The organism is Bradyrhizobium sp. Ses1 (genome assembly GCF_059512365.1).
The window spans coordinates 1-57,326 of sequence record NZ_JCAMOQ010000056.1 but is presented as its reverse complement, the minus strand read 5'-3'; the positions used below and the strand labels follow the sequence as shown (position 1 = coordinate 57,326).

Annotated in this window: 49 protein-coding genes and 1 tRNA gene (1 of these 50 running past the window's edge); 28 read left to right on the top strand and 22 right to left on the bottom strand. The window is 62.6% G+C overall.

The features are described from left to right. Both flhA and AC5ZG5_RS38620 read left to right on the top strand, forming a co-directional pair. Window positions 1–1,151: the 3' portion of a flagellar biosynthesis protein FlhA gene (gene flhA / locus AC5ZG5_RS38625; protein ID WP_456642768.1), read on the top strand. It extends 1,078 nt beyond the left edge of the window; 1,151 of the gene's 2,229 nt are visible here — the last part of the coding sequence; its start codon lies beyond the left edge, outside the window; the stop codon is at window positions 1,149–1,151. Between the two features lie 310 nt (window positions 1,152–1,461). Beyond that, the gene (locus AC5ZG5_RS38620) at window positions 1,462–1,656 is read left to right on the top strand and encodes a hypothetical protein (protein ID WP_028162105.1); all 195 of its coding nucleotides are present in this window, start codon (window positions 1,462–1,464) and stop codon (window positions 1,654–1,656) included. A 128-nt stretch (window positions 1,657–1,784) separates the two neighbouring features. On the opposite strand, the gene AC5ZG5_RS38615 is transcribed toward AC5ZG5_RS38620, so the two are convergent. The 4 genes from AC5ZG5_RS38615 to fliI all read right to left on the bottom strand — a co-directional run bounded on the left by AC5ZG5_RS38615 (window position 1,785) and on the right by fliI (window position 5,277). Then, window positions 1,785–2,684, bottom strand: coding sequence for an anti-sigma factor (locus tag AC5ZG5_RS38615; protein WP_456642769.1), 900 nt, complete (start codon window positions 2,682–2,684; stop codon window positions 1,785–1,787). Window positions 2,685–2,702: 18 nt separating this feature from the next. Further along, entirely contained in the window at window positions 2,703–3,248 is a 546-nt protein-coding gene (locus AC5ZG5_RS38610) for a sigma-70 family RNA polymerase sigma factor (protein WP_456642770.1), read from the bottom strand. Window positions 3,249–3,426: 178 nt separating this feature from the next. Further along, window positions 3,427–3,843 carry a flagellar export protein FliJ gene (fliJ, locus tag AC5ZG5_RS38605; protein WP_028162102.1) on the bottom strand — a complete coding sequence of 139 codons (417 nt, stop codon included), beginning with the start codon at window positions 3,841–3,843 and terminating at the stop codon, window positions 3,427–3,429. 108 nt (window positions 3,844–3,951) lie between these two features. Beyond that, window positions 3,952–5,277, bottom strand: a complete 1,326-nt coding sequence (gene fliI, locus AC5ZG5_RS38600; RefSeq protein ID WP_208828832.1) for a flagellar protein export ATPase FliI — start codon at window positions 5,275–5,277, stop codon at window positions 3,952–3,954. Window positions 5,278–5,646: 369 nt separating this feature from the next. On the opposite strand from fliI, the gene ctrA reads away from it, so the two are divergent. The 6 genes from ctrA to AC5ZG5_RS38570 all read left to right on the top strand — a co-directional run bounded on the left by ctrA (window position 5,647) and on the right by AC5ZG5_RS38570 (window position 9,560). Next, window positions 5,647–6,348 carry a response regulator transcription factor CtrA gene (gene ctrA / locus AC5ZG5_RS38595; protein WP_016848562.1) on the top strand — a complete coding sequence of 234 codons (702 nt, stop codon included), beginning with the start codon at window positions 5,647–5,649 and terminating at the stop codon, window positions 6,346–6,348. Between the two features lie 181 nt (window positions 6,349–6,529). Next, complete coding sequence (locus tag AC5ZG5_RS38590; RefSeq protein WP_130228849.1) at window positions 6,530–7,126, top strand: DUF4126 domain-containing protein; 597 nt, start codon at window positions 6,530–6,532, stop codon at window positions 7,124–7,126. A 126-nt stretch (window positions 7,127–7,252) separates the two neighbouring features. Continuing rightward, the gene (locus AC5ZG5_RS38585; protein ID WP_456642771.1) at window positions 7,253–7,657 is read left to right on the top strand and encodes a DUF350 domain-containing protein; all 405 of its coding nucleotides are present in this window, start codon (window positions 7,253–7,255) and stop codon (window positions 7,655–7,657) included. 2 nt (window positions 7,658–7,659) lie between these two features. Continuing rightward, window positions 7,660–8,052, top strand: coding sequence for a hypothetical protein (locus tag AC5ZG5_RS38580; protein WP_456642772.1), 393 nt, complete (start codon window positions 7,660–7,662; stop codon window positions 8,050–8,052). Window positions 8,053–8,167: 115 nt separating this feature from the next. Next, window positions 8,168–8,395, top strand: a complete 228-nt coding sequence (locus tag AC5ZG5_RS38575; protein ID WP_130228846.1) for a hypothetical protein — start codon at window positions 8,168–8,170, stop codon at window positions 8,393–8,395. A gap of 7 nt (window positions 8,396–8,402) precedes the next feature. Next, window positions 8,403–9,560 (top strand): glutathionylspermidine synthase family protein, encoded by a 1,158-nt coding sequence (locus tag AC5ZG5_RS38570; protein WP_456642773.1) that lies wholly within the window; start codon window positions 8,403–8,405, stop codon window positions 9,558–9,560. Window positions 9,561–9,729: 169 nt separating this feature from the next. Here the strand turns inward: AC5ZG5_RS38570 and AC5ZG5_RS38565 are convergent, their stop codons facing one another. The 6 genes from AC5ZG5_RS38565 to chpT all read right to left on the bottom strand — a co-directional run bounded on the left by AC5ZG5_RS38565 (window position 9,730) and on the right by chpT (window position 16,469). Then, window positions 9,730–10,602: a CheR family methyltransferase gene (locus AC5ZG5_RS38565; protein ID WP_028165521.1), complete on the bottom strand. Its 873-nt coding sequence runs from the start codon at window positions 10,600–10,602 to the stop codon at window positions 9,730–9,732. Next, on the bottom strand, window positions 10,599–11,762 hold the full coding sequence (locus AC5ZG5_RS38560; RefSeq protein ID WP_130228843.1) for a protein-glutamate methylesterase/protein-glutamine glutaminase: 1,164 nt from the start codon (window positions 11,760–11,762) through the stop codon (window positions 10,599–10,601). Before AC5ZG5_RS38560 ends, AC5ZG5_RS38565 begins: the two co-directional genes overlap by 4 nt. An 85-nt stretch (window positions 11,763–11,847) precedes the next feature. Next, window positions 11,848–12,213, bottom strand: coding sequence for a response regulator (locus AC5ZG5_RS38555; protein ID WP_028165519.1), 366 nt, complete (start codon window positions 12,211–12,213; stop codon window positions 11,848–11,850). Between the two features lie 81 nt (window positions 12,214–12,294). After that, window positions 12,295–12,765, bottom strand: a complete 471-nt coding sequence (locus AC5ZG5_RS38550; RefSeq protein ID WP_130228842.1) for a chemotaxis protein CheW — start codon at window positions 12,763–12,765, stop codon at window positions 12,295–12,297. A 28-nt stretch (window positions 12,766–12,793) separates the two neighbouring features. Beyond that, window positions 12,794–15,532, bottom strand: coding sequence for a hybrid sensor histidine kinase/response regulator (locus tag AC5ZG5_RS38545; RefSeq protein ID WP_456642774.1), 2,739 nt, complete (start codon window positions 15,530–15,532; stop codon window positions 12,794–12,796). A 292-nt stretch (window positions 15,533–15,824) separates the two neighbouring features. Then, entirely contained in the window at window positions 15,825–16,469 is a 645-nt protein-coding gene (chpT, locus tag AC5ZG5_RS38540) for a histidine phosphotransferase ChpT (RefSeq protein WP_028165517.1), read from the bottom strand. A gap of 140 nt (window positions 16,470–16,609) precedes the next feature. On the opposite strand from chpT, the gene cysQ reads away from it, so the two are divergent. Further along, on the top strand, window positions 16,610–17,434 hold the full coding sequence (gene cysQ, locus AC5ZG5_RS38535) for a 3'(2'),5'-bisphosphate nucleotidase CysQ (RefSeq protein ID WP_456642775.1): 825 nt from the start codon (window positions 16,610–16,612) through the stop codon (window positions 17,432–17,434). 10 nt (window positions 17,435–17,444) lie between these two features. Here cysQ and AC5ZG5_RS38530 read toward each other — a convergent pair whose 3' ends face one another. Beyond that, the gene (locus AC5ZG5_RS38530; protein ID WP_028165515.1) at window positions 17,445–17,951 is read right to left on the bottom strand and encodes a YHS domain-containing (seleno)protein; all 507 of its coding nucleotides are present in this window, start codon (window positions 17,949–17,951) and stop codon (window positions 17,445–17,447) included. A gap of 110 nt (window positions 17,952–18,061) precedes the next feature. Here AC5ZG5_RS38530 and AC5ZG5_RS38525 point away from each other — a divergent pair, with 110 nt between their 5' ends. The 3 genes from AC5ZG5_RS38525 (at window position 18,062) to AC5ZG5_RS38515 (ending at window position 20,253) form a co-directional block, all read left to right on the top strand. Then, the gene (locus tag AC5ZG5_RS38525; protein WP_028165514.1) at window positions 18,062–18,667 is read left to right on the top strand and encodes a DUF1134 domain-containing protein; all 606 of its coding nucleotides are present in this window, start codon (window positions 18,062–18,064) and stop codon (window positions 18,665–18,667) included. A 117-nt stretch (window positions 18,668–18,784) separates the two neighbouring features. Next, complete coding sequence (locus AC5ZG5_RS38520; RefSeq protein ID WP_456642776.1) at window positions 18,785–20,071, top strand: coiled-coil domain-containing protein; 1,287 nt, start codon at window positions 18,785–18,787, stop codon at window positions 20,069–20,071. A gap of 107 nt (window positions 20,072–20,178) precedes the next feature. Further along, window positions 20,179–20,253 (top strand) — tRNA-Val (locus AC5ZG5_RS38515). A gap of 177 nt (window positions 20,254–20,430) precedes the next feature. Here the strand turns inward: AC5ZG5_RS38515 and AC5ZG5_RS38510 are convergent. From AC5ZG5_RS38510 to AC5ZG5_RS38495, 4 genes are read right to left on the bottom strand one after another with little or no spacing between them, the layout of a single operon-like run. Next, window positions 20,431–22,707, bottom strand: a complete 2,277-nt coding sequence (locus tag AC5ZG5_RS38510; RefSeq protein WP_456642777.1) for a molybdopterin cofactor-binding domain-containing protein — start codon at window positions 22,705–22,707, stop codon at window positions 20,431–20,433. A gap of 11 nt (window positions 22,708–22,718) precedes the next feature. Beyond that, complete coding sequence (locus tag AC5ZG5_RS38505; protein ID WP_456642778.1) at window positions 22,719–23,705, bottom strand: FAD binding domain-containing protein; 987 nt, start codon at window positions 23,703–23,705, stop codon at window positions 22,719–22,721. A 3-nt stretch (window positions 23,706–23,708) separates the two neighbouring features. Beyond that, entirely contained in the window at window positions 23,709–24,380 is a 672-nt protein-coding gene (locus AC5ZG5_RS38500) for a 2Fe-2S iron-sulfur cluster-binding protein (RefSeq protein ID WP_456642779.1), read from the bottom strand. Further along, window positions 24,323–25,258 (bottom strand): helix-turn-helix domain-containing protein, encoded by a 936-nt coding sequence (locus tag AC5ZG5_RS38495; RefSeq protein WP_456642780.1) that lies wholly within the window; start codon window positions 25,256–25,258, stop codon window positions 24,323–24,325. Before AC5ZG5_RS38495 ends, AC5ZG5_RS38500 begins: the two co-directional genes overlap by 58 nt. An 808-nt stretch (window positions 25,259–26,066) precedes the next feature. Between AC5ZG5_RS38495 and AC5ZG5_RS38490 the strand changes: the two genes are divergently transcribed. Together AC5ZG5_RS38490 and AC5ZG5_RS38485 are read left to right on the top strand one after the other, a co-directional pair. Continuing rightward, window positions 26,067–26,786 (top strand): response regulator, encoded by a 720-nt coding sequence (locus tag AC5ZG5_RS38490; RefSeq protein WP_456642799.1) that lies wholly within the window; start codon window positions 26,067–26,069, stop codon window positions 26,784–26,786. After that, complete coding sequence (locus AC5ZG5_RS38485) at window positions 26,783–28,318, top strand: sensor histidine kinase (protein WP_456642781.1); 1,536 nt, start codon at window positions 26,783–26,785, stop codon at window positions 28,316–28,318. Before AC5ZG5_RS38490 ends, AC5ZG5_RS38485 begins: the two co-directional genes overlap by 4 nt. Before the next feature lie 80 nt (window positions 28,319–28,398). On the opposite strand, the gene AC5ZG5_RS38480 is transcribed toward AC5ZG5_RS38485, so the two are convergent. The 3 genes from AC5ZG5_RS38480 to AC5ZG5_RS38470 all read right to left on the bottom strand — a co-directional run bounded on the left by AC5ZG5_RS38480 (window position 28,399) and on the right by AC5ZG5_RS38470 (window position 32,964). After that, window positions 28,399–28,863: a HEAT repeat domain-containing protein gene (locus AC5ZG5_RS38480; protein WP_456642782.1), complete on the bottom strand. Its 465-nt coding sequence runs from the start codon at window positions 28,861–28,863 to the stop codon at window positions 28,399–28,401. Between the two features lie 13 nt (window positions 28,864–28,876). After that, window positions 28,877–30,697 carry a glycoside hydrolase family 15 protein gene (locus tag AC5ZG5_RS38475; RefSeq protein ID WP_456642783.1) on the bottom strand — a complete coding sequence of 607 codons (1,821 nt, stop codon included), beginning with the start codon at window positions 30,695–30,697 and terminating at the stop codon, window positions 28,877–28,879. A 101-nt stretch (window positions 30,698–30,798) separates the two neighbouring features. After that, window positions 30,799–32,964, bottom strand: a complete 2,166-nt coding sequence (locus AC5ZG5_RS38470; RefSeq protein WP_456642784.1) for an amylo-alpha-1,6-glucosidase — start codon at window positions 32,962–32,964, stop codon at window positions 30,799–30,801. A 469-nt stretch (window positions 32,965–33,433) separates the two neighbouring features. Here AC5ZG5_RS38470 and AC5ZG5_RS38465 point away from each other — a divergent pair, with 469 nt between their 5' ends. From AC5ZG5_RS38465 to AC5ZG5_RS38415, 11 genes are all read left to right on the top strand, one after another. Further along, complete coding sequence (locus AC5ZG5_RS38465; protein ID WP_456642785.1) at window positions 33,434–34,054, top strand: histidine phosphatase family protein; 621 nt, start codon at window positions 33,434–33,436, stop codon at window positions 34,052–34,054. Between the two features lie 103 nt (window positions 34,055–34,157). Continuing rightward, window positions 34,158–34,850, top strand: a complete 693-nt coding sequence (locus AC5ZG5_RS38460; protein WP_456642786.1) for an HAD family hydrolase — start codon at window positions 34,158–34,160, stop codon at window positions 34,848–34,850. Continuing rightward, window positions 34,795–35,940, top strand: coding sequence for a transaldolase (gene tal / locus AC5ZG5_RS38455; RefSeq protein ID WP_456642787.1), 1,146 nt, complete (start codon window positions 34,795–34,797; stop codon window positions 35,938–35,940). Before AC5ZG5_RS38460 ends, tal begins: the two co-directional genes overlap by 56 nt. A gap of 27 nt (window positions 35,941–35,967) precedes the next feature. Next, entirely contained in the window at window positions 35,968–36,675 is a 708-nt protein-coding gene (locus tag AC5ZG5_RS38450) for an ROK family protein (RefSeq protein WP_456642788.1), read from the top strand. A 12-nt stretch (window positions 36,676–36,687) separates the two neighbouring features. Further along, window positions 36,688–38,334, top strand: a complete 1,647-nt coding sequence (pgi, locus tag AC5ZG5_RS38445) for a glucose-6-phosphate isomerase (protein ID WP_456642789.1) — start codon at window positions 36,688–36,690, stop codon at window positions 38,332–38,334. 74 nt (window positions 38,335–38,408) lie between these two features. Next, on the top strand, window positions 38,409–39,440 hold the full coding sequence (gene gnd / locus AC5ZG5_RS38440; RefSeq protein ID WP_456642790.1) for a phosphogluconate dehydrogenase (NAD(+)-dependent, decarboxylating): 1,032 nt from the start codon (window positions 38,409–38,411) through the stop codon (window positions 39,438–39,440). Between the two features lie 2 nt (window positions 39,441–39,442). Beyond that, window positions 39,443–40,816, top strand: coding sequence for a glucose-6-phosphate dehydrogenase (zwf, locus tag AC5ZG5_RS38435; protein WP_456642791.1), 1,374 nt, complete (start codon window positions 39,443–39,445; stop codon window positions 40,814–40,816). A gap of 144 nt (window positions 40,817–40,960) precedes the next feature. Then, entirely contained in the window at window positions 40,961–43,027 is a 2,067-nt protein-coding gene (tkt, locus tag AC5ZG5_RS38430; protein WP_456642792.1) for a transketolase, read from the top strand. Window positions 43,028–43,029: 2 nt separating this feature from the next. Continuing rightward, window positions 43,030–45,750, top strand: a complete 2,721-nt coding sequence (locus tag AC5ZG5_RS38425; RefSeq protein WP_456642793.1) for an MGH1-like glycoside hydrolase domain-containing protein — start codon at window positions 43,030–43,032, stop codon at window positions 45,748–45,750. A gap of 474 nt (window positions 45,751–46,224) precedes the next feature. Beyond that, entirely contained in the window at window positions 46,225–46,440 is a 216-nt protein-coding gene (locus AC5ZG5_RS38420; protein ID WP_028165417.1) for a hypothetical protein, read from the top strand. Window positions 46,441–46,621: 181 nt separating this feature from the next. Beyond that, window positions 46,622–47,656, top strand: coding sequence for an HWE histidine kinase domain-containing protein (locus AC5ZG5_RS38415; protein WP_456642794.1), 1,035 nt, complete (start codon window positions 46,622–46,624; stop codon window positions 47,654–47,656). Window positions 47,657–47,668: 12 nt separating this feature from the next. Here AC5ZG5_RS38415 and AC5ZG5_RS38410 read toward each other — a convergent pair whose 3' ends face one another. Next, on the bottom strand, window positions 47,669–49,216 hold the full coding sequence (locus AC5ZG5_RS38410) for an acetolactate synthase large subunit (protein WP_456642795.1): 1,548 nt from the start codon (window positions 49,214–49,216) through the stop codon (window positions 47,669–47,671). Between the two features lie 273 nt (window positions 49,217–49,489). On the opposite strand from AC5ZG5_RS38410, the gene AC5ZG5_RS38405 reads away from it, so the two are divergent. Further along, window positions 49,490–50,062: a L,D-transpeptidase gene (locus tag AC5ZG5_RS38405; RefSeq protein WP_456642796.1), complete on the top strand. Its 573-nt coding sequence runs from the start codon at window positions 49,490–49,492 to the stop codon at window positions 50,060–50,062. Between the two features lie 134 nt (window positions 50,063–50,196). Next, complete coding sequence (locus AC5ZG5_RS38400) at window positions 50,197–50,946, top strand: DUF2927 domain-containing protein (RefSeq protein WP_456642800.1); 750 nt, start codon at window positions 50,197–50,199, stop codon at window positions 50,944–50,946. A 798-nt stretch (window positions 50,947–51,744) separates the two neighbouring features. Here the strand turns inward: AC5ZG5_RS38400 and AC5ZG5_RS38395 are convergent. The 3 genes from AC5ZG5_RS38395 to AC5ZG5_RS38385 all read right to left on the bottom strand — a co-directional run bounded on the left by AC5ZG5_RS38395 (window position 51,745) and on the right by AC5ZG5_RS38385 (window position 55,518). Beyond that, entirely contained in the window at window positions 51,745–52,842 is a 1,098-nt protein-coding gene (locus tag AC5ZG5_RS38395) for a M48 family metallopeptidase (RefSeq protein WP_456642797.1), read from the bottom strand. Window positions 52,843–52,845: 3 nt separating this feature from the next. Then, entirely contained in the window at window positions 52,846–53,997 is a 1,152-nt protein-coding gene (locus AC5ZG5_RS38390) for a DUF898 family protein (protein WP_456642801.1), read from the bottom strand. 348 nt (window positions 53,998–54,345) lie between these two features. Continuing rightward, a complete protein-coding gene (locus AC5ZG5_RS38385; RefSeq protein ID WP_130227248.1) occupies window positions 54,346–55,518 on the bottom strand; it encodes an isovaleryl-CoA dehydrogenase in 1,173 nt (390 codons plus the stop codon). Between the two features lie 364 nt (window positions 55,519–55,882). Between AC5ZG5_RS38385 and AC5ZG5_RS38380 the strand changes: the two genes are divergently transcribed. Continuing rightward, the gene (locus tag AC5ZG5_RS38380) at window positions 55,883–57,154 is read left to right on the top strand and encodes a cytochrome P450 (RefSeq protein WP_456642798.1); all 1,272 of its coding nucleotides are present in this window, start codon (window positions 55,883–55,885) and stop codon (window positions 57,152–57,154) included. The last annotated feature ends 172 nt before the right edge of the window (window positions 57,155–57,326 follow it).

Genomic DNA, 57,326 nt, shown 5'->3' with positions numbered 1-57,326 from the left:
GCGCCGCCGCGCTGGCCTGGACCGCGCGCAAGCAGAAGCATGCCGCCAAGGCCGTCCAGGCCGCCGCTGCGGCCGCCCCTACTGCTGCGGCAGCGGCAGCCGCAGCAGCCGCCGAGGAGCCGATCTCGAGCGCGCTCAAGATCGACGACCTCAAGATCGAGCTCGGCTATGCGCTGCTGCCGCTCGTCAACGGCCCCGACGGCACCGACCGATTGACCGAGCAGATCAAGGCGCTGCGCCGCTCGCTCGCGGTCGAGATGGGCTTCGTGATGCCGGCGGTGCGCATCCTCGACAACGTCCAGCTCGAGGCCAACACCTATGTCATCAAGATCAAGGAGGTCGATGCCGGCACGGGGCGGATCTGGCCAAACCAGTTCATGGTGATGGACCCCGGCGGCAACCAGGTCGCGATCCCCGGCATCCATACCGTCGAGCCGACGTTTGGTCTGCCTGCGACCTGGGTCGACGCCGCGCTGAAGGAAGAGGCCTCGCTGAAGGGCTACACCGTGGTCGATGCCGCCACCGTGCTGTCGACGCACCTGACCGAGCTGCTCAAGAACAACATGTCGGACCTGTTGTCCTACGGCGAGGTGCAGAAGCTGCTCAAGGAACTGCCGAAGGAACAGGGCGAGCTGATCAAGGATATCGTGCCGAGCCAGGTCACGATCTCCGGCATCCAGCGCGTGCTGCAACTGCTGCTGGCCGAGCGCGTCTCAATCCGCGACCTCTCGACCATCCTCGAAGGCATTGCCGACGCGCTCGCCTTCTCGCGCAATCCGGCGACCATGGTCGAGCATGTCCGCGCCCGCCTGGCGCGGCAGATCTGCGCGCAGAACACTTCCTACAACGGCTACCTGCCGCTGATCGCGCTGTCGGCGCGCTGGGAGCAGGCGTTCGCGGAATCGATCGTGGGCACGGGCGAGGACAGGAGCCTTGCGATGCAGCCGTCCAGATTGTCGGAATTCATGACCGCGACCCGCAACGCCTTCGAGCAGGCCGCGCGCGAAGGCGAAGCGCCGGTGCTGGTGACCTCGGCCGCGATCCGGCCCTTCGTTCGCTCGCTGGTTGAACGCTTCCGCTCGCAGACGACCGTTTTGTCGCAGGCGGAAATCCATCCGCGGGCACGCTTGAAGACCGTCGGGAGCGTGTGACCGGCCCGCAAATCAGTTGCAAAGCGACGCAGCATTTTCGTCACATGCAACTTGTTTGTAGAAAATGGCTTAATTTCAACAGCTTATCGTCGCCGCGCCCCGCTCTCGATCTAACGCATTGCAATAACTGAACAATATCCCCGCCAGCGCGGATTTCAATCGCGTCGGATCACGTCTGTTCACGGGCTTGTGATCGCCTCTACGGAACGGAATCCGCGATTCCTATGTTGGAAGGGCGCAAGGATGTTGAACCTGTCGGAAGAGGCGACCGACAAAAAGTAAGCGACAGGGAAGGCGGCAGGAGACTTCCATGAACCACTCGATCTACAGCGCGGATCGGACGACCCATCTGAAGATTGTGGTCGTTGCACTCGTAGCGGGTGTGGTTGTGGCCGGCCTTGGCATCATGGCGCGTAACAGCGTGGACGAGTACCAGACCGCGCGGGTGATGAAGGCCGGCAAGCCGGTGGCCATCACCTCATCGAACAATTCGCTCGTACGCTAGAGCAGGAGAGGAATTTACGGAATTCACGTGGTTCTTTACAGCCCCCCAAAGGCCACGTGGATATTAAGACCCCCAACTACCCCCAAGTTGACTATCGAAAACGCCCGCTCCCCACGGGCGTTTTCTTTTTATTTTGAATCAGCGGTTCCGGGCGGCACGCTCTCGATCAGCCTGCCGGAGAAGATCGGTGCCGAGGTCGGCATGCCCGTCGGCGACCCGCCCTCCGGCTCGACGGTGACTGCGTAGGTCGCATCATTGATCGTGGCGGCATCGATGGACGACAGCACCGGGCGCTCGGTGAAATCATCAGCGCCGATCACGCCGAGCGAGCGCGGCTGCGGCAGCTTGTCCGAGATCAGCCACAGCTCGAAGCTCTTGCCGGGCTCCGGCGTCGCGCCGACCCGGCGCACCGTGAAGTTCCTGGTGGCGGCATCGACGGTCAGGATGAAGGCTGGGGAGTTGCCGTCCTGCTGCAGCACGGCGACAAATTGTCCCGAGGGCGGCGGGGGCGGTGTCTTGACCTCCACAATCTCTGTGCGGGACTTCGGACGGATGGCGTCAGGCAGCGCATCGGGCCGGTAGACCTGAAGCCCCAGCACCACCAGGAGCGCAGCAGCAATCGCGCTCACCGCCGACGCCACGCCGCGCCAGCGTCTGAGCCGGCTTGTGAGCTGGACGACCCGACCGTCGTCGACGAGCGGTGCCTGCTGAACGGGCGCCTCCGCGACGACTCTCGGCTCCACCGGCGGGGGCGAAGGTGACGGGGCTTCCGGCGGCAGGGCCAAGGGCGCTTGCGGTGCGGAGGATTGCGCGATCGCGCTCTTGATGTTCTCCCACACGATCGGCCGCGGCTCGACCAGGCCCACCATCTGGTTGAGCGGGCCGAGCCTGAATTCCCAGGCCTGCACGAGGGCGGTGAACTCCTTGTCCATCGCCATCATGGTCTCGACCTGCGCGCGCTCCTCCGCATCGAGCGAGCCGAGCGCATACTCGGCGGCGAGCGCGATATGGTCCTCGTTATGAGCCATCACACGATATCGGGGCTCTCAAACCCCAAGACACTCCCTGATCTCCAGCAGGCTGCGGCGCAGCCATGTCTTCACCGTGTTCACCGGCGTCTCGAATTTGACGGCGAGCTGCTCGCGGCTCCAGCCGTTGTAATAGGCAAGCAGCACGAGCTTCTGCCGGTCCGGCTCCAGACGGCCGACGCATTCCAATAAGCGGCGCAGTTCCTCCGTCATCTCGCGTCGCGCCAGCGGATCGGGCGTCTCGGCCGCGACCTCCATCGCCGCAGGCTCTTCCTCCAGCGAGATTTCGCTCTTCTTGCGGACCAGGTCGATGGCGCGGTTGCGGGCAATGGATGCCATCCAGGTGATCGGCGACGCCAGCGCCGGGTCGAATTGTCCCGCGCTGTTCCAGATCTTGACGTAAGTATCCTGAATGACCTCCTCGGCAAGATCCTGTCGCCGCAAGATACGCAGGACGACGCCGAAGAGTTTCGCCCGCGTGGCCACGTACAATCGCTCGAAAGCGGCCTCATCCCCCTTCGCAACGGCAGCGATCAGCCAGACCAGTTCAGCCGGCGTCAGCATTCAGCATCCCCCAAATCGCGATCCCTGTTCGCCTGATGCCGGGAATTAATCCTATCCCTTCGTAGCATAGTTCGGCAGGCCGCGGTCCACCAGCCGATGGATTCGGGACCTTTCCAAAGCAAAACCCGGGCTTCGCAGCCCGGGTTCGGTTCCCACCCAACGTGGAGAGGTTCAGGATTCAGGCAACGCCGAGACGCGCCCGCATCAAGCCGATCGAGTCCATGTCGGCCTGCTCCCGGGCGCTCTCTTCAGCGCGCTCGCGGGCCTGGTCGCGCTCGTCCAGGAGCTCGACCTTCTTGAGCTCCTCGAAGGCTTCGCCGAGCTGCGCCTTGGCCTCCTCGAGCTGGATGCGCAGCTCGTCAGCAGAGCGGGTGAGGTTTTCGCGGCGCTGGATCGCAGCCTTGGCATAGGTCGGATAGGCAAAGTGAGCGGGATCGTTGATCCCGGCTCGCTCCTGCTCGACCTGGATCTCGCGTTCGAGCTCCACCGACATGCGATGGAAATCGGCGATCATGCCTTCGATCTGGGTGACCCTGCGGCGCTTCTCGTCGACCTGAAATTTCTTCAGGCGGATCAGCGTGTCACGTGACTTCATCGACTCATACTCCCCAGAAGTCCCGATTTCGAACGCGGGACAAGGCCGGCTCCCCCTGGACCCCGCCGGCGCAGCTAATGACATGCCGCGGATGATGGCCCGACAAAGTTAGCGTTCCGTTTCCAAATTCGAGAGGATTTGCGCCAGTTGCCGATAGCCGTCGGCCAAACTGACAGACTCGCCCTTACCCTGGCGCAGGAAGGCCTCCAAAGGCTCGTGCAGGCGGATTGCCTCGTCCACTTCCGGGCTGGAACCGGCCCGGTAGGCGCCGAGCCGGATCAACTCTTCCATATCAGCATATGTCGCCATCACCTGACGCGCCCTGGTGATAACGGGGAGAAATGCCGGGTCGGCCGAGCGCGGCATCGTGCGGGAGACCGATTTGAGGATGTTGATCGCAGGATAGCGCCCGCGCTCGGCGATCGAGCGCTGCATCACGATGTGACCATCGAGGATGCCGCGCACGGCATCGGCGATCGGCTCATTGTGGTCGTCACCATCGACCAGCACCGTGAAGATCGCGGTGATGGCACCGACCCCGGTCCCCGGCCCTGCCCGCTCCAGAAGCTTCGGCAGTTCGGTGAACACCGTCGGCGTATAGCCCTTGGCGGTCGGCGGCTCGCCGGCGGACAGCCCGATCTCGCGCTGCGCCATGGCAAAGCGCGTCACCGAATCCATCAGGCACAGCACCTCCTTGTCCTCATCGCGAAAATACTCCGCGATCGCGAGCGTGAGGTAAGCGGCCTGCCGCCGCATCAAGGCCGGCTCGTCGGAGGTCGCGACCACGACCACCGAGCGCGCGAGGCCCTCCTCGCCGAGGTCTTCCTGGAGGAATTCCTGCACCTCGCGGCCGCGTTCGCCGATCAGCCCGATCACCGAGATGTCGGCATCGACGTTGCGCGCCAGCATCGAGAGCAGCACCGACTTGCCGACGCCGGAGCCGGCGAAGATGCCGAGCCGCTGGCCGCGGCAGCAGGTCAGGAACGTGTTGAGCGCGCGGATGCCGAGATCGAGCGGGCCGCCGACCCGCTTGCGCGAATGCGCCGGCGGCGGCGCGTTGCGGAAGGGAACGGGAGAGGCGCCCTGCGGCAGCGGACCCTTGCCGTCGATCGGCTCGCCCATCGCGTTGACGACGCGGCCGAGCCAGGCCGCCGACGGCCGCACGAAGCCGGCGGCGTTGGCGATGACAGCACGGCAGCCACGCCTGACGCCTTCGAGACCACCGAACGGCATCACCACCGCGTTGCTGCCGGAGAAGCCGATGACCTCCGCCGGGATGAAGCGATTGCCGCCAACGTCGATCACGATGCGGGCGCCGACCGACATCGCATGGATGGGGCCGGCGATCTCAACCATGAGCCCGCGGACGCCGACCACGCGGCCATAAATATTGACGCCGTCGATGTCGCCGATCTGTTCCGCGAGCGCTTTCATTGCGAAAACCTTAAGTTTCGCCGATTTCTCCGCATCCGCTTAACTTCGTGTTTACCCGCATCATTAATCATTGCGTCACTGTCTTTGGGTGACTGAGGTCGCTTGCCTGTTCAGAAGAAGGGCGAGTCGCAAGAGTCGGTTAGTCCGGCCTCTTAAAGTGGAGCTTGAACGAGAACGGATGAGAAAAGCTGCTTCTGCGCAACATCTTAGGGCGATTCGAAAAAAATTGCACCGCGGACCTTGCGAATGGGAATCAGTTTTTGTTAACCATGTCTCGTCAGGATCCGAATCAGTTGTGCAAAGGCGTTTTGTGAGTGCCGCAAGTGCGGCCGACCTGACGCCCAGGAGCGGCGACTAAAGGGGACTGGCATGCGCGTTTTGCTGATAGAAGATGACAGCGCCGTCGCGCAGTCGATCGAATTGATGCTCAAATCCGAGAGTTTCAACGTCTATACGACGGACCTCGGAGAAGAAGGCGTCGATCTCGGCAAACTCTATGACTACGACATTATCCTTCTCGACCTGAACCTGCCCGACATGTCCGGCTACGACGTGCTGAAGCAGCTCCGGGTCTCCAAGATCAAAACCCCCATTCTGATCCTCTCCGGCCTCGCCGGCATCGAGGACAAGGTCAAGGGTCTCGGCGTCGGCGCCGACGACTACATGACCAAACCATTCCACAAGGACGAGCTGGTCGCGCGTATCCACGCCATCGTGCGCCGCTCCAAGGGCCATGCCCAGTCCGTCATCCAGACCGGCGACCTCGTGGTTAATCTCGACACCAAGACGGTGGAAGTCGGCGGCCAGCGCGTGCATCTGACCGGCAAGGAATATCAGATGCTGGAGCTGCTCTCGCTGCGCAAGGGCACCACGTTGACCAAGGAAATGTTCCTGAACCATCTCTATGGCGGCATGGACGAGCCGGAATTGAAGATCATCGACGTCTTCATCTGCAAGCTGCGCAAGAAGCTCGCCAACGCCTCCGAAGGCCGCAACTTCATCGAGACCGTGTGGGGCCGCGGCTACGTGCTGCGCGAGCCGCACGAGGCGGACGAACGCATCCCGGCCTAATCGCCCCGATCTCGCTGCTCCGACGAAAACCCCGCCGAAACGGCGGGGTTTCTGTTTTGCGCCAACCTCAAACTGGTCGGTAATATTGTTCGCCATGGCGACCCTCAACCTGGCGGGGCCAATCGAAACTTCGCAAAAGCTGTTACGATCAGCCGAACCGGGCTGATGGAGTTTGCGGCACATGTCGAACTTCGATCTGGCACTGTCGGTTGGGCTTGGCATCGGCTTGGCCGCCGCAACCGGCTTCCGGCTGTTCCTGCCGCTGCTGGCCCTGAGCGTGGCCGCCTACACCGGACACGCGAATCTGAATGAGGGCTTTGCATGGCTCGGCACACCTGCCGCGATCATCATGCTTGGCACCGCGGCGATAGCCGAGATCGCCGCGTTCTACATTCCCGGTGTGGACAACCTGCTCGATACGGTGGCGACGCCCGCTGCTGTCGTCGCGGGGACAATCGTTTCCGCCGCTGTCATGACCGACTTGCCGCCGATGGTGAAATGGACGGCGGCCATTATCGCGGGAGGCGGCGTTGCCGGCATCACGCAAGGTTTGACCGCGATACTCCGGGCAAAATCATCCGTCTTCACCGGCGGCCTTGGGAATCCGGCCGTCGCGACGGCCGAACTCGGGAGCGCCTCGCTGATGGCACTTCTGGCCCTGGCCGCGCCGCTCGCCGCGCTCGCGCTGGTCATCCTGTTTTTCTGGCTCGCATTCCGCCTGCTTCGGGGCTCGACTCGGGGATCGCATCGGCCAAACGAACCCATAAGCGGGGATTGAACCCACCATCGTCATGCGCCGACCAATCGCTCGTGCAATTCTGTTGTCGGGCGAATCGGGGGCGCGATTGCTAAGGTCAGATTTGGTTTTTGCATCGCCGCGCCAAAGGATGAAACGGCGCGTTGAATGATCCTGCAATCGCTTGCCGGGCTTCCGGCTTTCTTGGTCTATTTCTGCACGGCGCTCGTCGCCGTCATGGCCTACCTCTTCGTCTATACCCGCGTCACCGCGCACAACGAATTCGAGCTTATCCGCGAGAACAATACGGCAGCAGCGATCGCGCTGGGCCTCAGCCTGTGCGGCTTCGTGCTCCCGGTGGTCAGCGCGATCGCACACTCGGCCAATGTCATCGATTGCCTGATCTGGAGCGTGGTCGCGCTGATCGTCCAGATCATCGTCTATTTCATCGTCAAGGTCCCCGTGCCGAACCTGTCGGGACGGATCGCGGACGGCGAGCTCGCGCCCGCGATCTGGCTCGGGCTTTCCTCGCTCGCCGCCGGCGCTCTCAACGCCGCTTCGATGATCTACTGACCATGACAAGCCTTCCACCACCCAAGGAGTTCGGCACGCGGACGCCGGCCCCGGTGTCGCCACCGCCCCGTCCGCCAGCCAAACGTTCGGCCGAGATCGTCCTGATGCTGATGGGCACGCTCGCGGTCGGCGGCACCGCCTATTTGCTGATGCCGAGCGAGACCTGCGAGCGCCCGCCGAACGGCGCCGCGCCGTCGTTTTCGCAGGGCGACACCGAATGCCGGCAGCGCGGATCGTCCTCCTCCAGCCACGGCTCCAGCGGCGGCTCGCGCTACTCCAGCAGCGGCTCCTCCTCGAGCCACTCCGCCTCAGGCACACCCGACTCCGGATCGAACCATGTCAGCCGCGGCGGCTTCGGTTCGTTCGCGCACGCCTTCGGCTTTTCCGGTGGTTGAGAGAAGCGTACCCTTCGCACATCACCGTGAAATGACTGCTTTTGCTTGCCTTGGCATCGGCCGCTGTTGGAGACTGGTGCCACACCGCAAATGGCGGAAGAACGGGACTGCCGTCATGAAACGCTCGCGCCGGGTCGTCCTGAAACTGATGGGAAGCGTTGCGGTCGGCGCCGCCTCGATGGGGCTGGTACCGCGCACTGATTGCGGCCCCGGCAACACGGCCGCACCCGGCCCCGGCGGCAAACCCAGTTGCCGCGCGGTCTATGGCGGCTTCGGCGGGACGCCACGCCGCTTCAACGCCCGTGGTGACGTTGAATTCGACCCTTCGTATGGCGGAAGCTGATATCCGCATGCGGCGCATTCCTTGTTCGGAACGTGACGACTGGCCGGCGACCGCCGAGCGCGCCGGCTTCAGTTTCCACACCATAGGCGGCGAACGCTATTGGGACGAACGCGCCTATTACGCCTTCGCGCTGGACGAGATCGAGCGCGGGATCGAGGAGCCGACCGGCGAGATCGACGCGATGTGCCTCGAACTCGTCGGCCGCGCCACCGAAGATGAAAAATATCTACGCCGATTGAATATCCCGGAAGCGTTCTGGCCGCTGATTGCGGAAAGCTGGCGCCGCGACGACGGAAGCCTCTATGGCCGGCTCGATCTCAGCTTCGACGGGCGCGGACCGGCCAAGCTGCTGGAGTACAATGCCGACACGCCGACCTCGATCTTCGAGGCGGCGGTGTTCCAATGGACCTGGCTCGAGCAGGCGATCGAGCGCAACATCATCCCGAAGCGATCCGACCAATACAATTCGATCCACGAGCGGTTGATCGACGCCTGGAAGAAATTGGCATCCGGCGAGCACCTGCATCTTGCCGGCATGACCGGCAATGCCGAGGACGCCGCAACGCTGGCCTATCTGGAGGACACCGCCTCGCAGGCCGGCCTTGCGACCACGCTGCTCGATATCGAGGGCATCGGCCTTACCGAGGACGGCCGCTTTGTCGACCTCGATAACCGCGCAATCGAGCTCGCATTCAAGCTCTATCCTTGGGAATGGATGTTTCACGACACCTTCGGCACCAGGCTCGCGAGCGCGCCGACGCGCTGGATCGAGCCGCCGTGGAAGGCAATCCTGTCCAACAAAGGCATCCTGCCGCTGCTGTGGGAGATGTTTCCGAACCATCCCAATCTGCTGCCGGCCTATTTCGAGGATGATCCGAACGCGCAAACGCTCGGCAGCTCGTTCGTCCGCAAGCCGATCTATTCGCGCGAGGGCGCCAATGTCGCGCTTGTCAGCGCCGGCACCACGCTGGTCGAGCAGGAGGGGCCCTACGGCGCCGAAGGCTTCATCCGCCAGGCGCTGGCGCCGCTGCCGAATTTCGCAGGCCAATATCCGGTGATCGGGAGCTGGCTGATCGATCACACCCCATGCGGGCTATCGATCCGCGAGGACGAGAATCCGATCACGGGGAACACGTCGCGCTTTTTGCCCCACGCGATCCTTTGAGGGGCGGTCCCTGCGTCATTGCGAGCCAACGGGTCGCGCGAACGCGCGCCCGATGACAGGCTCCGCGAAGCAATCATGCCTCCGCAAGTGGTGAGATGGATTGCTTCGCTGCGCTCGCAATGACGGTCACGGGCGACGGAGTTGTAGGGTTGGGTGTCGCCGCTTAACTCTATCGCGCCGCGGAAGCGACAGCCTTGAGCCCGATCGGCGCGCCGGTGCGCGCGACCGGCGCGGTGCCCAGGCAATAGAGACCGCGGCGGTCCGGATAGGGCTTGAAGACGCTGCTGATACCAACCACGGACTCGGCCGCCCCCAGCGCCAGCACGCCGTCGGGCTCGAGCATTTTTGCAAGCCGCGCGAAGATATCCGTCTTCGTCTCCTGATCGAAATAGATCAGCACGTTTCGGCAGAAGATCACATCGAACGTGCCGAGATGGGAGAAGTCCTGCAGCAGGTTGAGCTGGCGATGCTGCACCATGGCGCGGATATCGGCATTGAGCTGCCAGAACTCGCCGATCTGGGTGAAGTATTTCACCAGGAACTGGATCGGCAGGCCGCGCTGCACCTCGAACTGGCTGAAGATGCCGGCCTTGGATTTTTCCAGGACTGCCTGCGACAGGTCGGTCGCGACGATCTCGAGCCGCCAGCCCGCGAGCGCCGCGCCCATTTCCTTCAGACACATCGCGATCGAGTAAGGCTCCTGCCCGGTGGACGATGCCGCGCACCAGATGCGCAGCGAACGCCGCGCGGCCCGCGCCTGGATCAGCGCCGGCAGCACCGCCTGCTTCAAATGGTCGAACGGAATCTTGTCGCGGAAAAAGAACGTCTCGTTGGTGGTCATAGCCTCGACCACTTCCGATGTCAGCGCCTCGGCGCCAGCGCCCTTCATCTTCTGGACCAGCTCCGGAATGCCTGATAATCCCGATTTGCGCGCAAGCGGCACCAGGCGGCTCTCGACCAGATATTGCTTGTCGGACGACAGGTCGAGGCCGGACCGCTCCTTCAGGAGCTTGCGCAGATAATCATAATCCAACGGCGTCACGAACGATCTCCCGCAAACAACCGGTTAAGCTTCGGTCCGATCTCCTTGAGCGGCAGCACGGCCGCGCATATCCCCGCATTCGCCGCCGCGCCCGGCATGCCCCACACGACACTGGTCGCCTCGTCCTGCGCAATCACGCTGCCGCCGGCGGCGACGATATCCTTGCCGCCGCGCATGCCGTCCGACCCCATGCCGGTCAGGATCACCGACATGATGCCGCCCTGCCAGACATCGATCGCGGACATGAACATGGGATCAACCGCGGGCTTGCAGAAATTCACCGGCGGTCCGTCATCGAGTGCGATCGCGATCTCGGCGCCGCGGCGCGCAACGCGCATATGGCGGCCGCCCGGCGCCAGATAGATCTGGCCGGCCTTGACGATCTCGCCGTCAACAGCCTCATGCGCCGGCCGGCGGCTGGCACGCGCGAGATGCTCGGCCAGGATCGTCGTGAAGGTCGGCGGCATGTGCTGGGTGATCAGCACCGGAAAGCGGTCGATCACCGGTCCGATCTCGGCGACCAGCGCCATCAGCGCCTGCGGACCACCGGTCGACGAGCCGATCAACAGCACCTTCGGCGCCAGCATGCCGAAGGGGCGGCGCACCAATGCCTGCTGCGAAGTCGCCGGGCGGGTCGCAGCTTCGCGCGCCTTGTCCTGCACCGGCGCCAATGCCGGGCTTGCGGCGACGGGTGTCGCGCGCCGGCGCACCTTGGCACCGAGATGGCGGATCTTCTGGATCAGGTCGTGCCGGAAGGTTTCTGCGGCGCCGGCCTCGCGCGTACTTTCCGGCTTGGGGATGTAGTCGGCCGCGCCGAGCGACAGCGCCTTCAGGCTGATCTCCGCGTTGCGACGGGTGAGCGTCGAGGCCATGATGATGACGAGATCACGCTTCTTGGCCAGCAGCTTCGGCAGCGCCGAGATGCCGTCGAGCTCCGGCATTTCGATGTCGAGCACGGCGACATCGGGATTGACGCGCTCGAGCTGGTTGACGGCGTCGAGACCGGTGCGGAATGAGGCCGTCACCTCCATGTCGGATTCCGCGCCGATCCAGCGCGAGATCATGCCGCGGATGACGACGGAGTCGTCGACCACCATCACCCGCAACGGCTCCTCCCGCGTCGAAGTCCGGGACGGGGCATTTGTCAACGCAACACTCATCAATTCACCAACGGCTCAACGGCAGGCCTTCTCCGGATCATGCTCCCATGCCGATGGCTTTCAGCCGCCGGATCGAACACGACACTCAGATCAGGCCGACCTCCTGGAACTTCGCGGTAACGATGTCCCGGTCGAACGGCTTCATGATGTATTCGTTGGCGCCGGCATGCAGCGCGCGGGCGATATGCGCGACGTCGTTCTCGGTGGTGCAGAACACCACCTTGGGCTGATCGCCGCCGGGCATCCGGCGCAGATTGCCGAGGAATTCGTAGCCATCCATCACCGGCATGTTCCAATCGAGCAACACGGCGGCGGGCATGGCGCGCTTGCAGGCTTCCAGCGCCTTCTCGCCGTCCTCGGCCTCGACAATCTGAAAATCGAGGCCTTCCAGGATGCGACGCGCGACCTTGCGAATGACGCTGGAGTCATCGACGACAAGACAGGTTCTCATGTTGGGCCTCTACTTCCTCATCCCGCGAGGGACGCTTCCGCTTCAGTTCTTCGATAGGCATGCCCGCCTATCGCGCGGAGACTAGGCCGCCTTCGCATCCGGCATCAGTTCGAGCACGCGGTCGACATCGAGGACGACCATGAGCTGGCCGTCGAGGCGATGGACGCCGCCGGCGAGCTTGGCCATCCGCGGGTCGAGGTTGACCGGATTCTCCTCGCGGCTGTCATCGGGCAGCCGCAGCACCTCGCCGATCTGGTCGATCAAGAGGCCATAGGATTCGCCGCGAAGATCGACGCCGACCGCCATCGGCGGCTTGCCGTCATCGTTCTTCGGCAGGCCGAGCCGCGCGCGCATATCGACCACCGTGACGATGCGGCCGCGCAGGTTGAGCACGCCGGCGATCTCGCTGGAAGACAGCGGCACACGCGTCAGCCGCTCCGGCATGAACACGTCCTGCACGCGTGAGATCGGCAGGCCGAACAATTGTCCGCCGATCACGGCGGTGACGTATTCGGCCATGGTGCCTTCGCTGGTGTCGGTCTTGCTGGTCATCGTTTCAATTCCTTGTGCCCGACTCAACCTATGCCGCTTTCCTGATCTCGGCGGTCTGTTCCTTCAACGCCGCGATCAGGCCGGGACGGTCGAATTTGGCGACGTAATCATGGAAGCCCGCTTGCCGCCCGCGCTCGATCGCGGCCGGCGAGACCATCGCCGACAGCGCGATGATCGGAACGCCGCTCAAATGCTGATCGGAACGGATGCTCTCGGCGAACTCGAAGCCGTTCATCTCGGGCATCTCGATGTCGGTCAGCACCACGTCGAACGCCTGTCCCGAACGCAGTGCGGCCAGCCCTTCCTGAGCGTTCGGCGCGGTACGCACCTTGTAGCCGGCGGCCTTCAGGACCGGGGCCAGCATGTTGCGGAAGAACGCGCTGTCGTCGACCAGAAGCACCGATTGCGCGTTGGAGGACGGCCGCATCTCCTTGCGGCTGAACCAGTCGGAGAAGGCCATCGGCAGGAAGTGACCGACGTCAATCACTTCGGTCGCCTGGCCCTTGATCACGGCCGAGCCGAGAATGCCATCCTGCGAGCCCGCGACCTCGATGTGCAGCCGCTCCTCAACGATGTCGATGATCTCGTCGACCACGAGCCCCATCGAGCGGCCGTCGTCGGCGAACACCAGGATCGGCTGCGAGCCGGAGGTCTGCACATTGACATCAGCCATCTGCACCAGCGGCATCAACTGATCGCGGTACTGCACCATGTAGCGGCCGTTGGAGAGCTCGATCTTGTCGGTGGCGATCTCCTCCAGGCGCGTGACGAGGCCAAGCGGCACCGCCTTGGGCTGGCTGGTGCCGGCACGGAACACTAGGAGCGAGGTGAGCTGCTCGCCGCTGACATGGGCCGCAGCGCTGTCGTCCGCCATCTCATGGGCGGCCGAGCCGGCAGCACCGAGCGCCTTGGCGATGCCGTTGGGGTCGATGATCATGATGACAGCGCCATCGCCGAGGATGGTGTTGCCGGAGAACATGTCGATGTGACGCAGCTTGGTCGACATCGGCTTGACCACGATTTCCTCGGTGTGAAACACGCCGTCGACCACGATACCGAAAGTCTGGCTGCCGACCTGCGTCACCACGATGAAACCGTTCTCGGGATCGCTCGACGAACCGTCATCGATCCTGAGCAGCTTCTTCAGGTGCATCAGCGGCAAGAGCTTGTTGCGCAGGCGCAGCACGGCGGTGTCCTTGATGCGCTCGATGCGATGCTCGGAATTGGCCCGCGCGCGAACCAGTTCAACGACGGAGAGCTGGGGGATCGCAAAACGGTCGCCGCCTGCTTCGACGATCAGCGCGGACACGATGGCGAGCGTCAGCGGGATCTTGATGGTGACGGAGCAGCCCTCGCCTGCGACCGACTTGATGTCGATGGTGCCGCCGATCTGGTCGATATTGGTGCGCACCACGTCCATGCCGACGCCGCGGCCGGAAACAGAAGTGACTTGCGCAGCCGTCGAGAAGCCCGGCGCGAAGATGAACTTGTGGATCTGCGCTTCCGTCATCTTCTCCAGCTCAGCCTCGGTGACGAGGCCGTTGGCCAGAGCTTTCGCCTTGATCCGTTCGGTGTTGAGACCGCGGCCGTTGTCGGCGATGCAGATGATGATGTGGCCGCCCTCGTGATAGGCGGAGAGACGGATGGTGCCCTGCTCCGGCTTGCCGGCCGCCGCGCGCTCGGCCGTGGTCTCCAGACCATGGTCCGCGGAGTTGCGCACCATGTGCGTGAGGGGATCCTTGATCAGATCGAGCACCTGGCGGTCGAGCTCGGTGTCGGCGCCGTGCATCTCCAGTTCGATCTGCTTGCCGAGTTCGCCCGAGAGGTCGCGCACGATGCGCGGCAGCTTCTGCCAGGCGTTGCCGATCGGCTGCATGCGCGTCTTCATGACGCCCTCCTGCAGCTCGGCGGTGACGTTCGAGAGACGCTGCAACGGCACCTTGAACTCGGTGTCCTCGTTGCGGCGTGATATCTCCAGGAGCTGGTTGCGGGTCAGCACCAGCTCGGAGACCATGGTCATCAGGTGCTCCAGCGTATCCACGTTGACGCGGATCGACTGGTTGGCGACCTTGTCGGACTCGTGCATGTCTTCGGCGGCCGCCGTCTTCCTCGGTGCCTTCTTCTCCTTGGCAACCTCTGCGGCCGGCTCATGTGCGGCAGGCTTGGCTGCGGGCGCGGCAGCAGGCGGGGGCGGCGCCACTTCGGTGGCGGTTTCGCGGAACGCGCGCTCAAGCTCGTCGAGTGAGACTTCACCGGGACGCAGCGGACGCTCGAGCGTCTGTACCACCAGCGTGCCCTCCGTCGCCGCGGGTTGCAGCGGCGGCGCGGCCATGACAGGGGCCTCCGGCTCTGCGGCAGGTTCGGTACTGGCCTCGGCCGCCATCGATTCGAAACTGCGCTCGGCCATCTCGTGCAGCTTGACGATGAGGTCTTCGTCCGATCCTTCCGGCTCGGCCTCGGTTGCCTCCAGTCCTGCGAGGATCTCCTTGATGCGGTCGATGCTCGACAGGATCAGCGTCACCGCTTCCGCCGTGACCGGCATGCCGTCGCGGAATTTGCCCATCAAGGTCTCGCCGGCATGCGCCAGCGCTTCCAGTCGCGGAAGCCCCAGGAAGCCGCAGGTACCCTTGATGGTGTGCACCAGGCGAAAAATATTATCGAGAATCTTCGCGTTGTTCGGTTCTTGCTCGAACTTCACCAATTGATTGTCGACCGTGTCCAGGCTTTCGCTGGTCTCGGTCAGAAACTCTCGCATCAAATCGTCCATGAACCTGGCCTTCGTACGCAGCGGCACGCGACATCGACGCGCCTTACGGAACTTGGACCAGCTTCCATGCAAAGCGTTTAAGTTTGGTTGAGTATGTGGAAAAGAACGGGATCAACAAAGAGATAAGAAGAAAAGATCGAAATCAACGGCAAGTTGCAAACGATTGGTTAACGCTATGGCCGCTGTCGCGGCGCGCGGCGCATTCGCTTCGCGCCTCCGATCGCGCTCTACGTCGTTGTTAGCGCATGATCTCTTGGGCGGCCTGCGCGCCGTGAGATCATGCAGCAATTCGTCAGGACGCGCTGACCACCACAGTCTCGCCCTCGAGGGCGAGCTTGACGGTCAATCCGCAGGCCTGCGCCAACAGCCGCGTGTAATAGGGCTGCACCGCGTGGGCATCAACCGCCGCCGACGTGCTGCCGAGAATATCGACGATGTTCTGCGGCACGCGGGCGTTCAGCCCGGCCGAGGTGATGCGAAAGCTCATCGTCTCGCCCTCGCCGACCGGATCGATCGTCAGCGTGCCGCCGCGCGGAATCGTCTGCTGCGCGATCACGAGCATATTCAGGAGCAGCTTGACGCGATTCTTGGGCATGAGCAGCCGCGGCAGATTCCAGGTCAGCGTCACCTTGCCGTCCTCGATATGCCCCTTCGCCATGGCCTGCGCGTCGCCGAGATCGATCTGCGCGCCGGCCGACCCGGCGGCACCGAAGGCAAGCCGGCAGAACTGCAGGCGGGCAGATGCTGTCTTGGCGCTCTTGCGGATCAGATCGAGTGCAAAATCGCGGTCCTCGGGTTTCGGATTGTCGTCGATGACCTCAAGGCCATTGACGATCGCGCCGACAGGACTGATGAGATCGTGGCAGACGCGCGAGCACAACAGCGCCGCCAGTTCGAGGGCATCGGGAGCGGGACCGAGAGACGAAGTGCCAGACATGAAGTGTTCCTGGAATGCCGCGATACACGCGGACGGGAGCGAATCACGCATGCTTTTGGATTTGATACACTGGGGAAGCGCATGCTGCCAGCTTGCGGCGGAAGTGAGATGGGAACGGTAGTAGCCGATGAGAACCGCTTATGAATGAGGCATGCCCGCCCCGGATCGACGGCAATGCCGCGGCCGCGCTGATCGAACCACTGACGGAACTGGTGATGCGGGCTGGCGAGGCCATCCTCGCGGTCAATCGCAGCGCCATGAAGGTTGAGGGCAAGAGCGACGGCTCGCCGGTGACCGAGGCCGATCTCGCGGCAGACCGCATCGTTGCCGAGGGCTTGGCGCGGCTTGCGCCAAACGTGCCGTCGCTCTCCGAGGAGCGCACGCGTCTGGCGAGGCCGCCCTGTAGAGACAGCTTCTTCCTGGTCGATCCGCTCGACGGCACCAAGGAATTCGTCGCCGGCCGCAACGAGTTCACGGTCAACCTCGCCCTGGTGACCGAAGGGACGCCGCTGCTTGGCATCGTCGGGGCGCCAGCCCTGGGCGTGATCTGGCGCGGCATTGTCGGCCATGGCGCGGAGCGGTTGATCATTCGCGATGGCGCGCCACCAGTTGTCGAACCGATTCGTACCCGCCCTCACCCGCCGCGCGGAAACTCCTGGACCGTGGCGGTCAGCCGCTCCCATGGCGATGCGCGCACCGAGGCCTTCATCGCCCAGCGGAGCGGCGCGGTGCGGGCCGAACTCGGCTCCGCAGTGAAGTTCGGACGGGTGGCCGAAGGCAAGGTGGACATCTATCCCCGCCTTGCGCCGACCTGCGAATGGGACGTCGCGGCCGGCCATGCCGTGGTCACCGCCGCCGGCGGCAAGATCACGGATTCGCACGGAGCGGCACTGCATTTCGGCCTGCGGGACGACTTTATCGTGCCGGAATTCATTGCCTGGGGCGATCCCGCAGCCGCCCCTTAGAGGCGGGCAACTACTGCGCCAGCGTCTGCTCCAACTCCGGCCAGCGGGCGGTGGCATCTTTCAAAAAACGTTGGGGATCGGCGACAAAGGCGTCCCGATTGTCCTCCCGGCCGAACAGATAGAGCCGCTGCCCGGCGACCGCCCAAAATCGTGGATTGCCGGCATAGGTGACGCCGCGGCCGAGATCGACCGGGTCATAGCCGCCGAATTGCGGACCGTAGATTTCCGGATGAGCGACAAAGGAGGCGCGGTTGCCTTCATTGCGGAAGCGCCAGACCGCGCCTGCCTGCGCAGCCTCAAAGTCCGGCAAACCCTCAAGGGCAGCGGCATCGGTAAAATATGCCACTGGGTCGAATCCCTCGATGGCGAGGCCGGAATAGTGATTGACCACCACCCGCTCGGTCGTGGCAGCCCGGACTGCCGAATCATTGCCGATCAAAGCTAAAAGACCGACGGCGAAGATGAAAAAGGCTATTCCGGGGCGCCGGCGGTATATTTCCTGCCGTTGTACCGTCATAGTTGATATCGATAACATTGGAATCGAGGGGACACTGGGCGCAAGCTAGAGCCGACCTTGTTGGCGTCAGGTTAAGGCGGCGACCAGAATTTCGATCGCAGGGGTTCTTTATGAGTTTCGCATCACGCCTTGCCGCGGCAGCGCTCGCTGCGCTGATGTGCTGGATTGCGCCGGTTGCCGCCCAGCAGGCCCCGCCGCCGCAATACCCGCCGCCGCAGCGCGAGCCCGGTCCGAGCACCTATGGGCCAGACGAACTTGTTACCGCCGGCCACAAATTCTTCGGTAACGTCTCGCGCGGGCTTGCCTCCGTCATCGAACGCGCGGTCAGCCAATGGGGTTTGCCCAATGGCTACGTGCTCGGCGAAGAAGGCTCTGGCGCTTTCGTCGCCGGCCTGCGCTATGGGGAAGGCACGCTCTACACCAAGAATGCCGGCGATCTGCGGGTCTATTGGCAGGGGCCCTCGGTCGGCTTCGACTGGGGCGGCGATGGTGCCCGCACCATGACGCTGGTCTACAACCTGCCCTCCACGCAAGCGATCTACCAGCGCTTCGTCGGCATCGACGGCTCGGCTTACATCGTCGGCGGTTTCGGCATGACCGCGCTGACGGCCAACAACATCGTGCTGGTGCCGATCCGTTCCGGCATCGGGCTCAGGCTTGGTGCCAATGTCGGCTACCTGAAATACACCCCGCGCGCGACCTGGAACCCGTTCTGACCCCGCCGTTAACGCCTTGACGTGAATCCCTCACCACGGACGGGCATTTGGCTGGCATTTTGCCGGCCGCCCGTGGCATTGTGATTAACGAATTATTATCGCGGGAGTAACCCATTCATGGTCGAACCGATCATGTATCTGGCGATCGGTTTTCTGGTCTCGATGCTGTGCGGTCTGATGATCGTGCCGCTGGTGCATAACCGGGCGGTGCGGCTGACGACCCGGCGTATCGAGGCCGCAACCCCGCTGTCGATGGCCGAGATCCAGGCGGACAAGGACCAGTTGCGCGCGGAATTCGCGATGTCGGCGCGGCGGCTCGAAATGAGCGTCGAGCAGCTCAAGAGCAAGACCACGAGCCAGCTCGCCGAACTCGGCAAGAAGACCGACGCGATCAACCGCATGAAGATCGAGCTCGGCGAAAAGAACGCCGCGATCTTCGCGCTCGAGGCGCGCGAAAAGGCGATGAAGGATCAGGCCCGCGCCACCGAAGAGGAGTTCGCCGCCAAGGCCGAGCAGTTGCGCGCCGTCGAGCAGGCGCTGACGAACAAGCAGAGCGAGCTCGGCAAGATCAATGCCGACCTGAACGACCGCTCGATGGCGGCGGATAGCCGCCAGATCGAGCTGATCTCCGTCCGCACCCAGATCGAGGAATTGAAGGACCGGGTCAGCGACGCTGAAAGGGACTTCGCCGCCACCCAGGCCCGCCTGGCCGAGGAACGCAGCGCATCCGAAGCCGCGACCCGCGAGCTCGGGGAGGCGCGAAGCCGGGCCGAGAGTCTGAACCAGCGCGTCACCGACCTCGACCGTCAATTGAGCGTCAAGGTCAATGAAGCCCAGATCCTCGGCAACCGCGTCAACCAACTGGAGGGGCGGCTTGCGAGCCAGGGCAAGCTCTTGGCCGAACGGGAATTCGAGAACAACCAGCTCCGGCAGGCCAATGAGGCAGCCGAGCGCACCGTGAAGGAACTGCGCGCGGCGATGAATGGCGGCAAATCGCCGGCCCTTGAAAAGCTAAAAAGCGAGAAGGCCGCTCTGGAAGAACAGCTCCGCATCATCAGCGACGAGCGGTCAAAGCTGCAGCGCGACATCAACGCGATCCAGGAACAGGCGGAGAACTCCTGGGCGACCGAGCGCATGGAGAACGCGCTGCTGCGCGAGCGCATCAACGACATTGCCGCCGAAGTAGCAAAGCTGGCGATCCAGCTCGAAGGGCCGGATTCGCCGATCGAGGCCATGCTGGCCGCGGAGCCGGCGGTCCCGGCCAAGGGCGGACCGAAGGCGGGACCGAAAGCTGCCAATGGTGTGCCCGCCGCAAGCGGTCTGCCCGAAGGCGGCGGAACGCTCGCCGAACGCATCCGAGCGCTGCAATCCCACGCTTCCCGCGCCCGCCAGCAGGGGGCATAAAGCTCTTTCACGCTTTGGGGTCGGCTTTGGCTTGACACCCCGCCCCTGCCCTTCGTAAATCGCGGCTCCGGCCGAAAGGCCGTTTCCGGCTTCCGCGCCGAGATCCCGGACGCATAGCTCAGCGGGAGAGCGTTCCCTTCACACGGGAGAGGTCCAAGGTTCGATCCCTTGTGCGTCCACCATTAACCTTTTAAAAGTCAACGACTTAGCGGACTAGTTCCCTAACGATGTACCCCAAGAGAGCTCGGGTACAATAGGGGCACGTCGGTATGGCGCGGTTGCCCAGAATCGCTCCGCCACCATATGATTTGCCGGCAAAATCAATGCCTATTCCGACGAATATATAGTTCGAGCGGAGTTCAGCCGACGGGCAGTTCGGGAAAGATCTTGTCGAGCGTGATCGGAAAGTCGCGGACACGCACACCGGTAGCGTTATAGATCGCATTTGCGACTGCAGCTCCTGCCCCACAGTTGCCGAGCTCGCCGATGCCCTTGGCGCCAAGCGGATTGCCCTTGTCGTCCTCCTCGGGGAGGAAGACGGCTTCGACGCTTGGAATATCGGCATGCACGGGCACATGGTACTCGGCGAGATCGTGGTTGACGAAATGACCATGGCGAGGATCGAGTACGGTCTCTTCCATCAGCGCCGCCCCAACGCCCCAGATCATGCCGCCGATCATTTGCGAACGCGCCGTCTTCGGATTGAGGATGCGCCCGGCGGCGAAGACGCCAAGCATGCGCCGCAGCCGTGGTTCGCCCGTGTCGATATCGACCGCGACCTCGGCAAAATGCGCGCCGAACGCATGCTGGGAATAGGTGCGATAGGTTTCTCCGCGGGCCGCAGAACCCTCGGCCATTAATCCGTCCGGTGCGATCCGCTCCAGAAGACTGCCGAGGCTTTCCGAGCGTGAGCCGAGGTGGAGTTTGCCGCCCTCGAAACGAGCTTCCGAAATGTTCGCGCCATGCAAGGGTGAACGTTCATGCGATGCGGCTGCGGACGCGATCTGCTCCCGCAATATCAGACAGGCATTGTGAACCGCCGTGCTCGAACTCGATGCGCCCCACGAGCCGCCCGAACCGGCGGTGCGCGGTAGGCTGCTGTCGCCGAGTTCGACCTTGACGGCCGAGAGCGGTACGCCCAGCCGCTCGGCCGCGACTTGCGCCAGGATCGTATAGGTGCCGGTACCGATATCAGTCATGTCAGCCTGCACCGTGACCTGCCCCCGCGCATCGATGGCGACGCGTGCTGAGCCCGGTCCGAGATAATTGGCGCGGATTGCGGCTGCCATGCCATAGCCGATCAGCTTGCGGCCTTCCCGACGGCTGCCGGGCTTCACCGGGCGATCACGCCAGCCGAAGCGCTCGGCCCCGTCGCGCATGCACGCGATCAGGTTTCGGCTGGAGAAGGCCACGTTGCGCTCCGGATCGCGCTCCGGCTCGTTGCGGATGCGTAATTCGATCGGATCGAGGCCGAGCTGTTCGGCAAGTTCGTCCATTGCGCATTCGAGCGCGAGCAGGCCAGATGCTTCGCCGGGCGCCCGCATCCATTCACCACGATTGGTGTCGAGGCGTACGAGGCGGTGCGTCGTACGGCGGTTCGCCCCTGCATAGAGCGCGCGCGTCGGCACCGCGCTTTGCTCAGTGAACTCCTCGAACCGGGATGTCGAGGAGGTGACCTCATGTCCGATCGCGGTCAGGCGGCCATCGCGGTCCGCGCCGAGCCTGATCCGCTGTTTCATTGCCGGGCGATGGCCGGCATTGGCGAACATTTGCTGTCGCGTCAGAGCGACCTTGACCGGCCGGCCAAGAACGCGCGCGGCCAGTGCGGCGCAGACCGTCTCGGGATGAACGATCAACTTGGCACCGAAGCCGCCGCCGATGAAGGGGCTGATGACCCTGACATTCTGCGGCGAGATGCGCAGCGTATTGGCCAAGCCGGCCTGGATATTCGCCAGCGTCTGCGCCGAAGTATGGACGGTCAGTCGGTCCCCATCCCATTCGGCGATGGCCGCATGCGGCTCCATCGGATTATGGCTCTCGAACGGCGTCGCATAAACGGCGTCGAGCTTGACCGGCGCCTCTGCGAAAGCGCGGTCAAAGTCGCCAAGTATCGAGTCCGTGGGAAAGCCGGCATTGGTACGTTCGGGCCGGTAGATTTCGGCATTCGGCGCTGCGGCATCGAACGCGCCCGGTTCGCTCGCATAGCGCAGCCTGATCAGCCTCGCTGCCTCTCGCGCCTCCTCGAAGGTCTCGGCGACGACCAGCGCGACCGGCTCATCATGATAGCGGATGCGCTCGCTCGCCAGCACCGGCCGGGCCCGCGTGAACACCTCCGGCACAGTTGGCGTGACAGCCGGACCGAAGGCCGCTTGGCTCGGTGCGTTCCTGTGCGTCATCACCAGGATGACGCCGGGTGCGCGCTCGGCGTCGCCGGTATCGATTTCGAGGATACGTCCCTTGGCGATGCTCGCACCGAGGATGTAGCCAAAGGCCGCCGCTCGATCGAGCCTGTGCTCGTAGGCATAGCGTGCCCTCCCCGTGACCTTCAGCGCTCCGTCGATACGGTCCACGGGCTGGCCGATTGCCGTGGCAGCGCCGGGGCGCGATGTCGTCTGAACGATGTAGTCTTTAGCCATCGTCTTGTACCTCAAACGTCTTGGGCGGCTTCAGCGAGCGTCCGGCGCAGCGTGCGCCGCGCCAGCTCGATCTTGAAGGCGGCGTGGCCTTCGGCGCGCGCGCCGGAAAGAGCCGCATCGGCGGCCGCAGCGCAGGTCTCGTCGCCCGCGGCCCGCCCGGCAAGCGCACGCTCGCCTTCGGCAGAGTGCCAAGGCTTGGGTGCAACGCCGCCCATTGCGATGCGCGCGCTGCGGACGCGTCCGGCGGCGACGTCGACAATTGCCGCGACCGAGACCAGGGCGAAAGCGTAGGACGCGCGGTCGCGGACCTTGCGGTAGAGCTGCCGACCCGGCGGCGGTGGCGGCAAGATCACAGCGGTAACCATCTCGCCGGCGGCGAGCGTGGTCTCGATGTGCGGCGTCGTTCCCGGCAGGCGGTGCAGTTCGCCAAGCGGAAAGACGCGTGTGCGGCCGTCGGATTGTATCGTCTCGACGCGCGCATCGAGCGCGGTCATGGCCACCGCCATGTCCGATGGGTGGACCGCGATGCAGGCCTCGCTGGCGCCGAGGATCGCGTGAAGCCGGTTGAAGCCGCCGCGCGCGCTGCAGCCCGAGCCGGGGTCGCGCTTGTTGCACGGCATGCCGCGTTCATAGAAATACGGGCAGCGCGTACGTTGCAGCAGATTGCCGGCAGTGCTGGCCTTGTTGCGTAGCTGGGCGGAGGCACCCGAGAGCAGCGCCTGCGAAAGCAGCGGGTAGCGCCTTCTCACCCGGATGTCGGCCGCGAGATCGCTATTGGGAACCTGTGCCCCGATACGCAGGCCGCCTTCCGGCGTCTCCTCGATCAAGCGCAGTGGCAGGCGGTTAATATCGACGAGATGTATCGGCTGCTCGATCTCCAGCTTCATCAGGTCGATGAGATTGGTGCCGCCGGCGATGAATTTTGTACCGGGACGCGCGGCCACCGCGGCGGCCGCCTCGCGCAGGCCGGCTGCGCGTTCATAGGTGAACGGCTTCATCGTTCAGGTCCTCCCGGCGACATCGCGAATGGCCGCGACGATGTTGGGATAGGCGGCGCAACGGCAGAGATTGCCGCTCATGCGCTCGCGAATTTCCGCATCGCTCAGCGTGGTCTGCGCAACGAGATCGCCCGTGACATGGCTCGGCCAGCCGTCCCTGGCTTCGTTCAGCATGCCGACGGCCGAGCAGATCTGGCCCGGCGTGCAATAACCGCACTGGAAGCCGTCGCGCGCGATGAACGCGGCCTGCATCGGATGCAGCGCCTCGCCCTGCGCGAACCCTTCAACTGTCGTGATCTCGTCGCCTTGATGCATGATCGCAAGCGTCAAGCACGAGTTGATCCGCCTGCCGTTGATCAGGACCGTACAGGCGCCACACTGACCGTGGTCGCAGCCCTTTTTGGATCCGGTCAGACCAAGCTGATGGCGCAGCGCATCGAGCAGCGTGGTGCGCGGATCGAGTTCGACTGCAGTCGGGCTGGCGTTGATGATCAGACTTAAGGGGATTCTCTTCGTTCCGGCTGCAGGTTCGAGAAGACCGCTAGACTGAGCGAACGCCGGCGCGGCGTCAGCTATCCCAACAGTGAGCAGCGCCGTAGCTGCCGCGGCCCCCTGAATCACGGTCCTTCGTGTCGGCCCGTCATCGGTCGGGCGTCGGTCTCTGCAGTCGGCCATGTCGAGCTCGCTCCCTTGCGCACCCCGTGCGTGCTCAACGCAACATAGGTGCGCCGACTGGGGCGTTCTTTCACGATTCCGGCGCTCTTGCAGGATTCAGGAAAAAAAAGCTGTTGCCGGTAGGCTCGGGGCGTCATGCCTCGCTCGCGTTTAAATGCCGTGGTGAAATGGCTCTGGCTGGAGAAGCCTAGTGTGGCCGCGATCAGCGCAAGTTCGTGGTCGGAATCCGCAAGAAGCTGCTCGGCGCGGCGAATCCGCCGCGCAATCACAAAGGCATAGGGAGCCATTCCGATCGCCGTCCTGAAGCGGCGCGCGAAGGAATCAATCTCCATGTCTGCGATCGCCGCGAGATCGCTCAGCCTGATCTCCCCGTTGAGGTGCTCCTCGACATACTCCTCAATCCTGCGGAGCGTCGCCTTGCCGAGCGCGCCATGTGCACTTGGACGGGGTTTGCCACCGTCGATCGCCATGACCCGATGCATCGCAATGGCGGCGAGATGCTCGACATAAGCAGTGTCCGGCTTGCCGCCGAATGCAACGTCGTTATGCAGCGCCGTCAGCAGCGCAGCGACAACCGCATCGGCGCGATTGACCAATATTGGTAACGTCTCCGCCGAACGCTCGCATCCGAGCCGAGCGTGATCGAGCCAAAGGGCGGAGTAGACGAGATCCGACTCGCAATAACTGCCGGAGCGCTCGACACCTGCGGGGATGAAGGAGAGCGCGCCCGGCCTGTCCCGGCCATCATAGACGAGTTCGCCGGAGCACGAAATCCGCGTTCGCGCGGTGTTGCCTGTATGGGTCAGCACGATCAGATGCGAGGGCGCTGTCCAGGTTAGCTCGGCTTCCCGGCAGGACCAGCGGCGATGGTCGAACACGATTGCACCATCAAGCCATGAGCATGTATCCGGTGGCCCCGATCGGGTCTCATCTGTGACGCGGAGTTCCCCCTCTCCGATCATCGGGGTCAAAGCCATGGCATGTACCTTTCCTTGATCAACTCAATTCGCTTGGCCTCATCGAAACGGCCGAAGTGAATTCGGGCACTTCCGCATACGAACTTGAGATCTCGCTCGGAAGTCAAACGGTCGTCCTCCGTCACGAGGCGTGAAATGGCTGTGCTATTTGCGCCATACGTCAGATCGAGGGGCGTCGTTGAGGTAGACGCATTGCGCAACACGAAGACGAGCAGCCAACTTATCCGAAATGCGGATCTGCAAGAAATCGGTCCCTTCCGTGTGGGGTAGTCTTCATCGCTCTCGGCTGAGGAGCCCCTCGAGCTTTCGGGAACTACCCTGCCAGAAACAACATCGATCGCAACGCACATGCAGCGCTCCTGCCTTGTCGAACGTGCGCACGATGGGATCTGGTTGTCGCAGAACTTTGCCGACCATTACCGGCAATTGTCGCGATCTGTCTCAGGAACGCTGCACTGCATAGTTCGCGACAAGTTGGAGCCGTGCTTCTGTCCGCTCCTCTTCAATCACCTTGCTTTCAATCCGGCTTTGCGGAACTGCATCAAGTCCTGAGCCATACGACTTTGCGACAAAGTGGCTCACCGGGGACCGGATTCTGCGACTGCTTGTACTTAAAACGGGTTCAACCCTACACGACCGATACATTCTGTTACACTTTTCCGGTGGGTTGGGCGCTGGACTTCGGTATGATGTGGAACGGAGCAACTGGATGGACTCGGCACCGCACATCGCCGTCGTGGATGATCATCGCGACATCCGCGATCTGGTCGGCAAATACTTGATGCAACATGGCTACCGCATCAGCCTTGCGGAGAGCGCCGCCGCACTTCGCCGTCTGCTCGAACGAAGTGCTTTTGACCTGGTGGTTCTCGACGTCATGATGCCGGGCGAGGACGGATTGTCTCTCTGCCGCCATCTCCGCAGCACCACGGAGCTCCCCGTCATCCTGTTGACTGCCATGGTGGAGCAGACCGATCGGATCGTCGGCCTCGAAATGGGCGCCGATGACTACGTATGCAAGCCGTTCAATCCCCGCGAACTCCTCGCCCGTATCAAAGCGGTGCTTCGCCGAGTCCAAAGCCTGCCGCCGCAGAAAGGCCGGCTCGCGACCAAGGTCGTACGTTTCGATCGATGGACTTTTGACGTCAGCCGGCGCGAGTTGGTTGGACACGATGGCGTTGCTGTCCCGCTCAGCACGGCAGAGTTTCGGCTCCTCTGCGCCTTTCTCGATCATCCCGGCCTGGTGCTCAGCCGCAATCAGCTCCTCGACCTGACGGTCGGCCGAGATGCCGATCCGTTCGATCGGAGCATTGACAATCAGGTCAGTCGTTTGCGGAAGAAGATCGAGGCCGACCCGAAAGTACCAGCGTTGATCAAGACTCACTGGGGTGGTGGATACAGCCTCGTTGCGCAGGTCGAGCAGCCATGATGAGCTTATGGAAGCGCAGCCTGGCGGCCCGTTTCATCTGCTTCACGCTGCTGTCGCTGATGCTGTCGCAAGCGGTTGTGTTCTTCATTTCCTGGGATGAGCACGGGCAGACGATCCGGAAGGCCGCCAAGGGCGAGATATTCAGCCGGTGCGCCTCGCTTGCCCGGGTCTTGGAGGCGACGCCTCCAGCGCTTCAGTCGGATATCCTGAACGCCAGCAACACCAGTTCAGCGAGATATTGGATATCGACCAACGGCCTGAAGGATGCCCCGGCCTGGCGAGAGGAGGCGTGGGAGCGTTTGGCACAGCCATTGCCACGCGTAACCTTTCCCGGCCACCGTGCGCCCCTCGAGGTGCGACCGGATTTCGTCCGAAATTCGGCCAGTAGTAGCAGCGCCACCTCCTCGCAATGGATCGATCTAAAGCCGGAAGCCTGGCCACTGTCCCGGCCAGCGAAGTTTCTCTATCTCGATGACGCCACCGGCATGGGTTTGGCCGTGCAGTTGGCAGGCGGCGCATGGCTGAACACTGCATTTGCCAAACCCGCGCAAGACGGCTTCTGGACTTCCCAATCCACCGTAACGCTCGGCCTGTCGGCGTTGTTGTTGTCGATCATTGCCGTATTCGCCGCGCGCGGCATCGCGCAACCATTGCGTCGCCTGGCCGAGGCGGCCGAAGCCCTTGGCCGCGGTCAGGAGATCGTACCGCTGCCGGAGACCGGCCCCGACGATATCCGGCGTACGGCCGAGGCATTCAATCGCATGCAGGCGCGCCTGCATCGTTTCGTCGACGATCGAACCAGAATGCTGGCCGCCATCGGCCATGATCTGCGCACACCTCTGACCTCACTCCGTTTGCGTGCAGAGTTCGTGCCCGATCAGGAAGTGCGGGAGAAAATGCTCTCCACGATTACGGAGATCCAGACGATGACGGAGGCAACCCTCGCATTCGCCCGCGAGGAGGCGACCGCAGAAGCCACGCGTACGGTGGATCTCTCAGCTCTCGTGGAAAGTCTTTGCGACGATCTCGCCGAGCTCGGCTACGATGTTTCGTTCTCGGAGGGGACGAAGATCAGCTATAGCTGCCGACCAGACGCGCTGCGCCGCGCGTGCCGCAACCTCGTCGAAAATGCCATCCGTTATGGCGAGCGGGCGCGGGTCAGCGTGGAGAGGCGAGCAGACAGCATCGAAATCATCGTCTCCGATGATGGCCCCGGTATTCCGGACAGCGCCAAGGAGCAGGTCTTTACGCCTTTCTTTCGGATGGAAAATTCGCGGAATCGCGAAACTGGAGGCGTCGGTCTTGGTCTTTCTATTGCGCGGACCATCGTGCGCCACCATGGCGGAGATATCACATTGATCAACCAGCAGAAGGGACTGCGCGCGGCCATCAGCCTGCCACCGCTGGATAGCGGAGCTCCTCCCAACAGCGGACCTCCTCCCATCGGGGTCCGGGTCGCGGCCGCAGGAGTGAAGGACAATATCAACGCTCTCGAACCGGCAACCCGCACCGTGAGCGTCTACCTCAAGTAAAATCCAAGCATTCCGCCCGCGTCAAAAGAATTGCTGGAGGCGCGCGAACAAAATCCGCGCGAGGCGATGCCGCCCGAGCCTCAAGTGCACAGGGATTTCAGCTCCGGCGGCGGGGCGCCCTTCCCCTCAAGCATCCCCAGCGCTAGCGCCGCCTCCACCCGCACGCTCGGATCCTGATCGTCCGCTAGCTGTCGGAGCGGCAGAATGGCTTGTTCGATCCCCGGGAAGGCCGGACCGAGGCGTCCGAGGTGCCAGGCCGCCAGGCTGCGGACGAAGGCAAGCTCATTGCCCAACTCCGCGATGAGGACGATGACCGGCGCTCCCCCCGGCGGCTCCACCCGGGCGAGTGCCGCCGCCGCCCAGACGCGCACGAACCCAACCGGGTCCTGGAGGGCCGCAGCGAGGTCGGACACAGCCTCGGTTGCCGCGGGGCCGATCTCGCCCAGGGCATATGCGCCGAGGCGGCGCCGGAGCGGATCGGTGCTCGAAAGCTCCCTCACCCACTCTGGGACGGAAGTCCCTATGTAAGCGACCTGCGCGCTCATGGCCCGTCCCTACTCAAGGACCCACGCCGAGCCGGCGGTCCAGGTTGAACGCGGCGCTTATCAACCCGATGTGAGTGAATGCCTGCGGGAAGTTGCCCAGCGCTTCGCCACACGGACCCGTCTCCTCGGCGTACAGGCCGAGGTGGTTGGCGTAGGTCAGCATCTTCTCGAAGATGAAGCGGGCTTCCTCGGCGCGGCCCGCCCGGGCCAGCGCTTCCACCAGCCAGAACGTACACATATTGAACGTCCCCTCGCTCCCGGTCAGACCGTCGCCGGCTCCTCTGCCGATCTCGTAGCGGTGCACCAGGCTGTCGGAGACCAGCTCCGCCATGGTCCGATCCAGCGTCCCACGCATGCGGGGGTCGGTCGGCGACAGGAAGAAGACGAGCGGCATGATCAGGTTGGATGCATCCACCGCGTTGGTGCCGAAGTGCTGCACGAAGGTCTGCCGCTCGGTGTCCCAGCCGCGCGTCATGATGGCCTCGTAGATGCGGTCGCGCTCCACGGCCAGGTGGGTGCGGTCCAGCGGCAGGCTCCGCTTCTGCGCAAGGCGGATCGCTCGGTCCAGCGCCACCCAGCACTGCACCTTGGAGTACACGAACTGCTGCCGCCCGCCACGCACCTCCCAGATGCCATCGTCGGCTCGCTCCCAGTTGTTCGCCACCCAGTCCAGCATCTTGCGCAGGTGGCACCAGAAGTCATAGGCGATCGGCGTCCCATACTTGTCGTACAGGTAGACGGCGTCCATCAGCTCGCCGTAGATGTCGAGCTGTAGCTGGCCGACAGCGGCATTGCCGACTCGCACCGGGCGTGAGCCGCGGTAGCCGTCGAGGTGATCGAGGACCTCCTCGGGCAGCTCGTGTCCGCCGTCGATGCGATACATCGTCTGCAACGGCTCGCCCCGGGCGCCCTCGACGGCCCGCTGCTCCAACCAGGCCATGAACTGCTCTGCCTCCGACGTCAGCCCCAGGCGCAGGAAAGCGTAGTTGGTGAAAGCGGCGTCGCGCACCCACGTATAGCGATAGTCCCAGTTGCGCACCCCACCGATCTCTTCCGGCAGCCCGCAGGTCGGCGCCGCCACGATCGCGCCGGTCGGCGCGAACGTCAACAGCTTCAACACCAGCGCCGAGCGGTTGACCATCTCGCGCCAGCGACCTGAATAGTTGCACTTCCTCAGCCACTGCCGCCAAAAGGCCAAGGTCTGCGTCAGCGCCTCCGTGCCGACCAGCCGCGCCTCGAGCAGGACGCCGTCATGAACGGTGTCGTGGCCGTTCTCCTCCACCTGGCGGAGGATGAACGTGGTCGTCTCGCCGGGGTTGAGGACGAACTCGGCAGCGACGCCGTCGCCCTGCCGACCAAGCGGGAAGCGGCTGACCAGCGAGACTTTCATGCCTTGCGCCTCGAAGATCGCTCCCCGGCCTTCCAGGACGACCTGGTGGGGCCGGCGGGCAAAGTCGAAAGCCGGCCGGCAGTCGAGCCGGAAGCGGACCGACCCGCGCACCGCCCGCACGACCCGGACGATCTGGTGGATCTTTCTGGTCTCGCGCGAGCCTTGGACCGGCATGAAATCCACGACCTCACCGACGCCCTGGTCGCTAAGAAAGCGCGTCACCAGGACGTTGCTGTCAGGCATGTACATCTGTTTGTGCTGCGCCTCGTAGAGACTGGCGATGCGGAATGAGCCCCCTTTCTGGTCGTCGAGGATCGCCGCGAAGACGCTCGGCGAGTCAAAGTGCGGCAGGCAGCACCAGTCGATGGAGCCGTCGATGCCGACCAGGGCAACCGTGTGCAGGTCGCCGATGACGCCGTAGGACTCGATTGGCTTGTAGCCCATGATCTCGTCTCCTCCGCTCGCTCGACGCGGCAACGCCAAAATACTCGGAGGCGTTCCGCCGGCCGTGCCTTGCGTTGATTCGATGCGCATCGCACAGCGTTCTACGCTGAACGTGGAAATTCCAGCCGTGCACCGAAGGGCCTCCTTTGGACGGCTCCTGGAGCGCCTCGCAGGACCTCAAAGCGCGTCTCATCGCCATCGCGCCAGAAACGGATGTCGAATAACCCTGTACCGAGACGCAGATCGAGTACAGTCAGATCGGGCAACCATTGCGGCAGAGATGGATCAACGTACAGCTTTCCCTTCGGAGCGTCCGGCGCGAACCCAAGTATCGCCTGCAGAAACGCGAAGACCGACCCCGCTGCCCAGGCCTGTGGGATGTTGGCGCCAAGATATTGAACGGGAAAGCTTCTTCGATCACGCTCGATCGTCGTATAGAGCTCTGGCAACTGATTGGACAGGAAGTGGCTTCCAGCATCGCTGATATCGCGTGCGACCCTTGCGGCCTCTGCGTGGAATCCATATCGTTTAAAGCCGAGAGCGATAACGGCATTGTCGTGGGGCCAGACCGACCCGGTTTGGTAATTATATGGGTTGAACGCTGGGTTCGAGGCCGACAGCGTGCGGATGCCCCAACCGCTCCACATGTCCGATGCCATGAGACGTTGCACGACCTTTCCGGCGCGTTCCTGCGGAACGATGCCTGACCACAAGCAATGGCCGGCATTGGAGGCAACCGTAAGAACCTTTTTCTTTTCGCCATCCAGCGCCAGGGCGTAGAAACCCAACTCCTCATCCCAGAAGGTCTCGTTGAACCGTTTGAAAAGCGCTGCGGCTTTGCTGCGCAGATCCGCGGCACGGCGTGTCTTGCCGAGTTCATCGAACACTTCCGCCATGCGCAGCCAGGCGTCATAGACATAGCCCTGCAACTCGCAGAGCGCCTTCGGTCCCTTGACGAGCGACCCGTCAGGATGAACCACACTGTCTCCGGAATCCTTCCAGCCCATATTCTCGTAGCCGACCGGAGAGCGGGTCTGATACTCCTGGAATCCATCGCCGTCGCTATCACCGTGCTTGTCTATCCAGGACAGGCATCCCTCCGCGGTCTCAAGATGCTGATCCAACAGCGCCTTGTCGCCCGTTGCCCGCCAGGCCGCATGCAGCGTGATGAGATAGAGCGGCGTCGCATCGGCCGTGCCGTAATATGGCGTGTGCGGAATCAGTTTGAAATGAGCGAGTTCTCCGTAGCGGATTTCATGCAGGATCTTTCCCGGCTCAGCGTCGCGGTAATCGTCCGGTTCCTTCGCCTGGAGCGCGCCCAGGATGTCGAGCGTTCCACGGGCGAAATCTGGATAGATCAGCATGTTCTGTAGCGACACGATCAAGCTGTCCCGGCCAAACGGAGCCACAAACCACGGCAAGCCGGCGGCAGGCAGGAACACCATGTGATCGGTGCCGGCGATCGGTAGCCGAAGCGCCGCCATGTCCTCCAGCGCCTGGCGATAAAGGCGGTAGAACTCCTCGTTACTGCAGCGGATCTGCAGTACCGATTGCAGCCAGTCCGAGAGCGCCTCGGCGTGGCGGGTTCGTTCATGGTTGTGCACACATGCGTCCGGTGCAGCGAAGTGTCGGTCGCCATCCTCCAACGCATAGAGCAAGCAGCAATGCCAGGCTTCGCCCGCCTCGAGGCTGATTTCGAAGCTCAGCCGGCCATTAGCGTACTCGATTTCGCTCTGGCGATGTACAGGAGCAACGGTTACCGCGCGGACGAAATCGCTGTTGCGATAGCATGTGCGAAGTTCCCGCTTCGCCGACGACCATGTCGTGGTGATCCGCCCGCGGCGCACAATATCGCCCGACTTCACCTCGAAAATGTCGGCGAAATCCGACCGTATCGCGATCTCGAGCTGGAAGCGTACCTGCTTCGTGCCGTGATTTGTAATGTCCAGATCTTCGTGCATCCCGCCATTGATATAGCGGCTGATCACAAAACCGAGCGTGCGCGGCGGGATCAAGCCGTCGGCGGTAGGAATCCTGGTGTTCGTAAGATAAATTCGGGACGCATAGTGGGTGATGGAACCTCCATTGAGAAGATCCCAAGGTTCACCATTTGCGTAGACGGCCCAGCTGCTGATTACTCTTGTATCAAAGAAATAAAGTCCCTTTTCGGTTGGCCAGTTGATTTGTCCGTCTGGTTCGCTGACCAGCACTGTTTGCCCCTGATGGATCGAGATTTGATGTGGACCAACCTGAACCTTAAATGGCATAGGATGCTCGCGAATTCAGCCGCTTGGTGCCGCGATCACAACAATGGCAACAACAACAACCAGATGAGGCTGCAAGCTTCTCCCATAAGGCGGAAGCATTGTTAAGGCAGAAGCATTACGCGTTTCGGTCTCATCTGCCAGCCGGATTTCGGTTTCCGACAAGAACGAACGATGCCTTGTCTCCCCTCTGGCTCGGTGGGGATCTTATGTCCGCGCACGCGCTGGCTCAAAGAACTCAAGTCGCAATCGCAAATGCCTAATAGCGAATAGGTCAGCGCTTCAGACCTACATCCCTTTAGTGGCGAACTGTCGTAACACTGGACGGCTGGTCGTTGCTTCTCCGAAGAAGTCGCGCTACCACTTGGTGGGTGCGGACGCGCCTTGATACGGCGTTGACGATAGAGATGCCCTAGTACGAGTGTTCTTTCCGCCGCACGCGCCGGGAGGACGAAGCTGAAGGGGCGAGACCATGAGCGCCGTCCTTCCGATCATTTGCCTTGCAAGGCATGGCGAGACCGCCTGGAGCCTCTCAGGCCAGCATACCGGCCTCACAGATTTGCCTCTCACCGAGCGCGGCGAACTCAATGCGCAGAGTTTGGGCTCGCGGTTGCAGGGTTTCACTTTCGCAAAAGTGTTCACGAGCCCCCTGAAGCGAGCGGTCCGGACGTCTGAGTTGGCTGGCTTCGGCGTCGAAGCGAAACCCGACCGCGATCTAGTGGAATGGAATTACGGCCAATACGAGGGGCGTCGCACAAAGGAGATCCACGAAGAGCGTCCCGGCTGGCAATTGTTTCGCGACGGCTGTCCGGGAGGAGAAACACCCAATCAAGTCGGCGCCCGGGCCGACCGCATCGTGGAGCGCGTTCGCAACGTCCCTGGGAACGTGTTATTGTTCTCGAGCGGACATTTTCTCCGAGTTTTGGCGGCACGCTGGTTAGGTCTCGATGCGGAGGCCGGACGATTCTTCACGCTCGACACTGCAAGCCTAAGCATACTTGGGTACGAACACGATCAGTCAGAACCAGTGATCCGGCTGTGGAATGACACCAGACACGTCGAGGGTCGATTCGCACCAGCCTTCGCGCGTTGAGATTTAGAAGCGCCCGTTGGAGTAACATAATCTTGAATATGACCCGCGCGTGTTAGGCGCGCACGCTGAGCATATTGCAGAGAGTTGCGTAAGGGTAAGACCGATGAATCAGGTCGTCTTTCTGGTCGACGTCGACAATACGCTTCTCGACAACGACCACATCCAGGCTGACATCAAGGCCTATCTCGAGCGCCAGTACGGTGCCGCCTGTCGCGACCGGTACTGGGCAATTCTCGACGACCTGTTTGTCGAACTGGGGTATCGAGACTATCTCGGTGCACTGCAGCGGTACCGTGTCGAACACCCGCAGGACATGCATCTGTTGTCAATGTCTTCGTTCCTGGTCGATTACCCGTTCGCCAATCGTCTGTACCCGGGATCGCTGGATGTGCTCGAACGACTGCGTCAGTGGGGCCCGACCGTCCTTCTCACTGATGGCGACGTTGTTTTTCAACCGCGCAAGGTTGAGCGCTCCGGCCTTTCAGAGGCCGTGAACTCGCACGTGTTGATCTACATCCACAAGGAACTCGCGCTCGACGATGTCGAGTCCCGTTATCCGGCACTGCACTACGTCCTGATAGACGACAAGCCGCGAATCCTCGCCGCGGTCAAGGAAGCCTGGGGCAGTCGCGTCACCACCGTTTTTCCCCGACAGGGACAATATGCGCATGACGCGAAGGCGCTCGCCTCCTTCGCCACACCGGACGTGACGGTGGACCGGATCGGAGACCTGCTCGACTATGATCTGGGTCGCCTGCTTGCGGCTCTCCCTCGACTCGAAGCTGTGCGGAGGTGAAGCAATGAAGGCAACGCAAAAGCTCCACGAGCTCGGACAGAGCGTTTGGCTCGACAACATCACCCGTGACCTGCTGACGAGTGGCACTTTAAAGCGCTACATTGCCGACTTGTCGCTGTCGGGGCTCACATCAAACCCGACAATCTTCGATCACGCGATCAAGAACAGCTCACATTATGATTCTGCGATCCGCAGCAAGCTGAACGAGGGAAAGTCGGGTGAGCCGCTATTCTTCGAACTAGCGATCGAAGATCTAGCGCAGGCAGCCGACCTGTTCCGCCCGATTTGGGACCGCACCAATGGTGTAGACGGATGGGTCTCGCTCGAGGTCTCGCCACTCCTTGTACATGATACGGCCAGCACAATCGCAGCCGCCAGGGATTTGCACGCACAGGCGAAGCGCCCCAACCTCTTCATCAAGATACCCGGCACCAGGGAAGGGTTGCCCGCCATCGAAGAGGCAATTTTCGCCGGCGTGCCCGTGAATGTGACCCTGTTGTTCAGCCGAGAGCACTACCGCGCCGCGGCGGAGGCATATCTGCGGGGCATCGAGCGGCGCATTGCAGCCGGTCTGAATCCAAATGTTGGCTCCGTTGCGTCGGTCTTCGTCAGTCGCTGGGATGCCGCCGTCGCCAACAAGGTTCCCGCGCCTTTACACAACAAGCTGGGTATCGCAATCGCGAAACGAACATACAAGACAGCCTGCGAATTGCTCGGCTCCTCACGCTCGCGGCGTATCTACAACGAGGGTGGGCGGCCACAGCGCCTGCTATGGGCGAGCACCGGAACCAAGGATCCCGCGGCATCCGACGTCCTGTACATCAAGGCGCTGGCCGCGCCGCTCACGGTCAACACCATGCCGGAAAGCACGGTGAAGGCCCTCGCCGACCACGGAGACGTCGGAGAGATGTTGGCGGCCGATGGCGGCGACTCCGAAGAGGTGCTGTCGCAATTTGCAAAGGCCGGCGTCGATGTCGAAGCGCTAGCAGCAACGTTGCAGGACGAAGGTGCCAAGTCGTTTGTCAAATCCTGGAACGAGCTGCTGGGCGTCATCTCTGCCAAAACCGAGGTGCTCAAGAAGGCAAGCTAGGTTGCAATCGAGACGAAGGTCCTCGCAATGGATATACTGGTCGTTGACGTGGGCGGCACCCACGTCAAGATCCTTGCCTCCGGCGAAAAAGTAAGGCGAGAAATTGACTCCGGGCCGACCCTGACGGCCCGGCAGATGGTGTCGAGCGTCGAGAAACTCGCCGACGGCTGGGAATATGATTTCGTCTCGATTGGCTATCCGGGCCCGGTTGTGCATGACCGCCCAATGGCGGAGCCTCATAATCTGGGAAAAGGCTGGATGGGCTTCAACTTCGCTGCGGCATTCAAACTGCCGACGAAAGTCATCAACGATGCGGCGATGCAGGCGCTCGGCAGCTACGGGGGCGGCAAAATGTTGTTCCTCGGGCTCGGAACGGGACTCGGCTCGGCGATGGTCATCGATGGCATCGTGCAGCCGATGGAGCTTGGGCACTTACCCTACAAGAAGCGGGTCTATGAGGACTATGTCGGCGCCCGCGCGCTGGAGGAGTTCGGCAAGAAAGCATGGCGGAAGCATGTCGAAGATGTCGTTGAATATCTGATTGCGGCACTCCAGCCGGAGGACGTCGTGCTGGGCGGCGGCAACGCCAAACTATTGAAAGAACTGCCGCCATTGTGCCGGCTTGGGGATAATGCCAACGCATTCAAGGGTGGCTTCCGAATGTGGGAAGGCCCGCCAAAGGGAAAGATCACTCGCTCGCGCAAACAAACTGCGCAAGCCGCCATAGCGCGTTAACAGGAGCGATGAATGGCAACGGCCACGAAAACGGTCACCGAGCTTCCCGCCTGGAAGGACCTGTCCGCCCATTTTCAGAAGATCGGCCGCCTGCATCTGCGCGAGCTCTTTGCTCAAGACCCAAAACGCGGCGAGCGGTTGACGGTCGAGGCGGCCGGGCTCTACCTCGACTACTCGAAGAACCGGATTACCGATGACACGCTAGCTCTGCTGTTGCAACTGGCCGAACAGTCCGGGCTCCGCGCGCGGATCGATGCGATGTTCGGAGGCCAGAAGATCAACGTTTCCGAGAAGCGGGCCGTCCTGCATGTCGCGCTCCGCGCGCCGAAGGGGCAATCGATCCTGGTTGATGGCGAGGACGTTGTGCCGCAGGTCCATTCGGTGCTCGACCGCATGGCCGATTTTTCCGATCGCGTACGCGGCGGTGCGTGGCGCGGCCACACCGGCAAGCCAATCCGCAACATCGTCAACATCGGCATCGGCGGCTCCGATCTGGGGCCGGTGATGGCCTGCGAGGCGCTCAAGCATTACAGCGACCGCGCGATGACGTTCCGGTTCGTCTCCAACGTGGACGGCACCGATTTCGCGGAAGCGACCCGCGATCTCGATCCGGCCGAGACTCTGTTCATTATCTCTTCCAAGACTTTCACTACACTGGAGACCATGACCAACGCCAGGAGCGCGCGCGATTGGTCGCTCGCGGGACTTGGGGGAGACGAGAAGTCGGTCGCGAAGCATTTCGTCGCGGTGTCGACCAACGCGAAGGAAGTGACGAAGTTCGGCATCGATATCGCCAACATGTTCGGCTTCTGGGACTGGGTTGGCGGACGGTACTCCATGGACTCCGCGATCGGACTCTCGACGATGCTTGCCATCGGCCCGGACAACTTTCGCGCCATGCTCGGCGGCTTCCATGAGATGGATGAGCATTTCCGCACCGCGCCGTTCGAGCGTAACCTGCCGGTGCTGATGGGGCTGCTCGCCATCTGGTACAATAACTTCTTTGGCGCGCAGACGGTGGCGGTGCTGCCTTACGAACAATACCTGAAACGGTTCCCGGCATATCTCCAGCAGTTGACGATGGAGAGCAACGGCAAGCACGTCACGCTCGAGGGCAATCCTCTCAACTACAACACCGGTCCGATCTATTGGGGCGAGCCTGGGACCAACGGTCAGCATTCCTTCTATCAGCTCATCCATCAGGGCACCCGTCTCATTCCTTGCGACTTCATCGCGTTTCACAAGACACTCAACCATCTTGGAGAGCAGCACGACATGCTGCTCGCGAACGTCTTTGCTCAGGGCGAAGCGCTCGCATTTGGCAAGACGGCTGACGAAGTGAGGCGGGAGGGGTCTGCCGATTGGCTCGTTCCGCATCGCGTGTTCGAAGGAAACAGGCCGTCGACTACGATTCTGCTGGAACGGCTAACACCCGCGGCTCTCGGCAAACTCGTCCCGCTGTACGAGCACAACGTCTTCACGCAGGGCGCAATTTGGCAGATCGATTCATTCGACCAATGGGGCGTCGAACTCGGCAAGGTGCTGGCGCAACGCATCATCCCGGAACTCACCAATGAAGCCGAACCCAAATTCGGACACGACAGCTCGACCAACACATTGATCCGCCGACATCGCACGTTCAGGGAGAAGTCGCACTAAGTACTGATCTCGACACGCCAGGATACCTGCGCACCCGGGGGGAAGTCACACCGGGAAAAAAAGAGGAGCCACTCATGCAACTCGGGATGATCGGTCTCGGCCGAATGGGCGCCAATATGGTGCGAAGACTTGTTCGACATGGTCACCAATGTGTCGTCTTCGACATGTCGCCGAACGCCGTTGCAGAACTGGTGAAAGAGAAGGCGACGGGAAGCGCCTCTCTGGCGGATTTCGTGGCGAAGCTCGAAAAGCCGCGCGCGATCTGGTTGATGGTTCCGGCGGCAGTCGTAGATAGATCGATCGGTGATCTGCTGCCGCTGCTCGAAGCCGGCGACATTCTGATTGACGGCGGCAACTCCTACTACATCGATGACATCAGGCGTTCCAAGGAGTTGGCGCACAACGGCATCCATTATGTCGATGTTGGCACCAGCGGCGGCGTGTGGGGTCTCGAGCGCGGCTACTGCATGATGATCGGCGGCCCTGACGAGGCCGTGCAGCGGCTGGATCCGATCTTCAAGACCCTCGCTCCCGGTCTCGGCGAAATCCCGCGCACCCCGGGACGAGAGCGCGCCTCCGCAGGCACCTCCGAGCAAGGCTATCTCCACTGCGGACAGAGCGGCGCCGGTCATTTCGTCAAGATGGTCCATAATGGTATCGAGTACGGGCTGATGGCGGCGTATGCCGAGGGGCTCGGTATCCTGCGCGCAGCGAACATCGGCAAGCACGCGCACGCGGCGGACGCCGAAACAACACCGCTTCGCATTCCCGAGCACTACCAATATGACTTGAAGCTGCCCGAGATCGCAGAAGTGTGGCGGCGCGGCAGCGTGATCGCCTCGTGGCTTCTCGATTTGACAGCAACCGCGTTGCTGGAAGATCCGGCGCTGTCCAAATTCGCTGGGCGCGTCTCCGACTCCGGCGAAGGACGCTGGACTATTGCAGCAGCGATCGACGAAGCAGTCCCCGCCCCGGTCCTGACGACGGCGCTATACGAGCGTTTCAGCTCTCGCGGCGAGGCCGATTTCCAGAACAAGCTGCTTTCGGCAATGCGCTACGAGTTCGGTGGACACTTGGAAAAGGCGGCCAATGAGAGACCGAGATAGCCATGAGCGAACCTAAATCCGACGCATTGGTGTTTTTCGGCGCAACCGGCGATCTTGCCTACAAGAAGATCTTTCCGTCGTTGCAAGCGATGCTGAAACGGGGCCACCTCGATGTGCCTGTCATCGGCGTCGCAAAGGCCGGCTGGACACTCGACCAGCTCAAGGCCCGAGTACGCGACAGCCTCGAAAAGCACGGCGGCCTTGACGCCGCCGCGTTTGACAAGCTGGCCGGCCTTTTGCGTTACGTAGACGGCGACTACGCCGATCCGACTACGTTCGATGCCCTTCGCAAGCAGCTCGGTTCGGCACAGCGGCCAGCACACTATCTGGCGATCCCACCGGCGTTGTTTGCAACCGTAGTGGAACGGCTCGACACTGCCGATTGCACCAACGGCGCGCGCGTCATTGTGGAGAAGCCATTCGGGCATGATCTCGCCTCCGCACGCAACCTCAACAGGATTCTGCTCGCCAGATTCGACGAAGATCACATCTTCCGCATAGACCACTATCTCGGAAAACGACCTGTTCACAACATGGTCTTCTTTCGCTTCGCTAATGCGTTCCTGGAGTCGTTCTGGGACCGCAAGTTCGTGAGCAGCGTGCAGATCACGATGGCGGAGAATTTCGGCGTGCAGGGTCGTGGCGCGTTCTATGATCAAACTGGCACAATTCGCGACGTGATCCAGAATCATCTGTTTCAGGTGTTGGCCAATCTGGCGATGGAACCGCCAGCCCGATCCGACAGCGAATCCTTGCGTGACGAGAAGGTCAAGGTCTTGAGATCGATTCCGCCGATCGTTGAGAACGAGCTGGTGCGCGGACAGTTTCACGGCTACCGACAGGAGCCTGGCGTTGCTCCGGACTCGCAAGTGGAGACGTTCGCTGCATTGCGGCTGGAGATCGACTCCTGGCGCTGGCAGGGAGTGCCATTTTATATCCGTGCCGGAAAATCGCTTCCGGTGACTTGCACGGAAGTGATCGTACGCCTTCGTGAGGCGCCGCGGATCTTTCCCCATTGCGCCGCGATTCCCAATTATTTGCGGTTTCGCATCAATCCCGACATGGCCATTGCCCTTGGCACGATGGTGATGGACGAGGATGACCGAGAGGTCGGCGAGCCGGTTGAATTGTTGGCGAGCCGGCGCCCTGGCCCAGAGGAAATGGATGCGTATGAACGCGTGCTCGGCGACGCCATGAATGGCGACCGCACGCTGTTTGCACGACAGGACTATGTCGAAGAAGCATGGCGGATCGTCGATCCGGTCTTGAAGAAGGCGACTCCCGTCTACGAATACCAAGCCGGAAGCTGGGGGCCTCACGAAGCGGACAAGAATGTCACGCCGCCGGGCGGCTGGCACAACCCAACGGTAGCGTAACGCAGAGAGTGAGGAATGAAGATCGAAGTGCTCCTCGATCCCCGGCTCTGTTGCTTGATGACGGCAGCCTATCGCTGACGATGCACGTACACGGCTGCCGCGCGCAGGCGGCCTGTAATCGACACCCGCGGGAGGAAATCAGCCATGACAGACGCCGAACTCGACCAGCTCGCGATCAACACCATCCGCACACTGTCGATTGACGCGGTCCAGGCCGCCAACTCGGGCCATCCCGGCACACCAATGGCGCTTGCGCCGCTCGTCTATACGCTCTGGAACCGAGTCATGCGCTTCGATCCGCAAGATCCGATCTGGCCCGGCCGTGATCGCTTCGTGCTGTCGAACGGCCACGCATCGATGCTGCTGTGGTCAGTGCTCTACCTTACCCGTACGCAGGCCGTGAATGCTGAGTACGAGACGTTGGGCAGGCCTGCTGTCACCCTCGACGATATCCGGCGCTTTCGTCAGTTCGGGAGCCATGCGCCAGGGCATCCCGAATACCACCTGGTATCCGGCGTGGAGACGACTTCCGGCCCGCTCGGACAAGGCATTGCAACCAGCGTCGGGATGGCAATCGCGCAGCGCTGGCTCGCTGCGCGCTACAACAAGCCGGATTTTGCCATCTTCGATTACGACATCTATGCCGTATGCGGAGACGGATGCCTGATGGAGGGCGTTGGCTCTGAAGCGGCATCGCTCGCCGGCCACCTCGGCCTCGACAATCTGTGCTGGATCTACGACAACAACCACATCACGATAGAAGGCAGCACGCGGCTGGCGTTCACCGAAGATGTAGCCGTTCGTTTCACCGGCTATGGCTGGAATATCCTTCACGTTAATGACGCCAACGACATTGCCGGCATTGAACAGGCCCTGGCAACGTTTCGCGATACGAAAGGCCGACCGACGCTGGTGATACTCAACAGCCATATCGGATATGGCTCGCCACACCGCCACGATACGGCCGCGGCGCATGGCGAGCCGCTCGGCGTTGAAGAAGTCAAACTCACCAAACGCGCCTATGGCTGGCCCGAAGACTCGAATTTCCTGGTGCCTGACGGCGTTCTCGAACACTTCGCCGCCGGCGTCGGTGAGCGAGGCGGCGAGGCGCACCGCAAATGGCAAGCTCTGTTCACTGATTACCGCTCGAAGTATGCCGCGCTGGCGACCGAGATTGATCAGATGCAACGCCGCGAGCTTCCGGCAGGCTGGGACCGCAACCTGCCGTCATTCCCGGCAGATCTGAAGGGGCTCGCGGGGCGTGAGGCGTCGGGAAAGGTCCTGAACGTTCTGGCGCAAAACGTTGCCTGGTTGATTGGCGGTTCGGCAGATCTGGGTCCATCGACCAAGACGCTGCTAACCTTTGAAGGCGCAGGCGATGTTCAGGCCGCCACACCGGGCGGCAAGAACTTCCATTTCGGCATCCGCGAACACGCGATGGCTGCAATTCTCAACGGTCTGGCACTCTCGAAGCTGCGGCCGTTCGGCGCGACCTTCCTGATTTTCAGCGACTACGCCCGGCCCGCGATACGACTGGCGGCGCTAATGGAACTACCCGTGATCTTTGCTTTTACCCATGATGCCATGGGCGATGGCGAAGACGGCCCAACGCATCAACCGATCGAGCAACTCGCTTCAATGCGGGCAATGCCGGGTATGACGCTGTTCCGGCCGGGTGATGCCAACGAAGTGGTGGAAGTCTATCGCTACGTCATGCAGCTTCGTCATCGGCCAGCCTTGCTGGTCCTGTCTCGTCAACCGTTACCGACCCTCGACCGCAGCAAATATGCATCGGCATCCGGCGTCGCACGAGGCGCCTACGTGCTTGCCGACGCTCCTGACGGCAAGCCCGACATCATCTTGATTGCTACTGGCAGTGAGTTGAGCCTCGCAGCCAACGCTCATGAGAGACTTAGCCTGGATGGTATCCGCTCGCGCGTGGTCTCGATGGCTTCCTGGGATGTCTTCGAACGCGAGACGCAGGAATACCGCGACGCCGTCTTGCCGCCGGAGGTCACGGCGCGCGTTGCAATCGAGCAGGCGTCAACGTTCGGTTGGGAGCGTTACGTTGGCCCGACCGGTCGGGTCATCGGCATGCACACTTTCGGCGCCTCCGCCCCGCTGAAGGCCCTGCAGCAGGAGTTCGGATTCACCGTCGATAACGTTGTGACGACGGCCAAGGCGCTCTTGCGGCCTGCAAAAGCCACATAGCCATGAATATCCTTGAGGAGCGAAAACCGCTGTCGGCGGAGCACGCGCGGCTTCAAGATTCGTCGCCGGATACGCCTGGCAACTGGAAAACGATCGGGCCATACGTCAGCGAGCGCGCCTGGGGTACCGTGCGCGAAGACTACAGTGCCGACGGACAGGCCTGGCAATACTTCCCATACGAACACGCGCGCTCGCGCGCCTATCGGTGGAACGAGGACGGTCTTGCCGGCCTTTGCGATCGAGCGCAGCGCCTGTGTTTTGCTCTTGCCTTTTGGAATGGACGTGACCCCTTCCTGAAGGAACGCATCTTCGGTCTCGCTGGTCCAGAAGGAAATCACGGCGAAGATGCCAAGGAGTACTGGTGGTACATCGACGCAACACCGACCAGTTCATGGCTTCGTTGGCGTTACCACTATCCCCAGGCAGAGTTTCCCTACGCGTTGCTTCGGCAGGAGAACGCAAGACGCAACAAGGACGAGGTCGAATTTGAACTCGTGGATACCGGCATTTTCGAAGGGGACCGTTACTGGCAGGTCACGGCGGATTACGCCAAGGCGTCACCTGATGACATATGCATGCGCATCAGCGTTCGTAACGCGGGACCCGATCAGGCCGAGCTTCACGTGCTTCCGACTCTGTGGTTCCGCAACCGCTGGTCATGGGAGGCCGGCGTCGCGCGGCCGACGATCCGGGCGACTGCTGAAACTGGCAACGTCGGCGCGATCGCTGAAGAAGAACTGCTGGGTCGCTGGCGCTTCACTGCCGGGACGGATCCGGCGGGAAAGCCGCCACGGCTGCTGTTCTGTGAGAACGAAACCAATGCCCGGTACCTGTATGATATCACCGCCGAGCAGACGCCGTATCCAAAGGACGGCATCAACGACCACGTCCTTCACGGTGCGGCAACGGTAAATCCTGCCAAGCAGGGTACAAAAATGGCCTGCTGGTATCGCCTCGAAGTCGCTGCCGGCGAAACTGTCGAGCTCAGGCTTCGCCTAGCACGTGATGGGCACGGCCAGACTGCGAGCCTCGGGGCAGACTTCGAGCGGATCCACGCCGACCGGAGCCGCGAAGCTGACGAATACTATAAAGCGCTGACCCCTGACGGCGCGAGCGAGGACGAGGCCGCAGTCATGCGGCAGGCGTTCGCCGGAATGCTGTGGGGCCAGCAGTTCTACCACTACGACGTCGCGCGCTGGCTCGACGGCGACATCATACGTCCGCCCGAGGCACGCGCGTCAGGTCGCAACGCGGGCTGGCGTCATCTCAACAACCACGACATCATCGCCATGCCCGACAAATGGGAGTATCCGTGGTATGCCTCATGGGACCTCGCCTTCCATTGCGTGGTGCTGGCGCACATCGACCCCTCAGCAGCGAAGCATCAATTGCTGCTGCTGACGCGCGAATGGTACATGCACGCGAACGGCCAATTGCCGGCGTATGAATGGAATTTTGGAGATGTGAATCCGCCAGTTCAGGCGTGGGCCACGCTTGCAGTGTTCCGGATCGATGGCGGCACCGACTTCGATTTTCTGGCTCGCACTTTTCAAAAGCTCCTGATCAACTTCACCTGGTGGGTAAATCGAGAAGACGCATGTGGCGACAACGTGTTCGAGGGCGGCTTTCTCGGACTCGACAACATCGGCCCGTTCGACCGCTCGCAGATGCTTCCCGACGGCGATGTCCTGGAGCAGTCGGATGGCACTGCCTGGATGGCCAAGTTCTGTCTCAACATGCTGGAGATGGCTCTGCTGCTTGCCAACCATCAGCCTAGCTACGAAGACGTCGCGGTAAAGTTCTTCGAGCATTTCGCTCTCATCGCCGCCGCCATGAGCAAGCTCTGGGACGACCAAGACGGATTTTTCTACGATCGACTTCGCAAGCGCGACGGCTCGACTTTCACGGTGCGCGCGCGTTCCATGGTGGGATTGTTGCCAATCTTTGCGGCCGTACAGCTCGATGCGGCGCTGTGGGAACGACTGCCGATGTTTCGCAAGCGCGCGCTCTGGTACATCGAGAACAAGCCGGGCCTTGCAGAATTTCTGCACATGTCGCCGGCCAATGAACGCCCTCGGCTGATCTCCCTGGTAGGCAAGTCGCGGATGAAGCGGATCCTCGCGTGTATGCTCGACGAGTCGGAGTTTCTGTCGTCTTACGGGCTGCGATCGCTGTCGCGTTACCACCGCGAACATCCGCTTATCGTCAACATGGACGGACATGTCGCTCGTCTCGACTACGAGCCGGGTGAATCTCGGACCGGACTGTTCGGCGGCAATTCGAACTGGCGCGGACCGATTTGGTTCCCGCTCAATTTTCTCGCGATCGAGTCGCTACGACATCTTCATACCAGCCTCGGCGAAGACTTTACCGTTGAACTGCCGACAGGATCAGGCAGGCAGGCAAGCCTCGAGCAAGTGGCCGAAGAACTCGAGCGTCGACTGCTCAAATTGTTTCTCCGGAACGCAGAGGGCCAGCGACCAGCGCTGGGATTAAATCCCCGCTTCCGGCGCGGCGGGCCTTGGTGCGATTTATTGCTCTTCTACGAGTATTTTCATGGCGACACCGGCGAGGGCCTTGGCGCCTCGCATCAGACCGGCTGGACCGCTCTTGCCGGCGCGCTCGTGGCTAATCGGCGTTTGCGAAATGATAGGGACGCCTGCAGATGGCGCAATATTTCACTTTGTGCATCACCTACGTCGAGCGCGAGTCAGGAGGCATAAGTTTCCTAATGTTGGGTTCGGTCACAGCGTGCTTCGTGGGTCGATGCGATGGAACTTCCTTCGCTCCTCTTCGGTCAGATTGCGCTGCTGCTCTTCCGTCCGGCGCCGTTACCCTTCGTCGTTATCCTCACCAACGAAGCCCCGTGAAGTCTTCTTGCGGCTCGAACAAGGCGCGTCCGGCAGCACCGACCTTGCGCCAGACACGCTTTGTCTCGACAAAGGCGGCTTCGCTGTTGCCCGTGGCGCCGCCAATGGCCCACTATGGCTACATACCGACACAAATCCATATAATACATGGATTTTTTTAGTTTAGCGGGACGCCAGTTTGGTTGGCTAGGATCTTCGGATTGGGGTTCTAGATCGCAGCGTCGGTGCGGGAGTTCACGCGCCGCTCACGGACTGCTGATCGGGGCGACGGAACCGGACGTATCGCGGTTCCGTTGAGGGCGGGGGCCAACTTGGGAGAACCATCCGATGCGTAAACTGATTATCGCCGCCACCGCACTGGCGTTTATTTCGTCGGCCGCTTCAGCACAGACCACCGACAAGTCCGGCGGCACCACTGGCCCCGCGGCGCAGAGCGACAATGCGAGCAAGGATGATGCGTCGAAAATGGCGCCGAAGAAGAGCTCGAAGAAGGTGGCCAAGAAGTCGTCGAAGAAATCCGGCGAAGACACGATGCATCAGTAAGACAGGATTCATGGGGATCAAGGCCGTCCTTCGGGGCGGCCTTTTTTGATGTGCCTCGTCGCTGTGCTCACCGTCCTTGCGCCCGGATTTTCACTGAATTTGCAGGCCACTGCACGCACCGGGAGGAACATTTCCCTTAGTGTCGAATTACCGGCTGAAGACCTGCGGGCATGGACGGGTGATGCTGAACCTCTTTGACGATTCGGAAGAAGAAGCAGAGGTCGAAAAGATCCTGGCGCATCACACCGCGATCAGCGCCGACGCCGACGAGCAGCAGTTTCGCGATGTGCTTCAGGCGCTGCCCGCCGCGATCTACACGACGGATGCAGACGGTCGCATCACCTTCTTCAACCACGCTTGCATCGAGTTCGCCGGCCGTGTGCCTGCCATCGGCGACATGTGGTGCGTGAGCTGGAAGCTGTTCCGCACGGACGGCACGCCGCTTGCGCATGAGGAATGCCCGATGGCGATCGCGCTTCGTGAGAACCGCCCGGTGCGCAACGTGGAAGCAATCGCCGAGCGGCCCGATGGCTCGCGCATCTGTTTTATGCCCTACCCCACGCCCTTGCGCGACGCTGACGGCCGGCTGATCGGCGCCGTCAACATGCTGGTCGATACCACCATGCGCAAGCAGGCCGAGGAGCGCATGATGCGGCTCGCTTGGGAGGTCGATCATCGCGCCAACAATCTGCTGGCGGTGATCCAGGCGATCCTGCGCCTGACCAAGGCCGATACCGCGGAGGAGTTCCAGGCGGTCTTCCAGGGGCGCCTCAGCGCGCTCGCCAATGTGCAGCGGCTGTTCTCGGTGTCGCGCTGGACCGGCGCCAACATCCGCGCGATCATCGAACAGGAGCTCAAGCCCTATGCGGTGCACGACGCGAAGCGGGTCGCGATCAGCGGCGGCGATTTGAGGCTGACGGCCACACTGGCGCAGGCGATCGCGGTCACCGTGCACGAGCTCGCCACCAACGCCGCCAAATATGGCTCGCTCTCCAGCCCCTCGGGAAAGATCGCCGTCAGTTGGCGGACCGATAACGCCAACCTTTCGCTGCGCTGGCAGGAGAGCGGCGGACCAAGAGTGGCCGAGCCCACCCGCACCGGATTTGGCGTCGACGCCGTCGACGGCGTGGTCCGAACCTTGAGCGGCACCATCACCCGGCAGTGGAAGCCGGAAGGCCTGATCTGCGAATTCTGCTTCCCGGATATCGCGGCGTAGGCCGCGCTTCCCTTACATCTGCACCTCGATCAGCCTCGGTCCCGGCTCGGCGATCGCCTCCGCGAGCGCCTTGTTGAATTCGTCGGCGGTCGTGACCGCGCGGCCCGGCACGCCCATGCCGTTGGCGAGCGAGACGAAGTCGATGGTCGGCCGGTCGATCTTCAGCATGTCCTGCGCGCGCTTACCCGGCTCGCCGGCGCCGACGCCGTCGAACTCGCCGCGCAGGATCTGGTAGATGCGATTGGCGAACACGATGGTGACGACGTTCAGGTTCTCGCGGGCCTGCGTCCACAGCGCCTGGATCGTGTACATCGAAGAGCCGTCGCCGACCATGCAGATCACCTTGCGATCGGGAGCGGCCACCGCGGCGCCGGTCGCAACCGGCGGCGAGAAGCCGATCGAGCCGCCCATGTTCTGCAGCCAGTCATGCGGCGCGGCGGCCGCCGTCGGCGGGAAGAAGCCGCGGCCGGTGGTGATGGATTCATCGACCACGATGGCGTTCTCCGGAATCGCGCACGCGATCGCCTGCGCGATCGAGGCAAACGTCAGCGCGCCAGTCGGCTTCGCAAGCTCGACGAGCTTCTGCGGCTTGACGTCCTGCGGCTTGGCCCCGAGCGCGCCAGCCAGCGCCTCCAGCGCCGCCACCGAATTCTCCCCGCCCGCGGTCATCCGATGCACCTCGCAGCCCTCCGGCTTCAGCAGGCTCGGCTTGTTCGGATAGGCGAAGAAGGCGACGGGGTCGTTGGCCTCGACCAGCACGATGTTCTTGAAGTCCTTGAGAATAGGCAGCGCCTGCTCGATCACGTAAGGAATGCGGTCGATCAGGAAGCGGCCCCTGCCGCGCGCCATCTTCGGATTGTAGGTCTGGCCCATCACCTTGCAGCCGGTCTTGCCGGCGATCTGCTGGGCCAGCGTCAGCCCGTGCTCGGTCAGCGCACTGCCGGTCAGCAGCAACAGGTTCTGCGCGCCGCCTTCGCGCAGGATCTTTGCCGCCGCTTCCACCGCCTGTGCCGAATAGTTCGGCCGCTGGCTTTCGGCCGGGACCTGGGCGATACCGTCAGCCTCGTTCCAGGCGGTGTCGGCCGGCAGGATCAGGGTCGCGATCTGCGGCGGCGTGCTCTTGGCGGCGGCAATCGCGGCAGCGCCATCGGCGGCGACCGACTTGGCATCCGGCGAGGTCCTGACCCAGGCCGACATCGGCCGCGCCAGGCCCTCGATGTCGGAGGTCAGCGGCGCGTTATACGCGATGTGGTAGGTCGCGTGCTGGCCGACGATGTTGACGATGCCGGAATTCGCCTTCTTGGCGTTGTGCAGGTTGGCAAGGCCGTTGGCGAGACCCGGGCCGAGATGCAGCAGCGTCGAAGCGGGTGTTTCCTTGATACGGAAATAACCGTCGGCCGCCCCCGTCACCACGCCCTCGAACAGGCCGAGCACGCAGCGCATGCCCTCGACCCTATCAAGCGCGGCGACGAAATGCATCTCCGAGGTGCCGGGATTGGTGAAGCAGACGTCGACGCCGCCCGCGACCAATGTCCGCACCAGACTTTCCGCACCATTCATGTCTCGCTCCCGCATTCCCGCGCTGTTTTGTTGGCCCAAGTAATGTTGTGTTGGCCCAAGTCGACTATCTCAAGCCCGGCGTTCCGAGCCCAGATCAACCATTGTTCGCCCGTTTCGTCAAAGGTTTAGCGGGACATTGCTGCCATCGTTTCTGATGTGTTGCCTTTTTTAACCGCGGTGCCCGAAAATCCGTCGCTCACGGCGGCGTGGGTTGCGCATTCGAACAACTTATGGCCTCACTTTCATGAGGCAGGAAATAACGCGAGGAAGGCAATGACACGGGGCAGGGTTTTGCTGGCGGCGGCGCTCTTGATGCTGGGAGGCGCCGGTCAGGCGCAGGCCCAATTCTTCGACACCCGCGACATCATGGGCGGCGGCCTCAGCTTCTTCGGCACCGGCGGGAGCCCGATCCAACGGACGACCGTGATGTACCCGAGCCGTTATGCGCCGGGCACCATCGTCATCAACACCGCCGAGCGACGGCTCTATCTCGTCCTCAATGACGGCCAGGCGCTGCGTTATGGCATCGGGGTCGGCCGCGACGGTTTCCGCTGGGGCGGAACCCATCGCATCACCGCCAAGAAGGAATGGCCGAGCTGGACGCCGCCGGCGCAGATGCTGCGGCGCCGTCCCGACTTGCCGCGCCACATGGCCGGCGGCGTCGAAAATCCGCTCGGCGCCCGCGCGCTGTATCTCGGCTCGACGCTCTACCGCATCCACGGCTCGAACGAGCCGGAGACAATCGGACAGGCGGTATCGTCGGGCTGCTTCCGCATGACCAACGAGGATGTGGTGGATCTCTATAGCCGCGTTTCCGTGGGCACCACCGTCGTCGTCAAGAATTAGGACGGTGCGGGAACCAGCGCTGCCATGCGCAAGCAGGCTTGCGCGCGCACGGTGATTGCGGCAGCGTTATAGCGATGTGCACGCTTCACCGTCTCCTGGCTGTCCTCGTCCTCGCAATCGCCTCGGCCGCGATCATGCCCGGCCTCGTTGCGCCGCCGGCATGGTCGGGCGAGAACCCATCGATCGCCGCGCGCCAGCGCAACGAGAAGAAAGCCTTCACCGATAGCGAGATCATCGAAGGCTTCATGAAGACGGCGTTCGGCGCCGAGTACCACCTCGCCGGCCGCGTCGACCGCATCCGCAAATATGACTCCCCGATCAGGGTGTTCGCCGACGGCACCCGCGCCGACCGCAAGGCCCAGCTCGCAAAGATCGTCGGCGATGTCGCCGCCAAGGTCCAGCACCTCGACATCGCCATGACCGAGAGCAGCGAGATCGCCAATGTGAGGGTGAAGCTGGTGCGCGACCGCGATCTCTATCGCACCATCACGACCTTCTATGGCAGCGAGCGCGCGAAAGAAATCCGCTCCTCGCTCGACCCGCAATGCCTGAGCGGCTTTCGCAAGAACGACAATTTCGAGATCGAGCATTCCGACGTGATCCTCACGGTCGATAACGGCGACTTCGTCTTCTTCGATTGCGCCTATGAGGAACTGCTGCAGTCGCTCGGCCCGATCAACGATACCTCGAGCGTGCCCTGGACCATGTTCAACGACAACGTCTCGATGGGCTATTTCGACGTCTACGACCAGTACATCCTCAACCTGCTCTACGATCCCCGTATCAAGGCCGGCATGACCGTGCAGGACGTCAAGGCCTTGCTGCCCGACGTCCTCGCCGACGTCCGCGCGTGGGTGAAGAAGGTGAACAATTTGCCGGAGTGAGGGGGTGCTTCCCTTCTCCCCTTGTGGGAGAAGGTGGCGCGCATGCAATGCGCGACGGATGAGGGGTTGTCTCCGCGGGCGACGGTGCGCGTGGAGAAAGACCCCTCACCCATGTGCGCTCTTGGCTAGCGACGGAGTAGCCCTCTCCCACAAGGGGAGAGGGCGCACCAATTGACAGCGCCGTGCCTACCATCCAGCGCAGTGCTCGCGATGGTGGGCACGCTTCGCTTTGCCCACCCTACGGCGTCGCGGAAAGTTCTGATTCAATTTTCAAACAGCAATTCCGTAGGATGGGTAGAGCGAAGCGAAACCCATCGCGATGGAGCAGGCCGCACGCATGATGGGTTTCGCTTCGCTCTACCCATCCTACGTCGGAATGTTTTTTCCGCGAGGGCTGGACAGACTTTTGGTGATTTGCCCGTCGAGGCTGGGCAAGTATTCAATCAGCCTTGAACGGCGCAGAAATGCATTCGCCGTTGCGGGCGATTGCACGTAGAAAATTCCATCCTCATTGCCATGCGCGTCGCGCAAAGAAAGGACGTTCTACGAGGACGCGCCCGCGGCGAATACTTGCCCAGCCTCGTCGGGTTGATTTGTCGCAGCTCGCGACCCAACATACGCTGTCATTCCGGGGCGTCCGAAGGACGAGCCCGGAATCCATTTCGCCACTTGTGCAGGCGGAAAAATGGATTCCAGGCTCGACGCTTCGCGCCGCCCCGGAATGACAGGGGGATATGTGGTGAAATAGATTCCGGGTTCGCGCTGCGCGCGCCCCGGAATGACGGCGGTGGTCGGCTCCTACAGCCTGGTGCCGGTGCTGCAGATCGACTTCAGCGCGCGCCACTCTCCCGCGGTCAACAATGGTGGGCCGCTGGCGGGGCGGTTTTCGCGGGTCATACGGGCGAGGCGGTCTTCGGTCATGGGGTGGCTTGCGATCAGCGACAGGCCCCTGTCGCCTTCCTTGCCGGTGATGCGGAACATCAATTCTCCCATCGGCTTGGTCGGCCGGCCGAGCCGGTGCATGGTCTCGATCGCAAAGCTGTCGGCGTTCTGTTCGGCTTCGCGGGAATGCGATGCGTTCACCAGCGTCCGCGAGGCGAAGATCACGGCGCCGGAGCCGGTGATGTCGCCGAACAAGAGGCCGATCAGGAACGAGGTGCCGCCATTGTGGATCATGCCGCGCAGGCCGTCGCGATGCTGGAGATGGCCGAGCTCGTGGGCGAGGATGCCCGCGAGCTCATCGACATTTTCGGCTTTCGCGAGCAGCCCATCCAACACATAGACCCTGCCGCCCGGCAACGCGAAGGCGTTCGGAATCGAGGTCGAGAGCACGCCCGATTGCAGCGACGTGTCCATGCCAGCGGATTCGCGCAGCGTGTTGACGAGTTTTTCAAACGCGCGCTGGCCGGCGGGGTTGCCGCACGACTTGCCGTCGAACACCATCTTCACCTGGCTGTCGGCGACTTCGCCGAGCCGCCGCTCGAACGCGACAGGCACCAGAGCCGCCAGCCGGTCGGCGGCAAGCGGCACGCCGAACAGCACGACCAGGACGATCGACACGGTCGCCGCCAGCGACCAGCCGACGATGCTCGCAACGCCGCGGCCGCCGAGCACATGCTCGTCAAGCTTTTCGCAGCGCGCGACGAGCTCGGCCGCGAGCGCGGCATCGCGGATCTCGAGCCGCGCCAGCGCGGCCGCAGAGATGCAGGCGAGCCGCAGCTTGCCGGACGGACCGTCGGCGCGGCGGATATCCGCATAGGGCCAGGCGGCGATCCGCTGTCCGTCCTCCTCGAGCTCGAGCACGTCGGCGAAACGCAGCGCAACTGCGTGCCGCTTGCTCGACGTGCCGTCGAAATAGAAGGCGGCGCTCAGTCCACTGTCGAACGCCCCGCTCATGGGTCAAAAGCCCCCGACGTCGAGACCGTCGGCGAAGCCCTCGCCGAGCGCGTTGGCGAGCTCACCTCGGGCGGAGACATTGGCCGTCGCCTCGATGCCATGGACGATCGTCGACCCCAGCACCTTCACCCAGAGATCGCGCATCAGATAGACGCGGATCACGACATTGATGGCCAGCGCGAACAGGAGATAGCCAACGCCCAGGAGCACCAGGAACGGAATGCTCCCGGTAAATTCCTGGCTCGCGAAGAATTCCTTGAGCGGCGTTGCGCTCATGCTGGCGACCAGCACCGCGGATAGGGCGAACCAGGCCGCAAACACGAGGCCGAGCACGACAATCCAGCCGATCACTTTCCAATAAAGCCCGATCAGCGCGCTGCGCTTCAGCGTCGACTCCAGCCGCACGCCGCCGAAGCGGAGGCCGGACAACCACCATCGCCATTCGACCGCTTTGTAGGCACCGTAGATGAAGGGCGCGAGCGGCACGATGCAGACTGCCACCGGCACCAACAGCCAGAGCCACCAGCCGCGCTTGAAGAACTCCCAGCCGCGCCCCTCGAAGCTGCCCTGCAGGTCGCCATAGTAGGAATGGCGCATCTTGTAGCGCTCGAGCGCCGCGACGCGCCACGGCAGGGCGAGGCCGAGGGTGACGATCACCGCGAGTCCCCACAACGCCGAGAGCCCGGCATAGGCCCAGCCGGAGCCGCTCATCCAGAATCGCACGCCGCGCCACACTGTCCGCGTCAGGCGGTAGCGGCGCGCGCGAAAGATCGCGAACTGTCCGAACAGATAGAAGAACGCCACCAGCGGAATGCTGGCGAAAGCCTGGGCGCGCTCGGCCTCGAGGCCGACCAGGAAATAAGCGAGGTAAACCGGCACCAGGATCGCGAGCGCGACCAGGAAGCCGATCAGAAGCTCCTTGCCGCGGCCGGTATATTCTGCGGCGTCGCCTTCGATCTCGGTGTTGGACCAGAGATGACGGCGCATGTCGGTCGCCAGCCAGAACCGGTAGAAGCCGAGCGTGACGAATTCGAGCCCGGCGCCGCGCTTGACCAGGTCGAAGAACTCGCGGCGGCTGCCGGTAAACGCAACCGGTATCTGCGGCGGTACAGGCAGGGGTGGCGGTTGCGGAGGCCCAATCGGGGTCCAGCTCATCTCGTGCACGGGGATCAACTCCAGGCAGTCTCTGCGGATCGCACAAAACCACAGATTTATCAAAGGAAGTGTGATCGAGATATTCGCGCAGGAGTCGAGTGTAAAGTGAATGACGTGCCGTGCAGATGACGGAGGTATCCGGTGCCCGTCATTCCGGGGCGTCCGAAGGACGAGCTATGATGTGCAATTGCAGATCAGAGAATCCATCGAGCCACACATCGCCCTGTCATTCCGGGGCGCGACGTAGTCGCGAGCCCGGAATCCATTTCGCCATTTGTGCAGGCGGAGAAATGGATTCCGGGTTCGACGCTTCGCGTCGCCCCGGAATGACAAGTGGAGAGAATGCCGCTACGCGGTCTTGTCGAACAGTTCGCGGCCGATCAGCATGCGGCGGATTTCGCTGGTGCCGGCGCCGATCTCGTAGAGCTTGGCGTCGCGCAGCAGGCGGCCGGTCGGATAGTCGTTGATGTAGCCATTGCCGCCGAGGAGCTGGATGGCGTCGAGCGCGCATTGCGTCGCCTTCTCGGCGGCGTAGAGGATCGCGCCGGCGGCGTCCTCGCGCGTGGTCTCGCCGCGGTCGCAGGCTTTCGCCACCGCATAGACATAGGCCCGCGAGGCGTTCATCGTGGTATAGATGTCGGCGACCTTGCCCTGCACGAGCTGGAAAGTGCCGATCGGCTGGCCGAACTGCTTGCGCTCGTGCACATAGGGCATCACCACGTCCATGCAGGCCTGCATGATGCCAATCGGGCCGGCCGCCAGCACCGCGCGCTCATAGTCGAGGCCGCTCATCAGCACGTTGACCCCGCGGCCGACCTCGCTGAGCACGTTCTCCTCCGGCACCTCGCAATCCTCGAACACCAGCTCACACGTGTCGGAGCCGCGCATGCCGAGCTTGTCGAGCTTCTGCGCGGTGGAGAACCCCTTCATGCCCTTCTCGATGATAAAAGCGGTGATGCCGCGCGGACCGCCGTTCGGATCGGTCTTGGCATAGACCACCAGCGTCTCGGCGACAGGACCGTTGGTGATCCACATCTTGTTGCCGTTGAGCACGAACCGATCACCCTTCTTCTCCGCACGGGTCTTCATCGAGACCACATCGCTTCCGGCGCTCGGCTCGGACATTGCGAGCGAGCCGACATGCTCACCCGAGATCAGCTTCGGCAGATATTTCCGCTTCTGCGCCTCGTTGCCGTTGCGGCGGATCTGGTTGACGCAGAGGTTGGAATGGGCGCCGTAGGACAGGCCGACGGACGCGGAGGCACGCGAGATCTCCTCCAGCGCGATGCAGTGCTCGAGATAGCCGAGGCCTGTTCCGCCATATTCCTCCTCGACGGTGATGCCGTGCAGCCCGAGCGCGCCGATCTTCGGCCAGAGGTCGCGCGGGAATTGGTTGGTGCGGTCGATCTCGGCCGCGCGTGGGGCGATCTCGTTGCTCGCGAAATCGTACACGGTCTCGCGGATCGCATCCGCGGTCTCGCCCAGGTCGAAATTGAACATCCGTTGCGCGTTGGGAATCATGGCGAGCGGCCTCCAGAATGGCTTGTTGCCCTAGGCTTATTCGCTGCCGGGCGGCTTGTCACGGGGAGGTTTCTTCTTCCGCTCCCCGCACCGCCGTCATTCCGGGGCGACGCGAAGCGTCGAGCCCGGAATCCATTTCTCCGCACGTATATGCGGCCCAATGGATTCCGGGTTCGTCCTTCGGACGCCCCGGAATGACGAGGGCGGTAGGTACCTTCCCTCTCCCCGCAGGCGCGGCTCGGTGGAAGCCGATGCGGCCAAATGTGCCAAACTCGCCCTTGCCCTGCGCGGCGTGACGGGTTGTAATCCGCCAAAAATGCGCCCGACGGAACAACCGGACCGGGACGATCCAAGGAGATACGCCATGCACGGGACGGTCGATCGTATCAAGAGCGAAACCCAGGAGGCCGCCCGCGAGCGGGCTTATGCGATCCCGCTGGATCAATTCGACCCCAGCGCTCCCGAACTGTTCCGCACCGATTCGTTCTGGCCCTATTTCGACCGGCTACGCCGGGAGGAGCCGGTGCACTATTGCCGGGACAGCCTGTTCGGGCCCTATTGGTCGGTGACCAAGTATAACGACATCATGGAGATCGAGACCAACCATTCGGTCTTCTCCTCGGCCGCCTCGCTCGGCGGCATCACCATCCGCGACATCGCCCCGGATCTGCGCCGCGAAAGCTTCATCGCAATGGATCAGCCGCGGCACTCGGCGCAACGGCGGACCGTGGCGCCGATGTTCACGCCGACCCATCTCGACGAGCTGGCGATCAACATCCGCAAGCGCTCGACCGAATGCCTCGACAACCTACCGCGCGGCGACGTGTTCGACTGGGTCGACAGGGTCTCGATCGAATTGACCACGCAGATGCTGGCGGTGCTGTTCGATTTCCCCTGGGAGGACCGGCGCAAGCTGACGCGCTGGTCGGACGTCGCCACCACCCTTCCGGGCGCCGGCGGGCTGGTCGCGACCGAGGACGAGAGGCAGGCAGAGCTGATGGAATGCGCCAGCTATTTCTCGCGGCTGTGGAAGGAACGGATCGAGCAGCCGCCGAAGAGCGACCTGCTCTCGATGATGGCGCACAGCCCGGCGACGCGCGACATGGACCCGAAGAACTTCCTCGGCAATCTGATCCTCTTGATCGTCGGCGGCAACGACACCACGCGCAATACGCTTTCCGGCAGCATCTATGCGCTGAACCGGAATCCGGACCAGTATCGCAAGCTGAAGCAGAACCCTGACTTGATCGACAGTTTCGTGCCGGAGGTGATCCGCTGGCAGACGCCGCTGGCGCATATGCGCCGCACTGCGCTTGCCGACATCGAGTTCCATGGCAAGCAGATCCGGAAGGGTGACAAGGTCGTGATGTGGTACGTCTCGGGCAACCGCGACGAAGATGTGATCGAACGTCCCTACGAGTTCATCATTGATCGCGCCCGTCCCCGCACTCACATTTCGTTTGGCTTCGGCATCCATCGCTGCGTCGGCCTCAGACTTGCCGAATTGCAGTTGAAGATCATCTGGGAAGAGATCCTGAAGCGCTTCGACACGATCGAGGTGGTGGAGGAGCCGAAGCGCGTGTATTCGAGCTTCATCAAGGGATATGAGACGCTGCCGGTCCGCATCGCGGACTAGAGCGTTTTCGAGCGAAGTGGACACCGGTTCGCGTGAAGAAAACGCGTCAAAACGAGAATCTAGAGCTTCGGTTCTGATTCCATCAGAACCGAAATGCTCTAGGCTGTGTGGACTCTTGGGATTCTCAAATCAGACGGAACGTGATTCAAGGCTTTCTTTTAGGAGGAAGCCT

Coding starts and splice junctions, on each gene's coding strand:
- AC5ZG5_RS38620 (WP_028162105.1), top strand. CDS start 1,462: ATGAACCACTCGATCTACAGCGCGGATCGGACGACCCATCTGAAGATT.
- AC5ZG5_RS38615 (WP_456642769.1), bottom strand. CDS start 2,684: ATGGCTCATAACGAGGACCATATCGCGCTCGCCGCCGAGTATGCGCTC.
- AC5ZG5_RS38610 (WP_456642770.1), bottom strand. CDS start 3,248: ATGCTGACGCCGGCTGAACTGGTCTGGCTGATCGCTGCCGTTGCGAAG.
- fliJ (WP_028162102.1), bottom strand. CDS start 3,843: ATGAAGTCACGTGACACGCTGATCCGCCTGAAGAAATTTCAGGTCGAC.
- fliI (WP_208828832.1), bottom strand. CDS start 5,277: ATGAAAGCGCTCGCGGAACAGATCGGCGACATCGACGGCGTCAATATT.
- ctrA (WP_016848562.1), top strand. CDS start 5,647: ATGCGCGTTTTGCTGATAGAAGATGACAGCGCCGTCGCGCAGTCGATC.
- AC5ZG5_RS38590 (WP_130228849.1), top strand. CDS start 6,530: ATGTCGAACTTCGATCTGGCACTGTCGGTTGGGCTTGGCATCGGCTTG.
- AC5ZG5_RS38585 (WP_456642771.1), top strand. CDS start 7,253: ATGATCCTGCAATCGCTTGCCGGGCTTCCGGCTTTCTTGGTCTATTTC.
- AC5ZG5_RS38580 (WP_456642772.1), top strand. CDS start 7,660: ATGACAAGCCTTCCACCACCCAAGGAGTTCGGCACGCGGACGCCGGCC.
- AC5ZG5_RS38575 (WP_130228846.1), top strand. CDS start 8,168: ATGAAACGCTCGCGCCGGGTCGTCCTGAAACTGATGGGAAGCGTTGCG.
- AC5ZG5_RS38570 (WP_456642773.1), top strand. CDS start 8,403: ATGCGGCGCATTCCTTGTTCGGAACGTGACGACTGGCCGGCGACCGCC.
- AC5ZG5_RS38560 (WP_130228843.1), bottom strand. CDS start 11,762: ATGAGTGTTGCGTTGACAAATGCCCCGTCCCGGACTTCGACGCGGGAG.
- AC5ZG5_RS38555 (WP_028165519.1), bottom strand. CDS start 12,213: ATGAGAACCTGTCTTGTCGTCGATGACTCCAGCGTCATTCGCAAGGTC.
- AC5ZG5_RS38550 (WP_130228842.1), bottom strand. CDS start 12,765: ATGACCAGCAAGACCGACACCAGCGAAGGCACCATGGCCGAATACGTC.
- AC5ZG5_RS38545 (WP_456642774.1), bottom strand. CDS start 15,532: ATGGACGATTTGATGCGAGAGTTTCTGACCGAGACCAGCGAAAGCCTG.
- chpT (WP_028165517.1), bottom strand. CDS start 16,469: ATGTCTGGCACTTCGTCTCTCGGTCCCGCTCCCGATGCCCTCGAACTG.
- cysQ (WP_456642775.1), top strand. CDS start 16,610: ATGAATGAGGCATGCCCGCCCCGGATCGACGGCAATGCCGCGGCCGCG.
- AC5ZG5_RS38530 (WP_028165515.1), bottom strand. CDS start 17,951: ATGACGGTACAACGGCAGGAAATATACCGCCGGCGCCCCGGAATAGCC.
- AC5ZG5_RS38525 (WP_028165514.1), top strand. CDS start 18,062: ATGAGTTTCGCATCACGCCTTGCCGCGGCAGCGCTCGCTGCGCTGATG.
- AC5ZG5_RS38520 (WP_456642776.1), top strand. CDS start 18,785: ATGGTCGAACCGATCATGTATCTGGCGATCGGTTTTCTGGTCTCGATG.
- AC5ZG5_RS38510 (WP_456642777.1), bottom strand. CDS start 22,707: ATGGCTAAAGACTACATCGTTCAGACGACATCGCGCCCCGGCGCTGCC.
- AC5ZG5_RS38505 (WP_456642778.1), bottom strand. CDS start 23,705: ATGAAGCCGTTCACCTATGAACGCGCAGCCGGCCTGCGCGAGGCGGCC.
- AC5ZG5_RS38500 (WP_456642779.1), bottom strand. CDS start 24,380: ATGGCCGACTGCAGAGACCGACGCCCGACCGATGACGGGCCGACACGA.
- AC5ZG5_RS38490 (WP_456642799.1), top strand. CDS start 26,067: ATGGACTCGGCACCGCACATCGCCGTCGTGGATGATCATCGCGACATC.
- AC5ZG5_RS38485 (WP_456642781.1), top strand. CDS start 26,783: ATGATGAGCTTATGGAAGCGCAGCCTGGCGGCCCGTTTCATCTGCTTC.
- AC5ZG5_RS38480 (WP_456642782.1), bottom strand. CDS start 28,863: ATGAGCGCGCAGGTCGCTTACATAGGGACTTCCGTCCCAGAGTGGGTG.
- AC5ZG5_RS38475 (WP_456642783.1), bottom strand. CDS start 30,697: ATGGGCTACAAGCCAATCGAGTCCTACGGCGTCATCGGCGACCTGCAC.
- AC5ZG5_RS38470 (WP_456642784.1), bottom strand. CDS start 32,964: ATGCCATTTAAGGTTCAGGTTGGTCCACATCAAATCTCGATCCATCAG.
- AC5ZG5_RS38465 (WP_456642785.1), top strand. CDS start 33,434: ATGAGCGCCGTCCTTCCGATCATTTGCCTTGCAAGGCATGGCGAGACC.
- AC5ZG5_RS38460 (WP_456642786.1), top strand. CDS start 34,158: ATGAATCAGGTCGTCTTTCTGGTCGACGTCGACAATACGCTTCTCGAC.
- tal (WP_456642787.1), top strand. CDS start 34,795: ATGATCTGGGTCGCCTGCTTGCGGCTCTCCCTCGACTCGAAGCTGTGC.
- AC5ZG5_RS38450 (WP_456642788.1), top strand. CDS start 35,968: ATGGATATACTGGTCGTTGACGTGGGCGGCACCCACGTCAAGATCCTT.
- pgi (WP_456642789.1), top strand. CDS start 36,688: ATGGCAACGGCCACGAAAACGGTCACCGAGCTTCCCGCCTGGAAGGAC.
- gnd (WP_456642790.1), top strand. CDS start 38,409: ATGCAACTCGGGATGATCGGTCTCGGCCGAATGGGCGCCAATATGGTG.
- zwf (WP_456642791.1), top strand. CDS start 39,443: ATGAGCGAACCTAAATCCGACGCATTGGTGTTTTTCGGCGCAACCGGC.
- tkt (WP_456642792.1), top strand. CDS start 40,961: ATGACAGACGCCGAACTCGACCAGCTCGCGATCAACACCATCCGCACA.
- AC5ZG5_RS38425 (WP_456642793.1), top strand. CDS start 43,030: ATGAATATCCTTGAGGAGCGAAAACCGCTGTCGGCGGAGCACGCGCGG.
- AC5ZG5_RS38420 (WP_028165417.1), top strand. CDS start 46,225: ATGCGTAAACTGATTATCGCCGCCACCGCACTGGCGTTTATTTCGTCG.
- AC5ZG5_RS38415 (WP_456642794.1), top strand. CDS start 46,622: ATGCTGAACCTCTTTGACGATTCGGAAGAAGAAGCAGAGGTCGAAAAG.
- AC5ZG5_RS38410 (WP_456642795.1), bottom strand. CDS start 49,216: ATGAATGGTGCGGAAAGTCTGGTGCGGACATTGGTCGCGGGCGGCGTC.
- AC5ZG5_RS38405 (WP_456642796.1), top strand. CDS start 49,490: ATGACACGGGGCAGGGTTTTGCTGGCGGCGGCGCTCTTGATGCTGGGA.
- AC5ZG5_RS38400 (WP_456642800.1), top strand. CDS start 50,197: ATGCCCGGCCTCGTTGCGCCGCCGGCATGGTCGGGCGAGAACCCATCG.
- AC5ZG5_RS38395 (WP_456642797.1), bottom strand. CDS start 52,842: ATGAGCGGGGCGTTCGACAGTGGACTGAGCGCCGCCTTCTATTTCGAC.
- AC5ZG5_RS38390 (WP_456642801.1), bottom strand. CDS start 53,997: ATGAGCTGGACCCCGATTGGGCCTCCGCAACCGCCACCCCTGCCTGTA.
- AC5ZG5_RS38385 (WP_130227248.1), bottom strand. CDS start 55,518: ATGATTCCCAACGCGCAACGGATGTTCAATTTCGACCTGGGCGAGACC.
- AC5ZG5_RS38380 (WP_456642798.1), top strand. CDS start 55,883: ATGCACGGGACGGTCGATCGTATCAAGAGCGAAACCCAGGAGGCCGCC.